Source organism: Arthrobacter sp. Y81, assembly GCF_002929335.1.
GTDB lineage: Bacteria > Actinomycetota > Actinomycetes > Actinomycetales > Micrococcaceae > Arthrobacter.
In genome coordinates, this window is record NZ_PJIL01000009.1 from 111,654 (window position 1) to 166,930 (window position 55,277).

Genomic DNA, 55,277 nt, shown 5'->3' on the forward strand with positions numbered 1-55,277 from the left:
GCTCTGTTCGGTTCATCGTATCCATGTTCAATAGAATGAACGCGTACACTGGTGACTGTCAAGCCGAACGATCGACCGATGGAGCGAACAGTGACCGAGCAGAGCAAAGCCCCGCTCAAGGCGATTGCGGCGGCAATCAAACGTCACCGCGAGGCCGCCGGCCTGTCGCTGACGGAAGCGGCCCGCCGCGCGCAGATTGCGAAGTCCACGCTGTCCCAGCTGGAGTCCGGCGTCGGCAATCCCAGTGTTGAAACCCTGTGGGCGCTCGCGCTTGCCTTGGACGTTTCCTTCACCGACCTGGTGGATCCTCCGCGCGCGGGCGTGGTGATCATGCGCGCCGGCGAGGGGCAGCCGGTCCGGTCCGAGCACTCCGATTACGCCATCACCCTGCTCGCGCACGCCCCAGCGGGTTCTCGCAGGGACCTCTACAAGCTGGCTGCGGAACCGGGGCCCGCCAGGGAATCGGAGCCGCACACGCCGGGGACCATCGAACACGTCATCCTGACCGCCGGTTCCGCGAAAGTGGGCCCGTCCGGGTCCCCGGCCACGCTTAACGCCGGGGACTACATCAGCTATCCCGGCGACGCACCGCACATTTTTGAAGCACTGGAAGCCGGGACAACCGCGGTCATGATCGACGAACACCGCTAGGGAGCACCGCCGGGCGGCTCACCGCTACGAGCGCGTCGTGACCACAGCCTTTGCCGCAAAAACCGCGGCCGCTACGAGCAGGATCACGGCAGACAGGATCGAATACCACTGGCCGCCTGCGGACAAGGCAACGGAAACGCCAACCAGTGCGAAGAGCGCTGCACCCAGCGCCCAGATGAGGGTGTTCGCCTGAGGCGTCCTCATGATCCCGCCTCCACGTTCCGGCTGCTTTCAGGAGCTTCCACGGACGCGTACGTCGGCCGGAAGAAGGCGCTGGCCGCGGGCAGCCACATCAGCACGGAGCAGCCCACAACTGAAGCACCACAAACGGGACCGCGAAAGCGGCCATGGCCCAACCGGCCGCGGACACACCCACACCGATCCCGGAAAGCTCCAGGATAACGGGCAGGATGCCGCCCACCACTGCACTGGCCAGCCAGAACGCCGTCGACGCCCTCAGGACCTGCGGAATCGTGGCCGATCCGCCAAAAATCAAACGCTGTTCCCCCAAAAGAAATCCCCCAATTCAACATGCATCCGCGTGCCACTCGGCGCGCCGAAGCTCCAGCCTAGCCACTGGGCCTGTGGCCGTCTTGTCACATGGGGGCGGGCGCGCGCGGAAGGGCCTGCAACCGGCCCATACGGCGGCTACTGATCGCCGTCGTGGTTTTCCAGCTGGCGCAGTCCATCGCGTCGCTGTACCTGCCCACACTGACCCGGACATCATCGATGAGGGCGTGGCCAAGGGGAACATCGGGTACGTCCTCAGCCTGAGCGGCATCCAGCACTTCCTGCCTAGTGGACGGCACCAAGCTCGATGAGCAGGACGCCGCCGATGATGAGGCCGAGTCCCAGCATCATGACGGGCGTGATCCTCTCCTTGAAGGAGACACGGCTTCCCAGTGCGGTCAGGGCGACGCCGGCAGCTGCCCAGGTGCCGTACGCAACCCCCAGGTTCATTCCCTGGTCCAGGGTCAGGGTGAGGAGGGCAAACGCCAGGAAATATCCGACGCCGACCGGGTATGTACCAACGGCGCTTGCCAGTGGACGCGACACGCAGGAACAAGGTGGCGGTAACCTCGGTAAGGATGGCCCCCGCCAGCAGAAGCCACGTCATGAGCTGGCCATTTCCTTTGCCGGCACTCCGGCCGGCGTTTGGTGCGATCCGAGTTCAACGCAGAGGACCCCGCCGATGACCATGGCCATCCCGACCAGCATGACAGGGGTCAGTGTTTCGCCGAAGATGAGGGCTGCCAGCAGCACCGTGAGGGTTACGCCCAGTGCAGCCCAGATGCCGTAGGCGACCCCCAGGCCAAGGCCTTTGCGGAGGACCCATGCGAGGAAACCGAAAGAAGCGGCGTAGCCGAGGACAACAACAATGAAGAAGGCAGGATGATCCAGGGCAGCCTTCAAGGAAAGGGACGCAGTCACCTCACTGAGGATCGCGCCGGCCAGAAGAATCCACTTCATTCAATAAGTCCTTGAGAGTTGTTGGGCTTGGTTATGCCTGCGGGACCAACTTGGAGCCGGCCACCGCTGAGCTGCCGAGGTCACTCCTTGTCAGAGCCCGCCGGCTGTCCAGCGCCTCGGTCCATGCAGCAGTTTCCGCCACCGCTGCCCAGTTCGAGTTCAGCAACGTCAGGAGCGTCGTGTGGACCGTCTTTGCGTCAGCGAAGCCTGCGTCGTTGGCGAGGTTGATGGCCCCCGTGGCATCTGAGAGAACCTCGGTGCTGAAGCCAAGGAACTCTGCCTCCACGGCTGAGGCGAGCACGCAGTTGTTGGTCATGTAGCCCACCAGGGTGACCGTATCGACGTCGTGCTGGCGCAGCCAGGTGGCGAGGTCCGTATCGGCGTACACGGACCCGTACTGTTTGACCACTGGCTTCCATGCGGCGGTCTTGCGACGTTCAATTTCCGGGTGCAGGTCGAACTCCGGCGTGCCGGGCGCAAAGACCGGTGCACCCTCACCTGCGGAGTGCTGAATCACGGCGATGGGAATGCCCGCGGCAGTGGCAGCGTCTACTGCCCGCGCAATCGTGGGCAGCGACTCCTGGTGGGGCGGGTACTGGATCTCGAGCGGGCCGCCGAAGTACTGCTGCTGCACGTCGATGAGGATGAGGGCGCGGCGGGGGCTGGTCATGTTCTTGGTTCTCCCTGATGGTTTGCGGGCCGCCTTCTGGCGATTTCTCCAGTCTTCCTGCTGCCGACGAATGCCAACAGTGGCACGAAGGCGGATATACGATGGAATCGGGCCAATAATATCCAGGAATAGGAGCAGGATGAGGATCGCGGTGTACGCCTTCAACGGGGCAACCATGTTTCACCTTGCCGTTCCGCAGATGGTTTTTGACGAGGTGGCCCGCCAGCGCCTTGCCGGGTGGGAGACGGTTCTCTTTTCTGACCAGGCAGGCGAGATAACAACCGCTGAAGGGTATCGGCTGGGCGAAGTGAAGGGACCCGAGGCCGCGGATAAGGCGGACATTGTGGTGGTGCCGTCATGGTTCGACGACGGGCGCATGCTGGGTGATTCGCTGCGGCGTGTGCTACAAGGGGCGCATGTCCGGGGCGTGCCGATTTTGGGGTTGTGCCTTGGCGCGATCCCGGTGGCGGACGCGGGGCTGCTCGCGGGGCGCCGGGCCGTCACGCATTGGCAGGCGTTTGATTCCCTTGCAGCGCGGCACCCCGATGTCCCGTTGGACCAGTCTGTGCTGTATATCGACCATGGTGATGTCCTGACATCGGCCGGCACCGCTTCTGCGCTGGACGCCTGCCTTCACATGGTGCGCTCCCGGCTGGGGGCGGAAGCGGCGAACCGGGTGGCGCGCAGCCTGGTCATTGCTCCGCATCGGGAGGGCGGTCAGGCGCAGTACATTGAGCGGCCGGTCCCGCCGAGCTCCACGGATGACCCGATCTCGCGACTGCTTGAATGGGCCCTGGGCCGCCTGGGTGAACCCCTCACCATCGACCGGCTGGCGGCCCAGGCGCATTTGAGCCGCCGCACCTTTGTCCGTGCTTTCCGGGCAGCAACGGGGACGACGCCGGCAGCCTGGATCCGCGCCCGCCGCCTCGACGCAGCCCGGCGGCTGCTCGAGACCACCGACCTGTCGGTGGACCAGATCTCTGCCGACTGCGGATTCGGCAATGCCGTCACCCTGCGCCAGAACTTCGCTGCCGCCTTTTCCACGACACCAACGGAATATCGGCGCCGTTTTGACGCCCGTAGTGGGGCATCGGCGCCGCTTTGATCACGTCGTGAAACGGGACCCGCGGGCTCAGGCAACGGGAGGAGATGCTCCGGGCCGGCCGCGTCTGCAGCCGGCCCGGATGCATCATTCAGTAACCCGAGTTCCGGTCAGGTCGAAGCGGTCCAGCTCCATGACCTTCACCCAGGCGGCCACGAAGTCGTTGACGAACTTCTCCCGGCCGTCATCGCTCGCATAAACCTCGGCCAGTGCCCGGAGCTGGGAGTTGGAGCCGAAGACGAGGTCCACGGGCGTGGCGGTCCACTTCAGCTCACCGGTGGTCACGTCGCTGATCTCGTAGACGTTCTCCTCTCCCTCCGACGCTTTCCACTTAGTCCCCGGCGCGAGCAGGTTGACGAAGAAGTCGTTGGTCAGCGTCTGGGGCCGTTCGGTGAGGACGCCGTGGGTGGAACCTCCGACGTTGGTCCCGAGGACGCGCATGCCGCCGACGAGCACTGTCATCTCCGGCGCGGAGAGGTCCAGCAGGTACGCCTTGTCCAGCAAGAGGGTCTCCGGCTGGAGCTTCTCGCCGGCGCGTACATAGTTGCGGAACCCGTCCGCCCGCGGCTTCAGGTACTCGAAGGACTCGACGTCGGTCTGGTCTTGGGCGGCGTCGGCCCGTCCCGGACGGAACGGCACGGTGACGGCGAAACCGGCATCCTGCGCGGCCTTCTCCACTGCCGCGCAGCCGCCGAGGACGATCAGGTCTGCCAGCGAGACCTTCTTGCCCCCGGCCTGGGCGGAGTTGAACTGCTGCTGCACCGCCTCAATCGCCTGCATCGCATTCGCCAACTGCTCGGGCTCGTTGACCTCCCAGCCGCGCTGCGGTTCCAGCCGGATGCGCGCACCGTTGGCACCGCCGCGCTTGTCGGTCTTGCGGTAGGTGGACGCAGCCGCCCAAGCCGTGCCGGCAAGCTGCGAGACTGACAGGCCCGGGTCCAGCAGCTGCGCCTTGAGCGAGGCGATGTCCTGCTCGTCGATCAGTTCGTGGTGTACCGCCGGGACCGGGTCCTGCCAGAGCTGGGCCTCCGGGACCCACGGTCCGAGCATATGCGGACCGACGGGGCCCATGTCGCGGTGCAGCAGTTTGTACCAAGCCTTCGCGAACGCGAGCGCGAAATCGTCCGGCTTCTCCAGGAAGCGCCGCCCGATTTCGCCGTAGATCGGGTCGAAGCGCAGCGACAGGTCTGTTGTCAGCATGGTGGGGCGGTGCTTTTTCTCCGGGTCATGCGCGTCCGGGATGATCTCCGGGGCATCCTTGGCAACCCATTGGTGCGCGCCCGCCGGGCTCTTGACAAGCTCCCACTCGTTCTCGAACAGGATCTCCAGGAAACGGTTGCTCCACTGGGTGGGCCGGTCCGTCCACGTGACCTCAAGGCCGGAGGTGATTGTGTCGCCGCCCTTGCCGCTGCCGTAAGTGCTGATCCAACCGAGGCCCTGCTCCTCCAGGTTTGCGGCCTCCGGCTCGGGGCCGACGTGCGCATCGGCGTCGGCGGCGCCATGGGTCTTGCCGAACGTGTGGCCGCCGGCGATCAGCGCGAATGTTTCTTCGTCGTTCATCGCCATGCGCTTGAAGGTCTCGCGGATGAATGCTGCCGCGAGTTTGGGATCCGGGTTGCCCATCGGCCCCTCGGGGTTGACGTAGATCAGGCCCATCTCGGTGGAGCCCACATCCTCCGCCATCTGTCCTTCGCCGATGTAGCGCCCATCGCCGAGCCAGGTGTCCTCCGGCCCCCAGAAAATCTCCTCGGGCTCCCACACGTCCTCGCGGCCGAAAGCGAAGCCAAAGGTCTTGAAGCCCATGGATTCGAGCGCGACGTTTCCGGCGAGGACCAGCAGGTCGGCCCAGGAAAGCTTTTGGCCGTACTTCTGCTTGACCGGCCACAGCAGCCGCCGGGCCTTGTCCAGGTTGGCGTTGTCCGGCCAGCTGTTCAGCGGGGCGAACCGCTGGCTGCCGTCCCCGGCGCCGCCGCGGCCGTCCTGGACGCGGTAGGTGCCGGCGGCGTGCCAGCTCAACCGGATCATCAGGCCGCCGTAATGGCCGAAGTCCGCAGGCCACCAGTCCTGGGAGGTGGTCAGGACCTGGGTGATGTCCTGCTTGAGGGCCTCGACGTCGAGGTTCTGGAACTCCTCGCGGTAGCTGAACGTGGGGCCGAGCGGGTTGCCCGCCGGGTTGTGGGCGTGGAGCACGGAGAGGTCCAGCTGGTTCGGCCACCAGTCTGCGACGGTCCGCGGCCGGTGCCCCTTGGGTTGCGGCGAGTCGATCGCCGGGTTCTCACTCTCGCTGCCGTGCGAGGTCACGCTGTGGTGGTCCACAGGGCATCCACCCTCAACCTTGCGGTCCAGGCCTTGGGCACTTCCGGGAGTGGGGACCTGGGGATGGTCCTGGTGATCGGTCATGTGCTTCCTTCCATATGGCCGAGGCCGTGGTCGGACTCGGGCGGCCGGTTCAACCCTCCCATTTGACCACGACCGGACGTCGCGGGGGAGGGCCCGTGGGGCACTCAAACATCCGGGCTGGCGGCCGCTGGCCCGCTGCGGAATACGCTTTAGGAGAACCGGCCGAAATTCTCCCTCCGCCGCACGCTGAACTCCCAGCCTGCGGACGTAAACTGACCTTCGCATCACGTTCCGTGAGCCCTGGACCGGGAGCCGCCATGCTCTGGAAACTGCTCGTTGAATACCTGCGGCCGCAGCGGCGGCTGCTGCTCGCCGTCGTGATTTTCCAGCTGGCGCAGTCCATCGCGTCCCTGTACCTGCCCACCCTCAATGCGGACATCATCGATGAGGGCGTGGCGAAGGGGGACACCGGCGTCATCCTCAGCCTGGGCGGCCTGATGCTGGGAATCACGCTGCTGCAGATCGCCTGCGCCGTGGTCGCCGTGTACTTCGGGGCCAAGGCCGCGATGAGTGTGGGCCGGGACCTGCGCGGCGCCATCTTCTCCCGCGTCGGGGAGTTCTCCGAACAGGAAGTGACCCGGTTCGGGGCGCCCAGCCTGATCACCCGGTCCACCAACGATGTGCAGCAGGTGCAGCAGCTGGTGCTGATGTCGGCCACCATGATGGTGGCCGCGCCCATGCTCGCGATCGGCGGGGTGATCATGGCCGTCCGGCAGGATGTGCAGCTGTCCTGGCTGATCGCGGTGGCCGTGCCCGTGCTGATGATCGGGGTGGGCCTGATCATCGTCAGGATGGTGCCGCTGTTCCGGAAGATGCAGAAGCGGATCGACACCGTGAACCGGGTGCTACGCGAGCAGCTCACCGGCATCCGGGTGGTGCGCGCCTTCGTCCGCGAGGACATCGAGACCGCCCGGTTCGCCCGCGCCAACGAGGACGTCACGGACACCGCACTGCGGGCCGGCCGGCTGATGGCGCTCGCGTTCCCGGTGGTGATGCTGGTGCTGAACGTGTCCAGCGTGGCGGTGATCTGGTTCGGCTCGTTCCGGATCGAGGACGGCTCCATGCAGGTGGGCACGCTCATTGCGTTCCTCAGCTACCTGATGCAGATCCTGATGTCCGTCATGATGGCCACCTTCATGGCCGTGATGATCCCGCGTGCCGCCGTCTCGGCGGACCGGATCGGCGAGGTGCTGCGCACCGAGTCCAGCGTCCGGCCGCCCGCCAGCCCGGTCAGCAGCGCCGTCCGCCGCGGGGAGCTGGAAATGGTCGACGCCGGATTCGCCTACCCGGGTGCCGACCAGCCGGTCCTCTCCGGGCTCAGCTTCACGGCCAGGGCCGGGCAGACGACGGCGATCATCGGCAGCACCGGGTCGGGCAAGACCACCCTGGTGAACCTCATGCCGCGGCTGTTTGACGCCACCTCCGGCTCGGTCCGGATCGACGGCGTGGACGTGCGCGAGCTGCACCCGGACCTGCTCTGGGGCCACATCGGCCTGGTCCCGCAGCGGCCCTACCTGTTCACCGGCACCGTCCGCAGCAACCTGCAGTATGGCAAGCCGGACGCCACCGAGGACGAGCTCTGGACCGCGCTGGAGATCGCCCAGGCCCGGGACTTCGTGGAGGACATGGAGGGCGGGCTGGATGCGCCCATCTCCCAGGGCGGCACCAACGTTTCCGGCGGGCAGCGGCAGCGGCTGGCCATCGCCCGGGCCCTGGTGAAGCGGCCGGAACTGTATATCTTTGACGATTCGTTCTCCTCGCTGGACACCGGCACCGACGCCCGGCTCCGGCAGGCCCTCAAGCGCAGCACCGCCGGCGCCACGCTGGTGATCATCGCCCAGCGGGTCTCCAGCATCGCGGACGCGGACCAGATATTAGTGCTCGACGACGGCAGGATCGTGGGGCGCGGAACGCACACCGAGCTGCTGGAGACATCGGAGACGTACCGGGAGATCGTCTCGTCCCAGCTGGCAGCGGAGGAGACGGTATGAGCACGCCGCACCGGCCGACGTCGGGCGCCACGAACCCAGCCGCCCCCGGCGGCACGGCACCCGCCTCCAAAACCGGGACTGCCGACGTCGTACGCATTCCCCGTCCGGCGGGCGGACCGGGACGCGGCGGACCGTTCGCGGGGATGAACGTCCCCGCGGAGAAGGCAATGAACTTCGGGCCGTCGGCCAAGCGGCTGCTGGGCACTCTCCGGCCGGAGCGGGCGTGGCTGCTGCTGGTGCTGGTGACGGGTATTGCGAGTGTGGCGCTCTCGGTGATCGGGCCGCGGCTGCTGGGGGAGGGCACCAACCTGATTTTCTCCGGCGTGGTGTCCCGCGAGCTGCCCGCCGGGGTCACCAAGGCCGAACTGATCGCGCAGCTGCGGGCCGCGGGGGAGAACCAGAAGGCGGACATGCTGACGCCGATGGCGCTGACGCCCGGCGCGGGGATCGACTTCGCGGCGCTGTCCAGCGTGCTGATGTGGGCGCTGGTGCTGTACGTGCTGGCGTCGGCGTTTATGTGGGTGCAGGCGTATGTGCTCAACGGGGTGGTGCAGCGGACGGTGTTCGGGCTGCGGGAGGACATCGAGGCGAAGATCAACCGGCTGCCGCTGCGGTATTTCGATTCCATCCAGCGCGGTGAGCTGCTGAGCCGGGTGACCAACGACGTGGACAACATCTCCCAGAGCCTGCAGCAGTCCATCAGCCAGGCGGTCACGTCGGTGCTGACCGTGGTGGGCGTGCTGGTGATGATGGTGATCCTCTCGCCCACGCTGGCGCTGATCGCGCTGGTGACGGTCCCGCTGACGCTGGGGATCACGGCGCTGATCGCCAAGCGCTCGCAGAAGCTGTTCGTGGCGCAGTGGAAGCACACGGGGGAGCTGAACGGGCAGATCGAGGAGACGTACACCGGGCATGCGCTGGTGAAGGTGTTCGGCCGGCAGCGCGAGGTGGAGGAGCGGTTCCGGCAGAAGAACGTGGAGCTGTATGACGCGAGCTTCGGCGCGCAGTTTATTTCCGGGCTGATCATGCCGGCCATGACGTTCATCGGGAACCTGGTGTACGTGGGGATCGCGGTGGTGGGCGGCCTGCAGGTGGCGTCCGGGGCGATGCAGCTGGGCGATGTGCAGGCGTTCATCCAGTACTCGCGGCAGTTCACCATGCCGCTGGCGCAGCTGGGGTCCATGGCGAACCTGCTGCAGTCCGGGGTGGCGTCCGCCGAGCGGGTGTTCGAGCTGCTGGACACGGATGAGCAGTCGCCGGATCCTTCCCCTGGTTCTTCGCCGGACGGCGGGCGCGGGCGGCTGGTGTTCGAGAACGTGTCGTTCTCCTACTCGCCGGACAAGCCGCTGATCTCTTCTCTCAGTCTCGTCGCCGAGCCGGGGCAGACGGTGGCGATCGTCGGGCCGACCGGGGCCGGCAAGACGACGCTGGTGAACCTGATGATGCGGTTCTATGAGATCGATGCGGGGCGGATAACGCTCGACGGCGTGGACGTCACCGCGATGACGCGGTACGAGCTGCGCTCGCGGCTGGGCATGGTGCTGCAGGATACGTGGCTGTTTGGGGGCTCGATCCGGGACAACATTGCGTACGGCCGGCCGTCGGCTTCGGAGGAGGAGATCCTGGAGGCGGCGCGGGCGACTTACGTGGACCGGTTCGTGCACTCCCTGCCGGAGGGTTACGACACGGTGCTCGAGGACGAGGGCTCCAATGTATCCGCCGGCGAGAAGCAGCTGCTGACGATTGCCCGGGCGTTCCTGGCCCGACCGTCGGTGCTGATCCTGGATGAGGCGACATCTTCCGTGGACACGCGGACTGAGGTGCTGGTGCAGAAGGCGATGAGTGCCTTGCGGTCCGACCGGACGAGCTTCGTGATCGCGCACCGACTGTCCACGATCCGCGACGCTGACCTCATCCTGGTGATGGAGGCAGGCCAGATCGTGGAGCAGGGGACGCACTCGGAGTTGTTGGCGGCGGGTGGTGCGTATGCCCGGCTGTACGAGGCGCAGTTCGCGGCTCCTGTGGCGGAGGTTTAAGTGTGCGCGTGCTCTTGAGACCGCGCCCGCTGGAAAGTACCGCCACTGGATGGCAGTTACGCCTCCTTATTTAGGCGTTTCGTTGTGAAGCTGGAGAGCCTACGGCAGCCTTCACTGCAGCAACGAGAGAGTGGACGTCGGTTTCGGTGGTGTCCCACGAGCACATCCACCGGACTTCCCCGCGTGCCTGGTCCCAGTCATAGAAGCGGAAGGATTCCCGGACTTTCGCCGCTGCCCCGGTTGGAAGGACGGCAAAGACGCCATTGGACTGAGTTGGTGGCGTCAGCGAGACGCCGTTAATGGCCGAGATTCCTTTGCTGAGACTTTGGGCCATTTCGTTGGCCTGACAGGCGGACCGCAGCCACAACCCATCCGTTGGCAGGGCTACGAGTTGCGCAGAGACGAAACGCATCTTTGAGGCCAGTTGCATGTTCATCTTGCGCAGGTAGCTCATGCCTGGGTCGGACTGTGAGCTGAGCCAGATAACGGCTTCGCCGAACAACAGCCCGTTTTTGGTGCCGCCAAAAGACAGGACGTCGACACCGACGTCGGTGGTGAACGCCCGCGAAGGAAGCCCGAGATGTGCTGCAGCGTTGGCCAGCCTTGCTCCGTCCAGGTGCAGTTTCATTCCCTTCGCATGGACGTGTTCAGCGATCCGTTGGATTTCTTCCGGCGTGTAGCAGGTGCCCAGTTCGGTGGTCTGGGTGATCGAAACGACCAGCGGTTGCGCCCGGTGCTCGTCTCCCCACCCCCAGGCTTCGGCGTCGATCAATTCCGGGGTGAGTTTGCCATCCGGTGTGGGGACAGGGAGGAGCTTTATTCCGCCAATCCGTTCCGGGGCGCCGTTTTCGTCGGTATTGATATGCGCTGTTGCTGCGCAGATGACAGCGCCCCAACGCGGGAGCAGGGCTTGCAGGGCAAGGACATTGGCCCCTGTTCCATTGAAGACCGGATATGCGGTAGCAGCTGCCCCGAAGTGGGACTTGATGAGAACTTGAAGCGCTGCTGTGTAGACATCTTCGCCGTATGCGGTGACGTGGCCTTCGTTGGCTGCCTGAACTGCTTCGATGATTTCGGCGTGAGCCCCGGCGTAGTTATCCGAGGCGAAGCCCCGGTATGCCGGGTCGTGCAGGCGTCCCGTCAGTCCCTGCGCGGGACGCCTGCTTTGGTATCAAGGCTGACGCTTTATGCCGGTGCGCCCACGAGGTGGCCGGCCGTGAGGGGCAGGCGCCGCCCGTTGATCTGTTCTGCCTCCATGTGGAAGATCCGCTGTACAGCGTCGGCAAGGACACTGACATCGGTGAAGCCCGGAAATCTCCGTTCCGGCTGGGCTGCGCGCATCCGGTCATCGACCAGGGCCTTCACGACGAAGACCAGGGCGGCTGAATGTTGGGCGGAGAGGGGGCTTTCGTTTACTCCCTGCACCTGCCGGAATCCGTCGGCCACGGCCAGGGTCCATGCCTCGGCGGCGGACTTGACGGCGGCATAGGCGGCGCCGTCCGCTGTCGGCGAGGAAGCGGACTGCGCGGAAACAACGGCCAGGCGACCCACAGGGGAGGCAGCCAAGTCATCGTACAACGCGCGGCTGGTGTTCCTCAGGGTGGTGAGGACGCTGGTGTGCAGGAAGTCCCAGTCTTCATCCGTCTGGCCCTTAAGGCCTGTGCCGCCTCGCCACCCTCCTACAAGATGGATAAGGCCGTCCACGGGACCCAGATCGGCCCGGACAGACGCCGCCAAGTCCTCAACGGCTTGCAGGTCCGCGAGGTTGCAGACATAGCCCGTAACGTTGTCGTACGCTACCGAGAGCTCCTGCACTCGGTCCTCAAGAATGTCCACGGCGGCTACGCGTGCCCCTGCTTGCGAGAGGGTGCGGACTACTGCGACGCCGGCTGCGCTTGTCGAACCGGCGACGACGACCGTACGCCCCGAGAGGTCCTGGCTCATGCGCCCGCCTCGCCCTCAGTCTTGACAGGGCTCTTACCGGTGATTCCTGCAGTTGAGTCAATAACAGGGCGCATCTTCTTCTCCAGTGCTTCGTAGAACATCGACAGGGGGAATTCGTCATCAAGGATCTGGTCCGTCAGATCCCGGGGCGGGCCGTCGAGCCGAAGGGCCTCCGGTCCCTTGGCCCACACGGAGGCGGGGTGGGGGGTGAGGGTTTCCGAGACGAGCTCGTAGGCAGCCAGCCAGTGTGCGGTCTTCGGCCGGTCGATTGAACGCCAGTAGAGTTCCTCGATGCGGAGACCCAGCTCGACGACCACGCCGGCGACGTCCTTCCAGTCGATGCTCAACTTTCCATCGGTCCAGTGCAGGACCCGGTGCTGGTGCATCCATGCGAACAGCAATTGGCCGCCCACGGCGTCGTAGTTACGGACCCGGTTCCCGGTAATCGCGAAGCGGAAGATGCGGTCGAAGATCACGGCGTACTGGACCAGCTTGGCGTGCTTGCGGGCGTCCTCGGAAGCCGTTTCGTCCCGCTCGATGAGGACTGATTCGCGGAAGGCGGTCAGGTCGCAGCGGAGCTCTTCCAGGGAGTACAGGAAATAGGGCATCCGCTGCTTGATCATGAAGGGGTCAAAGGGCAGGTCACCGCGCATATGGGTCCGGTCATGGATCAGATCCCACATCACGAAGGTCTTCTCCGTGAGGTGCTGGTCGTCGATGAATTCCGCGGCGTCAGCCGGCAGGTCCAGGGAAGTGATGTCGGCAGCAGCCTTTAGGACGCGACGGAACCGGGCAGCTTCGCGGTCCGCGAAAATGCCTCCCCAAGTGAAGGAGGGGGTGCTCCGGACCGCTACGCTCTCGGGGAAGAGAACTGCGGAGTTCGTGTCGTAGCCGGGCGTGAAATCGACGAAGCTGATGGGGACGAACAGCTTGTTGGAGTAGTTTGCGGCCTCCAGTTCAGCCACGAATGAAGGCCAAATGACCTCGATGAGGACGGCCTCGAAGTAGCGGTTGGTGCTGCCGTTCTGCGTGTACATGGGGAACACAACCAGGTGCGGTAGCCCGTCGATGCGCCACTGCTCGGGGTGGAAGGCTACCAATGAGTCGAGGAAATCCGGTACGACGAAGCCCTCGGATGCCCACCGCTGGATGTCCTGCACGAGCAGTTCAAGGTAGTCCCTGTCGTGGTGGAGGTGGGGGCGCAGATCGTTGATTGAGTCAGTAATGATGCCGACATTCTGGCGTGCCTGGTCATGGTCAGCGGGTTCCGGAACGGAACCGTCCTGCACTTGAACCTGCTGCAGCCCGATGACGGCTGCCTTCAGAGCCTGCCATGCGGGGAGCGCCTTGACGTCGTCTGCCCGGGTGGTTGTCACTTCCGGGTTTGCGATTACAGACATGCTCGTTCCTTCCGTTGAGGGGATTCCTGAAGAAGCTAGCAGTGCGTAAGCATCCGTGAAGGATTCTTCCCGCATGAATAAGAAATACTTTTGCTCGGCGCCCGCTCTTCTGCGCAATGCCTGCGTTTGACCTTAGGGTCGGGTGTCTTTAGGGCATCCCAGAACGGGCGCATCACGATTGAATAAGACGCGCTATCGGGACGATCCGAGGTTCAGTTCCTGCCACTCGTGCCATCAGTGGCTTGCCTTGGCCGTAAGGCCGCACCGGCGCTGCTGCGTCTGTCGCTGGTTCAAATTCCCGCTGATACCTAACGCCAACTGGCCGCCATAGCAGATCATCAGAGCTGCTTAGTCACCGGGCGGCATTAGATCAGAAACTCTTACGCTCAGATCGGATAACCCATGCCTATGCGTAAGGACTTGACCGTCGGACGTGCAACATTCGCCACGCCAAATGTCGCCTCCTTTGCGTGTGTTAGCTTGATCACCATCCTTCCCGGCCCGAGGGCTTCGGAAGGCCCCAAATTCACCGCAGCTACCTTTTCGGAGGCACCATGGGACTTGGCTCCCACACGCAAATTAGTGATCGGGCTATTGCTACCGACACCCCTGAAACCGGTCTTTGCTCCGGTTCAGGACTGTTTCTTAGCTCGGGGTCCACCACCACGCAGGCAGCACCGCGCGGGGACGCGATGACCTATCTGCTCGACACGGCAGTCGCAGAAGCCTGCACCGGTCGAGCCGCTATTGGCACCGGGAACCCGACCCGGCCCGCAACGATATCCCAGGGTGGTGCTGCATGACACCACCGAGCGGAACTCTCGCAGAAATCAAGCCCGATGGAACAGAAGGGTCTTCCCTTGCGATAGCGGCAGATCACGCTTCCGGCGAATCCACCAACGAACTCAAGCGCGGGCTAAACCACCGCCACCTGCAGATGATCGCCATCGGCGGTGCGATCGGTACCGGGCTGTTTGTGGCCTCGGGCAGCACCATTTCCCAGGCGGGTCCCGGCGGCGCGTTGGCCGGCTACGCGCTGGTCGGGCTGATGGTGTTCCTGTTGATGCAGTCACTGGGCGAGATGTCGGCCAAAATTCCGGTTGCCGGTTCGTTCCAGTCCTTTGCCACCCGTTTCGTCTCCCCGTCCTTTGGGTTCGCGATCGGCTGGAACTATTGGTTCAACTGGGCCATCACGGTGGCCGCAGAGCTGGTAGCGGCCGGAATCATCATGGACTTCTGGTTCCCGGGGGTCCCAGGATGGGTGTGGGCCGGGATCTTCCTGCTGGTGCTGACCGGGCTTAATGCCCTCTCGGCCAAGGCCTTTGGTGAGTCGGAGTTCTGGCTCTCACTGATCAAGGTTAGCGCAGTGGTGCTCTTCCTGATCGCCGGCGTGCTGATGATTTTCGGCATCCTCGGGGATAGCTCTCCGGGACTGAGCAACTGGGAAAACCGCGATGACGTGTTCCACGGGGGTTGGGTCTCGATCATCTCGGTCTTCATGGTTGCCGGGTTCTCCTTCCAGGGCACCGAGCTTGTAGGAGTCGCCGCCGGCGAAGCGAAGAACCCGCGCCGCGAGGTGCCGAAGGCTATCCGCACTGTCTTCTGGCGCATCATGCTTTTTTACATTGGCGCCATCTTTATCGTCGGCTGCCTCATCCCGTTCACCGATCCGAGCCTGCTGGCCTCCGGTGAGTCCGATATTGCATCATCGCCCTTTACCCTGGTCTTCTCTCGCGCCGGAATCGCCTTCGCGGCGGCCTTGATGAACGCCGTGATCCTGACCGCAATCCTGTCCGCGGGCAACTCCGGACTATATGCCTCCACTCGGATGCTTTACGCCATGGCCCATGACGGCATGGCCCCGAAGATCTTCGGCCGAACCAATGCGCGTGGTGTACCGATCGCGGCGTTGCTCGCGACGGCGGCCGTGGGACTCTTCGGGTTCCTCTCCGCGATCGTGGGGCAGGGTGCAGCCTACTCCTGGCTGCTGAACATGTCGGGCCTATGCGGCTTCATCGTCTGGGCGGGAATCGCGGTCTCCCACTACCGTTTCAGGCGCGGCTTCCTGGCCCAGGGAAACAAAGTCAGCGACCTGCCGTACAAGGCATCTCTGTTCCCCATTGGCCCACTGCTGGCCTTCGCCCTGCTCATACTGGTCATCGCGGGACAGAACTACGAGGCTGTGCTTGCCGGACGGTCCGTGGAGGTGCTTTCCTCCTACATCGGGTTGCCGGTCTTCATCGTTCTATGGCTGGGTCACCGCTACATCACCAAGTCCAAAGTAGTGCCGCTGCTCGAGATGGATCTCACGGCACCTAAGGACGTCGAGGACGAACTTAGGGGCGCCACCCGGTAACCATGCTCCTCGAGCTACCCCACGCATTGCGGAGACCGCGGTAGTTGAGGGGTCAGGAACGGCTAGAACGGGGGATCTAGCAGAGAGAGGGAAGCCGGGTGCGAATTGCACCCGGCTTCGCTCTTTCCCCAGGTCAATATCGACCGATTCTGACCCACGCCTGGCAACCCTCCGAAAAGCGCAGCCCAGCTCGCCGTCTCCATCACCTCCTGATCAGCGACGACGGCACCAACATCAACGGCGCCATCCTCGCCTCCGACGGCGGCTTGTCAGTGCTTTAGGGGGCCCGGATAGACACGCCAGGGGCCAACGCACTGCCGGTTCAAGGCCAGCCCTCCGGCCCTACCGGGATGACGCTGGGAGGCCTATCTTTGACCTGTCGTAGCCCGAGCGAAAGGAACGGCGATGTTCACTTTGCAGATCAGCTATCTAGTCCGGGAGTACGAGGCTTTCAAGAAGGTGTTCGACACAGATCCTGCAGGCCGCGCCGCCTCGGGCGCCAGGTCTGTCCGCCTGTTCCGGGATACAGAGGACCAGAACAGCGTGGCCGTGCTGCTTGACTTCGACACCAAGGACGCTGCGAACGCCTTTCTGGCGCGGCTCCGCAGCGAGGTGTGGGATAAACCGGAGGTGATAGGGCAGCTGATGACGGGGTCGCCGACGGCCAGGATCCTGGAGGAGACGGCCCGCGAGGGCCAGGGCGCGGGCTAACCGCTGAGAGTCCGTCCCCCTGCAGGATGAGAAGTGGGCGCCGGCGGGACCTCCCGCCGGCGCCCACCCGCCGTCGTAGCACACGGGAAACACGGCGCAATCTTCGGACCCCGCCCGTAGTCTGTTTAGATGCCTCGTTTTGCGCTTGATATTGAGTCCGTTCCCCGTCCCGTCCGTTCGCAGGAGCTGCTGGATGCCGTGAATCACCGGGTCGTCATCGCCGATGGGGCGATGGGCACCATGCTGCAGGGGCGGGAGTTGTCGCTCGAGGACGACTTTCTGGGACTGGAGGGCTGCAACGAGATCCTCAATGCCACGCGACCGGATGTCCTCGCGGACATTCATGACGCGTACTTCGCGGTGGGGATCGATGCGGTCGAAACCAACACCTTCGGCGCGAACTGGTCCAATCTCTCCGACTACGGCATCGACGACAGGATTGAAGAGCTCGCCCGGAAGGGCGCGGAGATCGCCCGTGACCGTGCCGAAGCGGCAGAAAAAACAGACGGCCGCATGCGCTGGGTCCTGGGCTCGATGGGGCCGGGCACCAAGCTCCCCAGCCTCGGCCACACCAGCTACGACTACCTCAAGCAGACCTTCGCCCTGCAGGCCGAGGGCCTCATCGACGGGGGAGCGGACGCCTTCCTCATCGAGACCAGCCAGGACCTCCTGCAGACCAAAGCCGCGGTCAACGGCTGCAAGCAGGCGATCGTAACCCGCGGCATCCGGCTCCCGATCTTCGTCGAGGTGACCGTCGAAACCACCGGAACCATGCTGATGGGCTCGGAGATCGGCGCCGCGCTCACCGCGCTCGAGCCGCTCGGCGTCGACGCCATCGGTCTGAACTGTGCCACCGGGCCGGATGAGATGAGCGAGCACCTGCGCCACCTCGCCAAGCAGTCCTCCGTGGCAATCGCGTGCATGCCCAACGCCGGCCTGCCCGTCCTTGGTGCCAACGGCGCGCACTATCCGCTCTCACCCGTAGAACTCGCCACCGCGCACGAGCAGTTCGTCCGCGAATTCGGCCTGGGTCTGGTGGGCGGATGTTGCGGTACGACGCCGGAGCACATGGCCGCCGTCGTCGAGCGTCTTGCGCCCTTCCGCACCGCCGCCGCCGTCACCAGCGGCGGGAGGGGCGCCGACGGCAGCCGCCTTCCCACCGAGCGTGAAGCAGGCATCGCTTCCCTCTACCATCATGTGAATTTCGACCAGGAGTCTGCGTACCTCGCTATTGGCGAACGCACCAACGCGAACGGTTCAAAGGCGTTCCGCCAGGCAATGCTCGACGAGCGCTGGGACGACTGCGTCGATATCGCCCGCGAGCAGGTCCGCGTCGGCGCGCACCTGCTCGATGTGTGCATTGACTACGTGGGGCGCGACGGCGTGGCCGACATGAAGGAGATCGTCTCACGTTTCGCGTCGGCCTCCACGCTCCCGCTCGTCATGGACTCCACGGAACCGGCCGTACTTCAGGCCGGGCTCGAACACATCGGCGGACGCCCGGTGGTCAACTCCGTCAACTATGAGGACGGCGACGGCCCGGACAGCCGCTTCGCGCGGATCATGCCGCTCGTGAAGGAACACGGCACCGCCGTAATCGCCCTGACCATCGACGAACACGGCCAGGCACGCACCACCGAGGGCAAAGTGGCCATCGCCTCCCGCCTCGTCGACGCCCTGGTGGGCGAATGGGGGATGCGCGTCGAGGACATCATCGTCGACGCCCTGACCTTCCCCATCGCCACCGGCCAGGAGGAAACCCGCCGGGACGCCATCGAAACGATCGAAGCCATCCGCCAGATCACCGCGAAGTACCCCGGCATCAACACCACCCTCGGCGTCTCCAACGTGTCCTTCGGCCTGAACCCGGCAGCGCGCATGGCCCTGAACTCGGTGTTCCTGCACGAGGCGGTGCAGGCCGGCCTGACCAGCGGCATCATCGACGCGGCCAAAATCGTGCCGCTCGCGTCACTGCCGGAGGAACAGCGCAAGGTGGCCCTGGACCTCGTCTGGGACCGCCGCGAATACGACGCCGACGGCAACCTCACGTACGACCCGCTGGCCAGCATGCTGGACCTGTTTGCCGGCGTCGACACCGCAGCGCTGAAGGACCAGCGCGCCGCGGAACTCGCGGCGCTGCCCACCGGCCAACGCCTGGAGCGGCGCATCATCGACGGCGAAGGCAAGGGCCTCGAAGAGGACCTGGACCTGGCCCGCGCCGAGGGCATGACCCCGCTCGGCATCATCAACGACTACCTGCTCGAGGGCATGAAGGTGGTGGGCGAGCGCTTCGGCGCCGGCGAGATGCAGCTGCCCTTCGTGCTGCAGTCCGCCGAGGTGATGAAGACCGCCGTGGCGCTGCTCGAGCCGCACATGGAGAAATCGGATTCCTCGGGCAAGGGCACGATGGTGATCGCCACCGTGCGCGGCGATGTGCACGACATCGGCAAGAACCTGGTGGACATCATCCTCACCAACAACGGCTACAAGGTGATCAACCTCGGCATCAAGCAGCCGATCGCCGACATCATCGCCGCGGCCGAGGAACACAACGCCGACGTGATCGGCATGTCCGGCCTCCTCGTGAAGTCCACCGTGGTGATGAAGGAGAACCTCGCGGAACTGCAGTCCCGCGGGCTCGCGAAGCGGTGGCCGATCATCCTCGGCGGCGCAGCCCTCACCCGCGCCTACGTCGAGCAGGACCTGGCGGGACAGTTCGAGGGAGAAGTCCGCTACGCGAAGGACGCCTTCGAGGGCCTGTCGCTCATGGAGCCGCTGGTGCAGGTGGCCCGCGGCGCCGACCCCGCAGAGGTGGGCCTCCCCGCGCTGAAGAAGCGGATCCATAAAGGAGGCCCGAAGTTCAAGGTGACGGAGCCGGAGGCAATGCCCGGGCGTTCCGACGTCGCCGCCGACAATCACGTGCCTTCGCCGCCGTTCTGGGGCACCCGCATCGTGCGCGGCGTCTCGCTCCACGATTACTCTGCCTTCCTCGACGAACGCGCCACCTTCATGGGGCAGTGGGGGCTCAAGCCCGGCCGCGGCGAGGACGGCGCCTCCTATGAGGAACTGGTGGAACGCGAGGGCCGGCCGCGCCTGCGGTACTGGCTGGACCGCATCCTCGGCGAGGGAATGCTCGATGCCTCCGTCGCGTACGGGTACTTCCCGGTGGTCTCCGAGGGGGAACAGGTGGTGGTGCTGCACCACGGGGAGGATCGCGACGGCGTCCTCGGCACCGCGGGCCTGCTCGCCCCCGACGGCGGATCAGGCGGTCCGATCGGCACCGAGCGGCTGCGCTTCGACTTCCCGCGCCAGCGCCGCGACCGGCACCTGTGCCTCGCCGACTTCGTGCGCTCGCGCGAATCGGGGCAGATCGACGTGCTGCCGGTGCAGCTGGTCACCGCCGGCTCGAAGATCGACGAGGTCACGTCCGAACTGTTCAAGGGCAACCACTACCGCGACTACTACGAGCTCAACGGCCTGGTCATGCAGCTCACCGAGGCGCTCGCGGAATTCTGGCATGCACGCATCCGCTCGGAGCTGGGTTTCGCAGCCGAGGAGCCCAAGGACAAGGCCGGCCTGTTCAAGCTCGACTACCGCGGCGCGCGGTTCTCGCTCGGCTACCCCGCGTGCCCGGACATGGAGGACCGCCGCAAGGTGACGGAGCTGCTGCACCCCGAGCGGATGGGCGTGATCCTGAGCGATGAGCTGATGCTGCACCCCGAACAGTCCACCGACGCGTTCGTGTTCCATCACCCGGAGGCGAAGTACTTCAAGGTGTGAGTTGGGTGCTGGTGCCTGTTTCAGCAGGGATAAGGCCTAAGCTTCCCCTATGGGAATTATCATCACACTGCTTATTATCTGGCTTGTCCTTTCGATCCTCGGCTTCGTGGTGAAGGGCCTGCTGTGGCTGGCATTCATCGGCCTGATCCTGTTCGTGGCCACGGCCGTGTGGGGCTGGTTCAAGCGGAAAACTAACGCCTGATCTCCTCCAGATCAGATACGACGGCGGGTAGGGCCTTGGTGGCCTGCCCGCCGCCGTTGTATACCGGCTTCACCCGCCGGAACGCGGCGAGAATGGCCCGCCCCACCACAGCGATTCCGACGACCGTGGTGATGGCACGCAAGGTGTCCCAGCCCGCCGTCGACGTCACCAGCGAGTAGAGCAGGAAGCTGCTGAGGTTGGTGCCCAGCGGCGCACCGGCCACGTAGGAGATGCCGGTGCCGGCGCCGACCGCGAAGGGCCAGAACCACAGATTGGTCAGCAGCCCGAACAGGTAGGACGCCACGGCACCGTAGCCGCCCAGCATCCACAGCTCGGCTTTGCCCCGCACCTGCCGGGGGAGCAGGCCGGCACCGGCGCCCACCCACGCACAGGCGAAGATCTGGAACGGTGTCCACGGCCCGATCCCACCCCACAAGGCGCTGGAGACGGCGATGGTGGCGGCGCCGAGGAGCATGCCGAAACGGGCACCGAAGGCCCGGCCGGCCAGGATCAGCAGGATAAAGACCGCCTCCACGCCCCCGACGCCGGTGCTCGCCACCCGCACCGCGGAACCGACGGCGGCCAGGACGCCGAGCAACGCCACCGTGTGCGCGGAGCGGACCGAACCGTCCATGGACACAACGACGGCGACGGCGGCGAGCGGCGCAATGGCCAGCGCCGCGTAGGGGAGGGCCGCGGCGGCATCCTCCGGGAGGGCTGCGGCGAGCAGCGGCCAGCAGAATGCGCCGAGGGCCAGAAGATTTGCAGCTGCCAGAATTGCGAGCTCGACGCCCCGCGGCATCCGGACGCGGCGCTGTCTTGCCGGGCCCTGGGTGTCTGTTTGTTCGTCGCTGACCCTTGGCCTCGGTCCGGCATTCCCCTGCCGGGAAAGCGGGAGGGGCGGTTCCGGCGCATTGGCCGGCACGGAAGAAGGTACGACGCCGTCACGCATCGGGAGGATCCGGGCGCCGAGGTTGTGGGCAAAGTCGAGGTCGTGCGTGGCGATCAGGACCGCGGCACCGGCGTCCGCAGCGGCCCGCAGCGCCGCCGAGACTGCTGTGCGGGCAGCAGGATCGAGTCCGCGGGTGGGCTCATCGATCAGGAGTACCTGGGGCTCGTCCATGGTCTGCAGCGCGATGGCTAGGATCCTGCGCTCTCCTGCAGAGAGATCCCGGGGATGTTCATGTCCAATGGGAATCCGGACGTCCCCCCGCAAACGGGCCAAGTGTGAAGCCGCGGGCCTTGCGGGGAGCCGGTCACTGCGCAGGTCCTGGTGCCGCCCGGCGGCAGCCTTACGCGCAGCGCGCGCCTGGCGCCGATCGGCCGCGCGGAGCTCTGCTGCGACGGTATCCCTCGTGAAGAGGTCGTCCGAGGCGTCCGGGACGAGGGCGACGCGGCCGCCGTCGACCGTGCTTTCACCGCCCCTGCCTTCGCCAACCGTTCCTTCACGCTCCGTTCCTTCACCCAGGGCGAGCGCCACCAGGAGGGACGACTTTCCTGCCCCGTTCGGCCCCACGAGGGCCACCACTTCACCGCGGTGCAGGGTCAGGGACGCGTCATGCACGAGCGGTTTGCCCTTGCGGTGCACCGCGAGGTTTGCCGCAGTCAGGACGGGCACGTGCTCCGCTGGCTCTGCCGGCGTTGGGCGGGCACTAACAGGGGCCGAAGGCGCGGATGGCGCAGCACCCGGCACCAGGGCGTCGCCGTCGATGGTCCACCACGAGTCGGCAACCGGTACGAGCGCTGCCGCCCGGTGCTCCGCCACGATGACGCAGACACCGTCATCGCGGGCGAGGGCGTTGAGCACGGCGATGACGTGTCCGCGTGCTGCGGTGTCCAGGTCGGCCAAAGGCTCATCAACCAGGAGCAGGGCCGGATGCTCCACCACCGCGGCGGCGATGGCCACAAGCGTCGCCTCGCCTGCCGAGAGGGTGCTGATATTCCGGTCCAGCAGCGCCGACACTCCGATATGCTCCGCGACCTCCAGCACCCGGGTCTTGGCGGTCCCGGACGCCATGCCGCGCAGCTCCAGTGCGAGGGCGATTTCATCCCGGACCCGGGTAGAGGCGAAGGCAGCGCGGGGATTCTGCAATACGACGCCGACGAGGCGGGCGGTATCGCGCGGCGGCGTGGTGGCACGGTCCGTTCCGGCGACGCGCACGGTGCCGGAAACTTCTCCACCGTCAACGTGTGAGAGGAGGCCCGCGACGCCCCGCAGGAAGGTGGACTTGCCGGAGCCCGTCGGCCCGGTGATGACCGTTATGGACCCGCTCGACGGCGTGAACCCTGCGACGCGCACCCGCGCATCACCGATGCGGAATTCTGCGTCCCGGACGAGGACCGGCGCTTCGGTACCCTGGCCGGTCTGGTGTGCTGCCCGGCTCCCGAAGCCGCGCAGCTCCAGGGCTGCGGCAACCCGGCCCGCGTGCTCAAGGGTCCGCTCGAGCACGGGCACCAGGGCGCGGGGTCCGAAGCGTTCGCCCCGCAGTCTAAAGGCCAGGCGTACGGAGCTCACGGCGTCGGCTAGCGCCGGGAGCGCCGCCCAGGCCACCACCAAAGTCCGGGCCAGGCCCTGCATGGGGCCGCGGCGGGCCAGGAGCACGAAGCCGCGGGCCACATCCACAAACGCATTGAGCAGGCCGAAAGCGAGGAACATCCCGGCAATCGGCAAAGCGGACAGGACCGCCTGCCACAGGCCAGCTGCGGTTACCGGACCGAGGAGGACCACATGGGCGTACGGGGCAGGCAGCGGCACCGCCGGCAGGTCAAGCAGAACCGGTTCGCCAATGCCCGCCCCGTTGAAAAGGAAGCGGTAAATGACCCGCGCCGCGATGAAGACGACGGCGAGAGCCGCCGCTGCACGTAGCGGCGCGGGTCGAAAGGTCATGCCGCCGGTGCGGCCGGTGCGCCGTCGACCGTGAAGAGCAGTTCCACGCTCTGTCCCGGGCTCAGCTGCAGGGTGCTGAGGCCTTCCTGCGCGTATGCCCAGTCACCGGAGGCCGGCTTGACCCAGAGCGACCAGTAGGCGAAAGCGGCGGGCATCTTGCTGCAGTCTTCCCGGTACGTTCCTCCCTTGTGGGCGATGTCGAAGTCTGCGGCGGGGACGCCGTTCACACGGCACGCCAGTTCCTTGGGATATTCGGGAGTGCCCTCAGTTTTCACCTTTGCCTCGTCGAGCACCTTGGATGCGAGCGTCGGCCCGTCCACGGGCACGCAAACGGACGTATCAGCGGCAGCCTGCTTCAGGGAGCCCGAATCGACGATGACCTTCACCCCGGCGCAGGGCCCGGAGTCGGTGCTGGCTGAAGCTGTTGCCGGGGAAACCGGTGCAGAGCTGGTTGGCTGGGTGGCGGCCGGCGTGGAACAGGCGGCGAGGGTAAACAGGAGACCTGCGGCGGCGAGGGAGCTCGCGGCGGCGGTGCGGATCTTAGTCAAAGTCACGAGTCAAGGGTAAATCGTTGCCTGTCCGGATCCGGATGCCGCCGCTTTGTGTGACGTTAAGTCTCCAATGAAGCCAAAGCCGCGCGCACCGCCGCGTCGCTTCAGCCTCCCGGAATGCTGAGCACCCCAACAGCCGCCACCAAATACGGCACCGGATCCGGATCCGTCCCCGCGGCCCACCGCATCCAGGCCTCGAACGTCGCGCCCATGAACGCTGCGCACAGATACCCGGCAACGTCCTCGCCAACCCCTGCCGAAACCAGATACGCCCGCGCCCGGTCCCGCTGCGGTGTCAGGGACTCGTAGCTCCGACTCGCCAGCTCGGGGTGCTCGGCGATCAACCGCAGCCGCCCCCGTGTCACTGCCAGGTCAGGAATAACAGCAACCCCGGCAACAGCCGCCTCCCGCAGCCCCGCCAGCACGTCGCCGTTGGAACCGCCGTCGGCCCCGCCCGAAACGCGGGCGGAATCCAAAACCCGCCCCGACGCTTCCACCGCCGGATCCATGCCGCCCCAGACAAGCTCGGCTTTGTTCGAGAAGTAGCGGTACAGGCTCTTGCGCCCGATTCCGGCCGCGCGCGCGATGTCCTCCATGGAGGTCTGCTCGTAGCCGCGCTCCGCGAACAACCGCAGCGCGATGGCGGCCACTGCGTCGGGATCAATCGTCACCGGGCGCCCGGTGGGGCGCGGAACGGCGGTGGTCAAAGCATCCGAAGGCATCCCACCAGTATTCACCCTTACATAATGACACAGAGTGTCATAAGGTGGATCGCATCACCCTCAGCAACGTCTGGAAGGACATCATGGGCAACGAAGCTTCATGGCAGGAAGCCACCACCAACGGCCGGTTTGCCGGCAAAACCGTCATCGTCACCGGCGCGGCCTCGGGCATCGGCCAGGCCACGGCCCTGCGCGTCGCCAAGGAAGGCGGCCGCGTCATCGCCGCCGACATCAGCAAGGAACGCCTGGACGACCTGGTGGCCGAAAACGCCGGTTTGGACCTGGTCCCCGTGGCCGGCGACATCTCCACCGAAGAGACCGTGGCCGCCGTCGTTGCTGCCGCCGGCGGACGCGTCGACGCCCTGGCGAACGTCGCCGGCGTCATGGACAACTTCGCCCCCATCCACGAAGTGGACGACGACCTCTGGGACCGTGTCTTCCGGATCAACGTCACCGCCCTCATGCGCCTCACCCGCGCCGTGGTGCCGCTGATGCTCGACGCCGGGACCGGTTCCGTGGTCAACGTCGCCTCCGAAGCCGGGCTGCGCGGTTCCGCCGCCGGAGCCGCCTACACCGCGTCCAAGCACGCCGTCGTCGGCCTGACTAAGAACTCGGCCGTGATGTACGGGCCCAAGGGCCTGCGCTTCAACGCCGTAGCCCCCGGCCCCACCATCACCAACATCGTGGCCAACTGGGGATCGCAGCTCGCGGCCGAACGCCTCGGCCCGCTGATGCAGGCCACTGTCCCCACACCCGCCACCGCGGCCCAGCTCGCCGCCTCCATCACCTTCCTGCTCAGCGACGACGGCACCAACGTCAACGGCGCCATCCTCGCCTCCGACGGCGGCTGGTCGGCGCTGTAGGCGAGCGGCACCAAACGCAAGCGGACGACGGCGGGAAGTCCCGCCGTCGTCGGCTCACCCCTGTGTCCACGGGCATGCCGGCTGACCGTCGCCGGTCGAACCGTCGCAGAACGATGCGTCGCGTACCCAGTCCGGGGACGTCCAGAATGTCACTCCGTCCTCGCACCTCCCGAGCGCCCTACGACTTCCCCTAAGGATCCCGCCTGGGAACCGGCCAAACCCGCGGTTTCCCGGCGCGCTCCCGCAAGGTCGGCCGTGCGTGCCCCATTGCTGGGATGGCTTTGCTCGTCTTACACGCGGGAGGACCTGCCGCGGATGAAGTGGACGACCAGGACGACCACGGCTATCACCAAAAGCAGGTGAATTAACCCGCCACCGATGTTGCCGAGCAGACCGAGAAGCCAGAGAACCGCGATAATGATGGCTATCCAAAGCAACATGAGAGTCTCCTTCGTCTATTCGCCGAGCTGTGGTTTTATCAGCCTATGCCCGGATCAGGTTGCCGAAAATAGGCCATACGTCACCTAATTGTCCAGAGCACTCTGGACAAACAGAGACCAGGACGAGTCCGTCAGGATGTCGATCGTGTGTCGAACGCCGCTGCCGATTCCCGCAGCAGGCGTGCGACGGTGTCCACCGGCGTGCTGGTTGACCGCCGTCGATCGAATCGTCGCAGGACGATGCGTCGAGTTCCGAGTCCGGGGACGTCCAGGACGTCGACTCCGTCGTGGATGACGCCGCTTAGTGCCAAGGTGGGCACGATCGCAATACCCTCGCCCGCGGCGACGAGCGCGAGAGCGGTCAGCGTTTCCTGGTACTGGTGCGCAGTATCCATCTGGGCACCCGTTGACTGACGGAGCCGACCGAGCACCGAAGCGTTGGCGGCTGTGGGCTCGACGCCGAGCCACGGAAGTGGCAGCCGGGCAAGGTCGATGTTCTCGGTGGTGAGCAGGGCACCCGAGGGAACCACCAGCTTCCAGGGCTCGTCAAGCAGTGGTTCCTCGGTCATTCCTGCGGAGAGCGAACGCTGCTCGGCCGTCGTCGAATCGAGCTCGACCACGACGGCGTCGAGCTGGCGCTGGCGGAGCAGTCGCATCAGAGCCGGAAAGTCGTCCTCGACGATCCGGATCTGCAATTGCGGGTACTGGGTGCGCCAGTCGGGCAGGCGCGGGATCACCACCGTCCGAACAAAGCTGGTGAATCCGCCCACGCGCACGACTCCTTCAACCTTGGCCCCACCTTCGATACGGGCGCGAGCAACGCTGAGTGCACGTTCAATCTCCTCCCCGGCTTCCGCTACCGCCAGGCCTGCGGGTGTCAAAACTGAGCCTTTGGGTGTGCGCACCACCAAGGCGTGGCCCGTCTCGTCTTCCAATTTGTTGAGCTGCTGTGAGACGGCCGATGGGCTAATTCCCAGCTCGTCGGCCGCGGCTAGCACCCCGCCCGTGCGGGCAATCGCAAGAAGCACGCGCAGCCTGCGCGGATCGATGTCCATGTTAAGTAGTTCTAAACCATGTCTTCAGTGGAATGCAATTGCTCTAAAGGTGCGCCGTACTCATAATTGCTGTTGAAACGACAGGCCTACGGGGACATCCGGGCCTTCCAAAACACACACGAGCCCACGATCTACACTCCGCCCAGCGGATGGCATCAGGGTGCCACTTCTGAAAGGACATCATGGAACTGCTGTGGGAAATTGCAGGTTGGTCGGGGGCAGTTCTGATCCTGTCGGCATACCTGTCTGTCTCCATGGGTTGGTTGAAGGCCGGCAAGCGCTTCCAGGTGGCCAACCTCATCGGTGCATGTGCCTTCATCATCAATGGTGCGGTCCACGAAGCGTGGCCCTCAGTGGTTACGAACATTGCCTGGTGCCTTATTTCCGCCATCGCGATTCTTCGCATGCGGGCCACGCAGGAGTCGCCGGTGGCCGTTGAGGCGCCGCAGGTGCAATTTCCCGGCGTCCCTGACACAACCGGCCAAATCGCTGTTGTCGAGGCAATTACTTATGCCGTCCATGGCGACGTCGCCGGACGCGCGGCTGAGTGCCAGGCAAGCCTGCGTGACGGGCGGACAGCGGATTCGGCACTCCTAAGTAGCGCCGCGGGGAAGTGCTAACGACAGAGAGTCACAAGACGCCGAAGCGCGCCTATACGAGCGGCCACGGGTAGCGCATGCCGGTGCGGTCAACCGGCAGCACCCCGGCGCGGAGCAAGCGCTGCACGCGGCGCTGCAAAGCGGTGACCTCTTCGACGTCGAGGAGCTCGGCCACCTCGACTGGCGCGCCCTCTGCGAGCGGAGCGATGTCCTCGAGCAGGGCGTCCGGGATGGGCTCACCGGCGAAGTCCCAGATCACGGTACGCAGTTTGAAGCTGGCCGAGAAGCACAGCCCGTGGTCGATGCCCCACACCCGGCCGTCATCGCCGCGCAGCACGTGGCCGCTTTTGCGGTCGGTGTTGTTGGTGACGTAGTCGAACAGGGCGATCCGCGCCAGCTCGCGATGGGTCTCGGGTGAGTCCGCGAACAGGGTGAAGTAATGCTCTTGGAAGTCGCACTCGATAAACCACTGCAGCGAACCGACCCCCAAGGGCGCCTCCTCGCGGATCACCGTCGGCGGCACCAGACCCCACCCCAGCGAATCGCTGAGCAGGTAGGCTGCGCGTTCGCGCCGGTAGAGGCCGGGCTCGAAATCGGACAGCGGCCGTTCCCCGGCCTCCGGCTTGTAGACCGCGTACGCGGCGTCGTCCGCACGGGAGACCTGGACGAGGAACGTCCCGTTGCTGCTGCGCGGGATGCGCCCGATCAGCTCGACGCTGCCCTGCGTGAGCAGCATCAGCTCCCGGCCCGACACCGTCGGCCCCGTTTCACCGGCTGTGCCGCCGTAAGTCCCCACTCACTGTCCCCTCAGCCCGCTCAGCGGTTCCGACGTCGAATTCACCATGAGCACGGTGGGCGCCTGACCCTCCACAACCGAGATGGCCGACACCGAACCCGGGCTGATGACGATGCGCTGGAAGAGGTCCAGGGGCGTGCCCAGGGCGTGGGCGACGGCGGCCTTGATGGGATCGGCGTGGGAGAAACACACCACCACGCCGCCAACGTGGGCGTTTCGCAGCGCCTCCAGCGTTCCGACAATCCGCGCCTGCATTTCCGTGAAGCTCTCGCCATTCGGGAAACGGAAGGTCGAGGGGCTGTGCTGGACGGTCTGCCACTCGGGCAGGGCGGCCACGTCCGCCAGAGCAGCCCCGGTCCAGTCGCCGAAATCGCATTCGAGCAGTCCGTCGTCGTGCTTCATGTCCCGTCCGGTGCGGGCCGCCGTCGGCTCCGCCGTCTCGCAGGCGCGCTCCAGCGGCGAGGAATAGATGGCGTCGACCGGGAGGTCCGCGAGGCGCTCCGCGACCCGTTCAGCCTGGGCGCGGCCGCGGTCGGACAGAAGCAGCCCCGGAGCCCGCCCCGGCAGCACTCTGCCCGTCGTCGGCGTCTCCCCATGGCGCACCAAAAGGAGGAGCGTTCCCGGCGGACCCGGCGGCGGCCCCGATGGTGGTGCCGGCGGCATGGCTGCAGTCATCAGCATCCAGCCTAAGCGGCGTAGTGCCCAGTGAGCAGGGAATCTGGAGAAATCCTCGATTCCCCGCCCGGTGGAGGTCTAACGTAGAGGAGTGAGTGATCGCCCCGATGTCTTCACTGTTGGTGAACTGCGTGCCTCCGGCCACGTGCACAAGGACCTGCGCCGCGAAATCCGCGACAACCTGCTCGCCGCGCTCGCCGCCGGCCGCGATCCCTGGCCCGGGATGTACGGCTTCAGCCGGACCGTCCTGCCCCAGCTCGAGCGGGCCCTGCTAGCCGGCCACGACATCGTCCTGCTCGGCGAACGGGGGCAGGGCAAGACCCGGCTGCTGCGCACCCTGGCCGGGCTGCTGGACGAGTGGTCGCCGGTGATCGAGGAATCGGAACTCAACGAACACCCGTACGAACCCATCACGGAGCAATCCCGTGCCCGCGTCCTCACCGAGGGGGACCGGCTGCGGGTGGCGTGGCGCCACCGCTCCGAACGGTACGTCGAAAAGCTCGCGACGCCGGACACCTCCGTCGCCGACCTGATCGGCGACATCGACCCGATGCGGGTGGCCGAGGGCCGCCGGCTCGGCGACCCGGAAACCATCCACTACGGCCTGGTCCCGCGCTCAAACCGCGGAATCATCGCCATCAACGAGCTGCCCGACCTCGCCGAGCGCATCCAGGTTTCGATGCTCAACGTGATGGAGGAACGCGACATCCAGATCCGCGGCTACGTGCTGCGGCTGCCGCTGGACGTTCTCGTCGTCGCGTCCGCCAACCCGGAGGATTACACGAACCGCGGCCGGATCATCACGCCGCTGCGGGACCGCTTCGGCGCCGAGATCCGCACCCACTACCCGATAGAGCTCGACGACGAGGTGGCCGTCATCCGGCAGGAGGGGCAGCTGGTGGCCGGCGTCCCGCCCGTCATCCTGGAGATCCTGGCCCGCTATACCCGGGCGCTGCGGCAGTCCCCGGCGATCAACCAGACCTCCGGGGTTTCCGCCCGGTTCGCCATTGCGGGTGCCGAAACCGTCGCCGCGGCCGCCCTTCGCCGGGCCAGTGTGCGCGGCGAGGACGAGGCCGTGGCCCGGATCATCGACCTGGAAGCGGCGGTGGAAGTCCTCGCGGGCAAGATTGAGTTCGAGTCCGGTGAGGAAGGGCGTGAACAGGACATCCTGGACCACCTCCTGCGCATGGCCACAGCGGAGGCCGTTCGGGCGCACTTCCACGGCATCGACATGGGGCAGCTTGTGGCCGCCCTCGACGGCCACACCACGGTGACCACCGGGGAACTGGTCACCGCGCGGGAGTTCCTGCAGAACCTCCCGTCCCTCAACGGCTCCCGACTCTACGACGAGATCAGTGAGCGCCTGGGTGCGACGAACGACGGGCAGCGGGCCGCCGCCGTCGAACTGGCATTGGAAGGCCTCTACCTCGCCCGGCGGATCGCCAAGGAGTCCGACGACGAGGCGACGATTTACGGCTAGAAGCTAAGCAGTTCGACGGGGCAGGACAGGAGGGCCCATGAGCGTTCACAACCGGTCCAGGTACAGCCGGTACAGGGGCGGACCGGATCCGCTCGCCCCGCCGGTGGACCTGGCGGAAGCGCTTGACGCCGTCGCCGAGGACGTCATGGCCGGCTACTCGCCCCGGCATGCCCTCCAGGAGTACCTGCGGCGCGGCGGCCGCAGCCGCGAAGGCCTCGACGACCTCGCCGCCCGCGTCCAGCAGCGCCGCAAAGACCTCTTGGGCCGGCACAAGCTGGACGGTACCCTCAACGAAGTCCAGAAACTGCTGGACACCGCGGTGCTGGAGGAGCGCAAACAGCTGGCCCGCGACGCCATGATGGACAACACCGACCGCGCCTTCCGTGAGATGCAGCTGCAGAACCTGCCCCGGTCCACTGCCGCAGCGGTCAACGAGCTGGCCTCCTATGACTGGCAGTCGAGCACCGCCCGGGAAGCCTACGAACGGATCAAGGACCTGCTGGGCCGTGAGGTCCTGGACCAGCGGTTCGCCGGCATGAAACAGGCACTCGAGAACGCCACCGATGAGGACCGAGCGGCCGTCAGCGAGATGCTGCAGGACCTCAACGGGCTGCTCGACAAACACCGGCGCGGCGAGGACACCGACGCCGACTTCCAGAACTTTATGGCCAAGCACGGCCAGTTCTTTCCAGAGAATCCACAGTCGGTCGAGGAGCTGATCGACGCCCTGGCCCAGCGCGCGGCAGCAGCCCAGCGGATGCTGCAATCCATGTCCCGGGAGCAGCGGGAGGAACTGATGAACCTCTCGGCCCAGGCGTTCGGCTCGCCGCAACTCATGGCCCAGCTCGGCCAACTCGACGACAATTTGCGCGCACTGCGCCCCGGCGAGGACTGGAGCGGCTCCGAACGCTTCGAGGGGCAGGAGGGGCTCGGACTCGGAGACGGCACCGGCGTGCTGCAGGACCTCGCCGAGCTGGACGAGCTGTCTGAGCAGCTCTCCCAGTCGTATAACGGGTCCAGCCTGGACGACCTGGACCTCGACGCCCTGGCCCGCCAGCTCGGGCAGGATGCCGCCGTGACGGCACGCACCCTCGCTGAAATCGAGAAGGCAATGCACGACGGCGGGTACCTCCAACGCGGGGCGGACGGGGATCTCCGGCTGTCACCACAGTCGATGCGGCGGCTTGGGAGGGCGCTGCTTCGGGACACTGCCAAGCAACTCTCCAGCCGGCAGGGGCGCCGGGACACGCGCGTTGCCGGGGCGGCCGGGGAACAGACCGGCTCCAGCCGCCCGTGGGAGTTCGGCGACGCCGAGCCGTGGGACGTCACGCGAACCATCACCAACGCGATCCGCCGCACCATTGCCGACGGCGGCGACCCGGGCCACGGACTGCGCCTCGCCGCGGACGACATCGAGGTGGCGGAAACTGAGGCACGCACCCAGGCCGCCGTCGTCCTGCTCGTGGACGTATCCTTCTCAATGGCCGCCCAAGGGCGCTGGGTGCCCATGAAGCGCACCGCGCTCGCCCTGCACCACCTCATTTCAACCCGCTTCCGCGGCGACCGGCTGCAGCTGATCACGTTCGGCCGCTACGCGCAGACCATGGACATTGGCGAGCTCACCGCCTTGCCGGCCTTCCGGAGCAAGGGAACGAATCTGCACCACGGTTTACTGCTGGCCGGCCGGTTCTTCCGCAAGCACCCCTCGATGCAGCCCGTCCTCTTGGTGGTGACGGACGGCGAACCAACCGCGCACCTGCTGGCCGACGGCGAGACCTGGTTCGACTACCCGCCGGACCCTGAGACCATCCGGATTACCGTGGCCGAACTGGACCGCCTGGGGCGTGCCGGCACCCAGGTCACGTTCTTCCGGCTCGGCGACGACCCCGGCCTGGAACGGTTCGTCCAGCGGATGGCCCGCCGGGTCGGTGGCCGGGTGGTGGCGCCCGACGCCGGGGACCTGGGGGCTGCCGTTGTGGGGGAGTATCTTCGCGCCCACTTCCGCGGCCGCCCGTACGGCGACGCCGACTGGGCCAAATAGAAGGCTGTTGGGCACTAACCCAAACGGTCGACGGCGGGAGGTCCCGCCGTCGTGCGCTTCGGCCCGCTGATGCGGCGTGGTCACGGGTAGTAGCCCCGCTAGACTCGCCTGCATGGGGGAAGACAACACATCTGGGGAACGTAAGCCAAAGAAGCTCGCCCGCGTATCTGCCGCCGTTCTGCTCGGGGTGGGCCTCGTCGCGGTGCTGGTGGGTTGCCTCGTCGCCTGGAGCAACGCGAATGCCAGCATAGGCTGGTTCGCCTACGCGCCGCTGAGCAACCAGCTCTTCTCAGGCAGCGGCATGGCCTTCGTAAGTCAAGGGACGCAGATCGGCCTGGCAATAGCAGTCACCGGCCTGCTGGTCCTGGCGTTCTGGGCCGGTCTCAGAATCGGCAGAAGAGCCGGCACGAAGAATCAGTAACCCGCTTGAAGCTGGCAGCGGATAAATCGTCGGGGCCATGCTCAGTCCCCGTTTCGGGTCAACGAAAGATTAATAATCCAATTCTGCTAAAACGCTTGATCAAGCTCTGGATGGGGGTTAGATTACTCATGATCAAACGCTTAAGCAGATTGGACGTCAGCGCCGATGAATCGCTCAGTTTTCTTCAAACCCGCCGACGGCTGGGTGGGAGACCTCATCCCTTTCGAGAAGGACGGGGAGTTTTGGCTCTTCTACCTGCACGAGGTCCGCGCAGACCCCAAGCCCGGAACCTCCTGGAACCTAGTTACCACCAAAGACCTCACGCAGTTTGAGGACCAGGGCGTTTCCCTCCAGCACGGAAGTGAAACGGACCTGGACTTCAACGCCTACACGGGCAGTGTCGTCGTCGACGAAACCGGCACCCATCATTTGTTCTACACGGGTCAAAACCCGCGCAACCTCGGACCGGATGGAGCGCCTCTTCAGCTCGTCATGCAGGCCACGAGCACCGACGGTATGCAGACCTGGGTGAAGCACCCGGAACTCACTTTCGGTGCCCCGGACGGCTACGAGTCCGGCGACTGGCGGGACCCTTTCGTCTTCCGGGACGAGGCCGCAGGCCAGTGGCGGATGCTGCTGGCGGCGCGGCACTCCGCGGGACCCGAACGCCGTCGGGGTGTCATAGCCCAGTGCGTCTCCAGCGACCTGGTGACCTGGCAGCACACTGAACCGTTCTGGGATCCCCGGCGCTACATCACCCATGAATGCCCGGACGTCTTCGCGTGGGGCGACTGGTGGTACATGGTCTACTCGGAGTTCTCCGAATCCTTCACGACCCGGTACCGCATGGCCAAGAGCCCCGACGGCCCCTGGACCGTACCGCACCTGGACTCGGTGGACGGCCGCGCCTTCTACGCATCCAAGACCGCTGAGCGCGATGGACGCCGCTTCTTCTTCGGCTGGATCGCCAGCAAGGAAGACAACACCGACGACGGGCTCTGGCAGTGGGCCGGCACGATGTCCGTCCTGGAAGCCCGGCAAAACCCCGACGGAACGCTGGGATTCGGCTTCGCGGACGAACTCATTGACAGCTTCTGGGACGAGGTGCCCGTGTCCCTGGCAAACGAACTGCCCGCACGGCTGGAAGCGCCGGACGGATATGCCGCCACCGTCTCCGACGAAGTACTGCCCGGCCAGTTCTACGCCACGGCGGTGCTGGACATCGAACCCGGCACCACCGAATGCGGGCTGTTGCTGCGCTCAAGCCAGGACGGGGACCAGTCCTACGTTCTCCGCCTGGAACCGAAACGCGGCCGCATGGTGTTCGACCGGTGGCCCCGGAAAGTCACCGGTGACGCGCAATGGAATGTCTCCGGCGACATTCCGTTCGAGATCGAACTGGAACGTGCCTGCGACCTGGCTCCCGGGAAGCACACCCTCGAACTCATCGTCGACGGCGACCTGTGCGTGGCCGTTTTGGACCGGCAGGTCGCCCTCAGCACCAGGATCTACGACCTGCCGGCGGGACGGATCGGCGTCTTCACCGGGGAGGGGTCCACCACCCTCACCGACCTTCAGATACGTAAGCGCACAGACAACTAAACACCCACACTGCTTTCACTCGAATCAAAGGAGATTTCCATGAAGAAGTTATTCACTGCGGCCGTGGCTGCGGCCGCGGCCATTGCCCTCGCAGGATGCGGCAGCGGCGGAACCACTGACCCTTCCAACGTCAGTCCCACCGGAGAGGTCAAGCCACGGGAAATCTCGTGGCTGCTGTCCCGGCCCGCCGACGGCGCCGTCATCAACATCATGAAGAAACTGGCCGACGACTACGCCAAGGACCACCCGGGCTTCGCGCTCAACCTGATCACCACCCCGGACAGGCCCTCGTACATCCAGAAACTCGAGACCCTCGCCGCCGCGAACAAGCTTCCCGAGCTCTTCGACACTGACGCCACGCCCTTCGCCCAGCAGCTGGCGAAACAAGGCAAAATGGTCGACGCCGAAAAGCTGCTCAAGTCCCTGGACGTCTATGACGACTACCGGCCCAGCGCCCTGGACTACCAGCGCTTCGACGACGGTTCCCTGCACATGATCCCGTTCCAGTTCGAGCTGGAATTCATCTGGTACAACAAGGCCCTGCTGCAGAAGGCCGGCGTCTCCGCCCCGAAGTCCCTCGATGACATCCCCGCCATGTGCACCGCCCTGCGCGATGCTGGCATCACCCCCATCGCCATCGACGGCCAGGACCAGTGGCCGCTGGAGCGGTATGTCGCCTACCAGCCGTTCCGTGAAGCCGGGCCGGAGTTCATCCAGAAGCTCAAGAAGGGCGAAGCCAAATTTACTGATCCGGCAGGCCAGAAGACCGTCGAATGGCTGGCCGCGCTTGGCAAGGCCAAGTGCTTCCAGGACGGCTTCTCCTCACAGGGCTACTCCGATGCACAGAACCAGTTCACTTCAGGCCAGGCAGCGATGTACAACATCGGCACCTGGGAACTGCCAAGCCTGGCAACTGACAAGCTGAATCCCGACGTGCGGGACGACATCGACTTCTTCACCCTGCCGACAACCGAAGGATCAGTCACCAAAGCCAACGAGTTCGTCTCCCCTTCAGGCATTGGCATGGCCGTCAACGCCAAGACGTACGACCCGCTCGTGAGCGACTTCCTGAAGTTTGCCCTGGCGAAGTACCCGGCCGAGTACGCGGCCACCGGTGCGCTTTCGCCGACCACCAACGTCGAGACCGCCGTACCGGCCAATGCGACGCCGCTGTACAAGAAGGCCTTGGAAATGGCCAACGACCTCGGGGACAAACAGGCCATGCCGTGGGACACCCAGCTCGACCCGACCACCAACGGCAGGCTGCAGCAGGAGCTCGTGCTCCTCGTCCAGGGCAACATCACGCCCGAACAGTTCACCACCACGATGGACAGCACCATCGCGCAGAACGCCCCGAAGTTCTTCAAGTAATCACAGCGGTGGGGGCTCCGGCCCCCACCCGAAAGGCCCAGCCATGCTTCCCAACAGGTCACGACTCTCAGTCCTGGTCTTCCTGCTCCCACCCCTGCTGCTGTACGGCATCGCCGTGCTGTTCCCCATCATGCAGTCGCTGTTCCTGAGCTTCTTCTCCTGGAACGGCATCAGCGACATGGAGTTCGTGGGGCTCGAAAACTACGTACGGATGCTCACCGCAGACGACATTTTCTGGCGCTCGTTCTTCAACGCCCTCGGTTATCTCGCCATCTGCCTGGTCCTGCAGCTCGGCGGCGCCCTGCTGGTCGCCAGCCTCCTCACCTCAATGCGGCGCGGCCGCGAGCTGATCAAAACGCTCTACCTCCTGCCGGCAGTGATTTCCACGGTGGCCATCGCATTCCTCTTCGTGCGGATCTACTCGATCGAACCGGTGGGCCTCCTCAACCAGCTGCTGCACTGGATCGGCCTCGGCGCCCTTGAACGGCCCTGGCTCTCGGACATCAACACCGTGCTCGCCGCGGTATCGGCCCCGGAGGGCTGGCGGTTCACCGGGCTCTACATGCTCATCATCTATGCGGCACTACTGTCCGTCCCGCAGGAACTTGAGGAAGCTGCCCGCCTCGACGGTGCGTCCCGGTGGCAGCTGTTCACCAAGATCCGCTTCCCGCACATCATGCCCGTCTGGATCACCACCACGATCATGGCAACGACCTACGGCCTGCGCGGATTCGACATCCCCTACCTCATGACCAACGGCGGCCCCGGACAGTCCTCCGAGCTGCTGACCACCTACATGTACAAGACGGCATTCACCAGCACCGACTTCGGATACGCGAGCACCATCGCCGTCTTCATCGTGATCGAGTGCCTGGTCGCCGTCGGACTCATCCTCTTCATGCTCAAACGAAAGGCGGACGCATGACCGCGCCAGCAGCCCCGGTTACCAGGGCCATCACAGCCCCAGCCCCATCAGACAGCCAGCCGCCACTCCGCAGGCGGCGCAAGCCCAACCTGTTCAGCACTCTATCAAGAGTGCTGATTGCCCTCATCGTCATCGTGCAGGTCTACCCTCTGGCCTGGCTGTTCATCACCAGCCTTCGCACCGAGCACGACTTCGCGACCGGCGACCCGTTCGCCCTTCCCAAGGCGATCACGTTCGAGAACTACGCCCGCGCCTTCGAGACCGGCAACCTCGGAATGAACATCCTGAACAGTTTCATCGTCACGATGGGCGCCAACCTCCTGATTGTTCTCCTGGGCATGATGGCCGCGTACGCCCTGCAGGTCCTCGGCTTCCGGTTCAGCAAGATCGTCCGCAGCCTGTTCCTGATCGGCATCATCGTGCCCGTGCAGATCGCGCTCGTACCGCTCTTCATCGACTACTCCACCATCAACCTGCTCGACACCTACCCGTCGATGATCATCCCCCTGGCCGGTTTCGCCCTTCCGATGTCGATCTACCTGTTCTCTTCGTTCTTCGAGTACATCCCCCGGGAAACGTACGAGGCCGCGTCGCTGGACGGCGCAGGGCCTTACCGCATCTTCGGGCTCATCACACTGCCGCTTTCGGTCAACACCGTTGTGACAGTGGTGCTGGTCAACAGCATCTTCATCTGGAACGACTTCATCTTCGCCAACACCTTCGTCCTCTCCGAGGAACTGAAGACCATCCCGCTGGGCCTTCAGAACTACATCGGCGCGATGGGAAAAACGGACTGGACGGCCACGTTCGCCGCCGTCTGTGTCACGATCACGCCCCTGCTCCTGGTCTTCCTCGTCCTCAACAAGGCAATGATCCAGGGCCTCGAAAGCGGGGCGAGCAAGGGATGACGGGCGGATATACTCCTGACGGAGGGCACATGATTTCGCAGGAGAATAATTCGGTCACGCCACTGGGGGCGGCTGCCCCGCTGGAACGTCCCCCACGCCCTCAACCCGTCACCCTCCGGCAAGTTGCCGAGGCCGCCGGGGTCTCCACTGCCACCGTTTCCCTGGTCGTGAACAAGAAGAAGGCCGCACGGATTTCCGACAAGACCCGCAAGCGCGTGCGGGACGCGATCCGGGACCTGGGTTACCGGCCAAATGCCATGGCGCAAACCCTGGTCAGCGGCAGTTCCCGATTCATCGGCCTGGTCGCCGACGCCATCGCCACCACTCCTTTCGCCGGCCAGATCATCCACGGCGCCCAGGATGAGGCCTGGAAGCACGGCTACGCCCTTCTCATCGCCAACACCGAAGGCAACCGCGAACTTGAGACGGACGCGATTGCGATGATGCTCGAGTACAAGGTCCGCGGCATTCTTTACTCGACCTGGTTCCACCGAGCCACGGACGTGCCGGCATCTCTCCGCGAATCGGACTTCGTCCTCGTCAACTGCTTTTCTGCGGAATCCGGCGCCCGGGCAGTTGTCCCGGATGAAATACAAGGCGGACGTTCAGCTACCGAAATCCTTCTGAAGCACGGCCACCGCCGAATCGCGTTCATCAATGCCACCATCCCCGCCCCAGCAAAGGACGGGCGACTCCAGGGCTACAAGGAAGCGCTGGAAGCCGAAGGCATTCCGTTCGATGCGGGCCTGGTCCTGGAAGCCTATCCAGATCAGGAGGGCGGGTACGGAGCGACCGAGGAACTCCTCAAACGCGATGTCACGGCCGTGTACTGCTACAACGACCGAATGGCGATGGGGCTATACGACGGACTACGCGAGCGCGGGCTCGCCATTCCAGACGATATTGCAGTGGTGGGATTCGACAACCAGGAAGTCATCGCCGCCCACCTCCGGCCACCACTTTCCACCGTATCTCTACCCCACTACGAACTGGGCGCAGCCGGAGTGAGAATGCTCCTGGGCCTTGAAGAAGCACAGGCCACTGCCCCCACAAAGATCTACTGTCCCACTGTGGAACGGAACTCGGTACGGGCACTGGCCCCCGCCTAGCCACCACCCCCAGGCCTCGCGTCCGAAGGCGGCTGGTCGGCGTTGTAGGTCTTTTTTACTGCGTCTCCAGTGGAAATTCAGCGACGCTTGTAAATCCTCATTGTGGTGACCGCCCAACTGGGCCACCATGATGCTATGAACGCTGAAACGCCAAAGGCGGCGGAGTTGAGCCTTCCCCAGGCTTTCCTCCTTCTGGCTACGAACGACAAAAACGGCAAACCTGAAGTGCCCTTGTTCGCACTCAGGACCACGGTGGCAGGGGCAATATTGGCCGAGCTGGACCTGCTCGGCGCGCTCGGGCTGCAGGGGAAGTATGTCAGGGCTACCGGCGCCGCCCCCCAGACGGACTTCCAGCACGAACTGGAGCTCATCCGCGGCAAATCCCGGCCCCGCACTCCCAAATGGTGGGTCTCCGTGCTCGACAGCCGCGCCGAAGTGCAGAGCGTCTACGAGGGAATGGCATCACTGGGCATCGTGGAACATGTCGGTGAAAAGCACCTGGGCCGGTTCCGGCCCGTGCGGTACCCGCATAAGGATCACGCTCCGGGGGCGGCGCTCCTGGAAAAGATCGAGGCCGCACTCAGCGGTGCGCCGGCCGATCTCGAAGCGCCTGATTCCGAGGCCACAGATGCTGAGGCGCCTGATTCCACGAAGCCGGGTGCCGGGGCGCCTGACGCCAAGCCTGATGCCAAGCCTGTTTCCAAGGGGCCCGATGTCAGGACCACAGTGCTGATCGCCCTGCTTCAAGCCGCCGGACTGCTCGGCAAGCTCTTCCCGGCAGCAGACCTCACCCGGGCAAGCGAGCTGGCGAGGGACTACTGGCCCACCCGCGCCGCGGAGGACGAACTTCGTCTGACCAGACTGGCGGAGGAAGAAGCCGCGACCTTGTGATGCTGGCTTGAGGTGCCGGGAACGCCAGCGGACGACGGCGGGACGTCCCGCCGTCGACCACTTACGCCGCTGTTTCGCGCGGCCCCCCATCACCTTGCGTGGGCCATTGAGCCAGATACGCGCCGCATTCACTGATCAGGCCGGGAGTCACCCTCATGACCGGGGAACGAATGGCTCTAATCGGGCCGGATCAGATGAGGCCAAGCTCGGCGAAGGCGGCAACGAGGCCTTCCTGCCGGGGAGGAGCGGCCGTGCGGTCGGCAAGCGCCACCAGCTCCGGGAGCGATCCTTCGATGGCGATGCCGACGCCTGCGTAGGCGATCATCTCCAGGTCGTTGGCACCGTCGCCCACCGCAATCGTGTCCGCCTGGGCGATGCCCAGATGGGCGGCGACGGCCGCGACGCCGTCGGCCTTGCTGATTCCGCGTTGGTACAGTTCCCCCGAATGCCGGCCCTCGTCTGCCACCGAATTGGCCACCACTGCAATGGCCCCGCCGATTTCCCTGACCAGGCTCTCCATTGCGACGGGGGAGTCAAACACGGAGACCTTGGCGAACGGCACGGCGGCACGGTTGGCGGTGGTGCGCACCGCCCTGAGGATGTCGGACGAACCCACCGGGCCTGCGGGTGCCTGCTCGAAGTGGGCGTCAAGGATGGCCCGCAAGCGTTCCAGCGCCGCGGGTGGCACGTGCAGCGCCTCCTGCGCTTCCAGGACATATACGGCGTCGTGCGCGTCCAGCGCCCGGACCGTCCTGGCCGCAAGGTCCGCCGGAAAGCGCCGGTCCACGAGGACCGTCCCGGCCACCTCGGCGTAGGCGCCGGCACTGGCCACGAGGCCGTCGAAACCCGCGGCGAGGATGCTCGGGGGCAACATTGACACCGGGCGTCCCGTGCACAGGAAGACCCGGTGTCCGGCCTTCCGCGCCGCCTGTACAGCGTGCACATGGCCTTCAGGTACGACGCCGTAGTCCGCGTAGGTGCCGTCCACGTCAAGGAAGACAGCCCGGACAGTTCCAGTGGTGCTCGGCGTTGCGCTCATGCTCCCGGATCATACCCACCCGCAACATCCCGACCTAACGGGTACCTGATCACGACGCGCCTGCGCCCAGGGCGACCGAGGGCTGGTGAGACTGACGACGGCGGGACGTCCCGCCGTCGTCCGCTTCCTGTCTGTGGTGGGTCAAGGCGCCCCATCTGGTCCCGGGGATCTGAACTATATTCGGACAAGGGAAGGACGGATTGCATCGCAGGAAGGCGGACCTCTGAATGGCGGGAATGCCACCAGCCACGGTGGAAGTCAGTGACGCCGTGGTCCAGTGCCTCGTACGGGACCAGCGGCCCGACCTCGGCGACCGTCCTCTAGCGCGGGTTGCGAATGGCTGGGACAACGCCACCTTCCGGCTCGGCGACGACCTCGCCGTCCGGCTGCCGCGCAGGGCGGAGGCTGTTTCGCTGATACTGCATGAGCGGCGCTACCTTCCCGACATAGCCCGCCGCTCCCCGGTCGCGGTGCCCGTCCCCGTCCATGCCGGCCAGCCGACGTCGGACTTTCCATGGCCGTGGAGCATCGTGCGGTGGGTCCCCGGAGCCGCCGCGGCCGACGTTGGCCCGGCAGACCGCGGGCCGGCCGCTGAAGGCCTATCCGATTTCCTCCTGTCCCTCCACGTGCCCGCCGAAGCCGGCGTCCCGGTGAATCCTTTCCGCGGCGTGCCGCTGGCGGACCGTGACTCTGCGGTGGTGGAACGGCTCGGGGACCGCGAACGCTACCCGCAGGCAGCAGCACTGAGAGAGGTGTGGGCGCAGGCCGGTGCCGCTAAAGCCTGGGGTGGTCCGGCGATGATGCTCCACGGGGACCTTCACCCGGGCAACATCCTGCTGGCCGACGACGGCTCGCTGGCCGGCGTCATCGATTTCGGCGACGTCGGGGCAGGGGACCCGGCAGTCGATCTTGCGGTGGGGTGGCTGATGTTCGACGCCGGCGCCCGCCACCGCTTCATGGAGGCCTTTGGCCCCGCAGTGGAAGGGGACACCTGGATGAGGGCCCGGGGCTGGGCTCTCATCCTGTCCACCGCCATGCTGAGCAACTCCGACGACAATCCGCGGATGTTCGCCGTTGGAGAGTTCGGGATCAGGCAGATCCTGGAAGGCTGACTCTGCTGCAACTCTGATGCCGGCGTTTTTGTCAGACCCTGCTGGCATGCTGTGGGTATGGAAGGCGAAGCAGTTGCGGAGACGTTGGGGGCCATGGCGGCCTCCCTTGTTGCGCTGGCTGCATGTGCAGGTCGCGGGGCCGGGAATCTGGCCTCGAGTGCCAACCCTCTTCAGGACGAAGCGGACGCATGCTTGGACGGTATGACTGAGGCGGGCAGCATGGAAGCCATGATGGCGGCGCTGAAAGTGCACTTCGCCGACGGATACGCTCACGCTGCCGCGGCCCTGGCGGCCCCGGCCGCTTCCCCGCAGGAGCGCACCGCCCAGGAAATGGCAGTGACAGCAGAGGTGGCCTGTGCCCTGACTGTCAGCGAAAGATCGGCAGCGGCGTTACTGGCTGAGTCAGCCACCCTGACCACCCGGTTGCCCCTGACGCTGTCTGCGCTGCGGTCAGGGAGCATTTCCTGGCAGCACGCGCGAGTGATGTGTGATGAAACATCGGGTCTGGACCCCGCCGCCGCGGCTGCCCTGGAGGCTCATTTCCTCGACCCCGAAGCTCGCTTTGCTGCGCGTGGCTGCCCGGCGGGGGAACTGGTGCCGGGCAGGTTCCGGGCCAAGGCGCGCAGCTGGCGTGAGCGGCACCATCCCGTAAGCATCGAAGCGCGCCACGGCAAGGGCGTGCAGGACCGTCGGCTGGAACTTGTCCCGGACCGGGACGGCATGGCCTGGCTCTCGGCCTACGTGACTGCGGATGTGGCAGCGGCTGTTTGGTCCCGTGCCACGGAAGCGGCGCGTGCCCTGCAGGGGCCGGCCGAAGCCCGGACTCTGACCCAGCTCCGCGCGGACGTCGCCGCTGACTGGCTGCTGGTGGGGGTGGCGGCAGGAACCCCGTCTCCCAAAGCACAGGTCCTGGTGACCGTTCCGGTGTTATCGCTCCTGGGCGACGTGACGGAACCGGCCACGCTGGATGGGTATGGTCCCATTCCGCCGAGCATGGCCCGCCGGCTTGTCGCGGATGGTGCCGGATCATTCCTGCGCGTGCTCACAGATCCGCGCAGCGGAGCGCCGCTGGAGATCGGACGCACCAGCTACCGGGTTTCAAAGGCGATGCGCCAATGGTTGCGGCTTCGGGACGGCCGGTGCCCTTTTCCCGGCTGCAACAACCACTCCTTGGATAATGAAGCCGACCATCTGCTGGCTTGGTCCGAGGGAGGCGGCACTGGCATCTCCAACCTGGGCCAGCCATGTCGGAGGCACCACAGACTCAAACACACCACAGCGTGGAGGCCGGTTGACGCCACCCGGGACCAGCCACCCGGCTGGATCTCACCCGCGGGACGCTCCTATCCCAGCGAACAACAGGACTGGGAACCTCCACACTGGCCGGACCACCCCGGGCGCGCGGGCGAAGACCCGGAGTGGGAACCGCCCGACTGGCCGGACTTACTTGCATGGCCGGACGTACTTGCCGGTGCCACCGGTCTCGGACAGACCGGGCCGCCATTGCCGGTGGATCCCTTGCCTGACTGGGCACTATCCATCGCGGCGTAGGACCGACGGCGTAGGACCGACGGCGTGGGATCGACACTGCACCGTCCTGCCCGTTGCGGGCCCTATACTCAAGAGTCCAATCCGGACGGCCTTATCGGGGGAGACATGGACGACGGGACTAATGTGCCTGCACACGAAACGCAGGGACTACCGCCGGTGTACCTGGAAGTGCCGCACCAATCCGGTTTGTCGGGTGCTCCGATATCCAAACTCCTGAACACCGGGCTCACTGCGGCTGAAGCCCACATCGTCTCCGAACCAGCCCCCGTCCAGTACGCCTCCGCATCACAGAAACGCACCCGGGACATCTTGGGTGTCACGTGGATCCTGGCGTGCATTACCGCAGGCGTGATGCTCGGCGTCTACGCAGACGCGGCAGAAGGACCCTACCAGGGGGAAGCGGACTGGGCGCTTGTGGTGCTGGGAATCATCGCCCCGTTCGCCGTCGTCTTCAGCTTCTACCCGCATTGGCAGGGATGGCGGCACAAAAAACGGCACAAGGCGTGGGTTGCCCGGTTCATCGCATCGTGGCCGCTGCGCGAAAAGCTGGCGAGCGTGGAGGGCATCCCCGACGTGTGGCAGCGCATCACCGTGGGCGCCATGGCTGACACGCTGGCGGCTGATCGCGAGGCCATACTGCTGCAGGGCGGCGGCACTGCCGGCGAAGTTCCCGCGCGGCTGCTAACAGACACCCTTACCGCAGTAGGCACTTATGCCCGGGCAGCAACCCTGGATCCGGAGTTGCAGGCGGCGGCCCAGCAGGCTGTTGACCGGTTTAGCGAGCTGGCCGGACGACGGCGGGAACACACCCCGCTGTCAGACCCACCGTCAGTGCCCGGTCAACAGCTGCGGCGGCGCCGTAACGGACCCTTCAACGACGTCGGCCGCCTGCCGGAATAGCTGCCGACCTCCGGATTCATGGACATTCCCCTGGTCAAACTCAAGCGGACGACGGCGGGAAGTCCCGCCGTCGTCCGTCGTTTCCCTCGGGCTTCAACTCACAACCTGTTCAAAAAGTCCTCCGCGAACCGCCTGACACCGTCCCACTCCGTGTACACGTAATCGTGCGAGGTGTCCGTGTCCAGAGTGCCCTTGTCACTGGCGATCTTCTTCATCACGTGGCGTTTGAGGAACCCGTACTGCGTGTAGAGAAGTGCCCCTCCGAAGAGTCCCACTTGGGCCGGCCGCCAGCCCGTTTCGGCCTCGAACTTTTCGACGTAGCTCTCCGCGTTTTCGGCGTCCCCGTGCGCGGCCAGGCTGACGGAGAAGAGCGCGGACGGGAGGCGTCCCAAGGCGGCGCTGTTCTTCCGCACGAAGTCCCGGACGTAGTCTTCGTGTTTGCCCATGTGGACCGACGCGCCGACGATAACGGCGTCGTACCCGTTTGGGATAGAGTCCCCGGCCTGCTTGATGTCCGCCGCGTCCGCGCTGTGACCGTGTGCTCGCACCACGTCCGAGATGTACTCGGCGATCTTGGCTGTCTGACCCTCGGTGGTCCCGTAGGGAAGGTAGATATTGGCCATTGTTGGCCTCCTTGTGCTGCCGGCCCGCGCGCGAAGAGGGCATCGCCTGAATGATCCACGGACTTCCTCACACCAGTCTGTCAACGCGCGGGGAGGCTGCCGTAGGGTCGAACGTCCCGGAACAGGAGCCGGCTCCTGCCCCTTCCACGGGCACACGGACCAACGCCAGCGGACGACGGCGGGAAGTCCCGCCGTCGTCCGCTATTGCTTGGACTGCTTAGAGCGCGCCTTGGTGCGCTGTACCGGCGGCGATCGGAACCAGGCGGGTGACCTCCACGGGTTCTGCCAGGAGTCCCTCGAGCGAGGCGTTGAGCCGTTTGACGGCGTCGCCGGCGCCGTGGGCGTCGAGCAGCTCGGCGCTCTCCCACTTTTCTATCATCATGATCTGCCCGTTGGGTGATTCATGGATGGCGTACAGCTGGCAGCCGGGTTCCTCGTGCACCTCCGCAATGGCGGGGGAGAGTGCGGCGACCACCTGGTCGTAGGTGCCGTCCTTGGGGGTGAATGCTGCGGTGACAATGATGGTCATCGGTGACTTTTCCTTGTGTGTGGATGAGATCAGGCTTGGTTTGAACTGCCAGCGTATGGCTGGCTTGCGAAGCGCCGCCGCTTAGCCGCGCATGGGCAGCATTCCGGCGTCTGAGATCTGGTCGGATGATGCCAGGTTCGCGCCGGTCTCGCTGTCGAAGTAGCTGGCCATGCGGGCCTCGAGGCTTACCGTGCAGGGATCTCCCGCCATCAGGCGGGTTTGTCCCGTCTGACGGATCCAGATCAGATCGTCCTGGTTGAGCTCCCACAGTTTCAGGCCCAGCGCCGGGTCAGGCTGGACGCCGATCAGCGTGTCCGCGCCGAGGTCCTCGATTCTCCGGACCGTTCCGGCCAGGCCGGGGCCGTCGACGTCGGCGGAGACCGCGAGGTGTTCCGGGCGCAGGCCCAGGGTTACAGTACCGGCCGCGAGCCGGAGCCCTTCAGGCTCCGGGAGCCGGACCCCTCCGAGCACGGGCTGCCCGTCGGTCACTGTCGTGGCCATGAGGTTCATGGGCGGGCTGCCGATGAACCGGGCCACGTACGTGTTGGCGGGGCGGGTGTAGATCTCCTGCGGTGTGGCGTGCTGCTGCACGATGCCGTTGTGGAGAATGACAATCTGCGTGGCCATGGTCATGGCCTCGACCTGGTCGTGGGTGACGTAGACGAAGGTCTTCCCGGTCAGCCTGTGCAGCCGGACGATTTCGCCCCGGAGTTCCGCGCGGAGCTTGGCGTCGAGGTTGGACAGCGGCTCGTCGAGCAGGAACATTGACGGGTTGCGGATCAGCGCGCGTGCCAGGGCCACACGCTGGCGCTGGCCGCCGGACAGCCCTCCGGGCTTGCGGTTCGCGTAGTCGTCCAGTTCCAGCATTGAGGAGACGTCGGCGACCTGCTTGACGATGTCCTTGGACGAACCGAAGATGCGGCGCGCGAAGGTGCTGATGCCGGGGATGTGGTGCCAGACCTTGAACTTGTCCAATGCCAGCGGGAAGGCAATGTTTTCGCGGACTGTCAGGTGCGGATAGAGCGCGTAGGACTGGAACACGAAGGCGATGTCTCGTTCGCGCGGGCACGGCTGGGCGGCGGGACGTCCCGCCGTCGTCCGATCCTGAGAATCGCCGTTGTGGTGGCTGCCCAACTGGGCCACCATGATCGTATGAACGCTGAAACACCGAAGGCCGAGGAGCTGAGCCTTCCCCAGGCTCTCCTCCTCCTGGCGACGAACGACAAGAACGGCGAAGCTGAACTGCCGGTAGTCGTGCTCAAGGCCGCCCTGGCAGGGGCAATACTGGCTGAGCTGCACCTCCGCGGTGCAGTCGGACTGCAGGGAAAGCACCTCAGGGCTACCGGCAACGCCCCGCAACCGGATTTCCAACACCAGCTGGACCTCATCCGGGACAAGTCGCGGCCCCACACTCCCAAGCGGTGGGTCTCGATGCTCGAGAGCCGCGCCGAACTGCACCGTGTTTACGAGGGGATGGTGTCGCTGGGCATCTTGGAGCACGTCGGCGAAAAACACCTCGGTTTGTTCGGGGCCACGCGGTATCCGGAGAAGGACCACGCCCCGGAAGCGGCCATCCTGCAGAAGATCCAAGCCGCCCTCGGCGGTTCGCTGTCCGATTCCAGGACCACGGCACTGATCGCCCTGCTTCAGGCCGCAGGCCTGCTCGACAGGCTTTTCCCGGCAGCAGATCAGAACCGGGTCAGGCAACTGGTGAAGGACCACTGGCCGTCCCGTGCGGTGACGGACGAACTGCGCATGATCAGGCTGGCGGAGGCTGAAGCCGCCACCTAAGCGCCCGTTGTGGCCGCTGCCCAACGGGTCCACCATGAAGGTATGAACGCTGCGATACCGAAGGCCGAGGACCTAAGCCTTCCCCAGGCTTTCCTCCTGCTGGCAACAAATGACAAGGACGGCGAACCCGAACTGCCGGCGTACGTCCTGAGGACCACGGTGGCAGGGGCAATCCTGGCTGAGCTGGACCTGCTCGGCGCCATCGCGGCGCGGGGTAAGCATGTCCGGGCCATCGGAGCCGCCCCGGAATCGGACTTCCAGCACGAGCTGGAACTCATCCGTGAAAAATCACGGCCACACACTCCCAAGCGGTGGGTCTCCATGCTGGAGGGCCGTGGCGAAGTGCACCGTGTGTACGAAGGGATGGCGGCGCTGGGCATTGTGGAGCATGTCGGCGAAAAACACCTTGGTCTGTTCAAGTCCACGCGCTACCCGGAGAAGGACCACGCTCCGGAAGCGGCGCTACTGCAAACGATCCAAACCGCACTCGGCCTTAGGCCGTCAGGTGCCACGCAGGAAGGTACCCAACCGTCAGATGCCGCGCCGGAAGGTGCCCAACCGTCAGATGCCATGCCTTCAGACGCCGCACCGGCAGCAGCCACGCAGCCCGATGCCAGGACCACAGCACTGATCGCGCTGCTCCAGGCGGCCGGGCTGCTCGGCAGGCTTTTCCCGGAAGCAGACCAGAACCGGGCACGCGAGCTAGTGAAGAACCACTGGCCCTCCCGTGCCGTGGGGGACGAACTGCGCCTGATCAGACTGGGACTGGCAGACGCCGCAACCACCTGACGGGCGAGGGAACAGGGCTGAGTCCCTTTTCGTCGGAAAGCGCCCGGGGTTAGGATGCCGTGTGACTTTCACCCACGGCTTCGCGGACAACAACGGCCTTCGCATGTACTACGAGGTCCACGGCCGGGAGGTGCCCGGCCAGCCGCCGCTGCTCCTCATCCCCGGGGGCGGCTCCACCATCGGCACCAACTTCGCCGAACTCATCCCGCGGCTGGCCGAACAGCGCCAGGTGATTGCCGTTGAAGAGGAGGGGCACGGCCGCACCCAGCCGACCAGCCGCCCCCTCACCGCCGAGAACTCCGCCGGCGACATCCTCGCTGTTCTGGACCAGCTCAACGTGGAAGCCGTGGATGTGCTGGGCTTCAGCGCCGGCGGCCATACCGCCGTCGCGCTGGCACTCGGGCGCCCCTCCATTGTCCGGCGCCTCATTGTGGCCTCCACCTTTGTGAGCCGCGATGCCGTGACGGACGAGTTCTGGGACGGCATGGCGAAGGCCACCCTGGCTGACATGCCGGACACCTACAAGGACGCCGACCGCCTCCTCAACCCTGAACCCGGCCACCTGGAGCGGCTCTTCGAGCTGGACAGGCAGCGCATCCTGGACTTCCCCGGATGGTCCGCCGAAGAGTTAGGCAGCATCACGGCATCCACGCTGGTGGTGAGCGCCGACCGGGACGTTGTCACCGCCGGGTATGCCGAGCGGATGGCAAGCCTCATCCCCGGCGCCCGGCTGCTGATCGTTCCCGGCGGCCACGGTGACTACCTCGGCGAGGAGGCCGCCAGCGGCGGGGATCTCCGGACGATGCACGCCACGGTCCCGTTCCTCCTGCGGTTCCTCGACGAGTAGGTCGGCTGGGGGAGCGGAATCAAACGCAAGCGGACGACGGCGGGACGTCCCGCCGTCGTCCGATCGGTGGTTGCTCGCTATCCGCCTGGCTTCGTTAAGAAGGAGCGGGCTGGAACAGCTCGACCACGTTGCCGGCCGGATCTTCCAGCAGGATCTGCTGACCGCCCGGACCAGTGACAATGTTGTTCCGGAACGTGACGCCGGCGGCACGCAGCCGGTCCACCTCGGCCGCGATGTCGCCCACGATGAGGTGGATGCGGTTCCATCCTCCCGGTGACGGCACCGTGCCGTCCGGCATTGGCCGGCCCGCCGAACTGGTTGGCCCGCTCAGCAGAAGCCGCAACTGGCCGCGGGCGACGTCGGCGAACGCCGGTGCAGCGCTCATCCTGAGGGTGAACCCGAGGTGCTTTGTGTAGAAGTCGATGGCCGCCTCGACGTCGTCCACCATGTACCGGACGCTGACCATGTCCGTAGGGTCGCTGGGCATTTCCAGATCCTCTTTCCGAGTTCGATTGGTCACCCGACGCCGGCTGGTTTGGCGAGTGTTATTTCCGTGTTGTTGATGACCGTGGTGCACTGGAATTGCGCGCTGCAGGTTTGCAGGTAGACCGAAGCCGCGGCGGCGCCTTCGTTGAACGCCATCATGTTTGGAACCACTCGTATGGTGACTGTTTGGGCCTGCTTGGTGCAGCTGAGCTGATCGTTTCCGCCGCCGCCGGCGATCCGTCCGTCGCTGACCCTTTGGGTGACTTGGACGACGGGAATTGCGATGATCAAGGCGGGGTCGGTGTCGCACACGAAGGTGACGGGAACATCCACCGCGGCGCCGTCGGCGACGAGGATTCCCGGCCCGGCGCTCACGAGCGTGGCGGGGGCTGCTTGCGCGGGGCTGGCTGTGGTCACGAGCATGGCGGCAAGAGCGGCGGCGAGGCAGCTTCTGGTGCCTAACATCAGGTTCTCCCTTGAATGGAAGCGTGGCGTCCTGTGTTCCGCATTGTCGGCCAGTGCGGTGACTGGGCGTCTTATATGTACGGGGCGTAGCCCCTGACGGCAGCGCCGTTCCGGGCGCCGCCTGATGCGGCCGAAAGTCCGGTTGGCCGAAGACTAATCCACTTCCTGCCAGTGTGACAATAGCCCTTTCCAAAGCGTGCCGGATGGCGAACGGATAGCGATTATCCGGACCGCAAGTGCAGTGAAAGCAAGCAGACAGCTACGCAAGCGGACGACGTCGGGAGGTCCCGCCGTCGTCCGCGGGACCGTATCGGCAGACGGACCGGTTTCCCGGAAATTGTGCGCGCATTGAAGAATGGGGGCATGGCCGACATCATCGCATTCCTGGAAGCTCGGATAGCCGAGGACGAGGCAGCCGCGGAGGAACTGGTGGAGGTCGGGCCGGGCCACCAGGCGATCGGGACCCGCCTCGAGGTTTTGCCGTTCACGGCGGCCCGGGTGCTGGCCGAGTGCGCCGCCAAGCGGAAGATTCTGGAGAACGTGCCGCTGGTTACCGACATACCGTCGCAGATGGGCGGGACCAGTGATTACGTGCTGATGTGCCTGGCCTCGGTGTACAGCTGGCATCCGGAGTATCAGGAAGGCTGGTCGGTCGCCGGCTAGGCCTCACCGTCTCCATGACCAGCTGCCAGTCAATGCGGCACCAGCCCGCCATGGTGGCTCCCGGGGCTGCGCGGGCCGCCCGGATTTCTGAAGAGCCCGACGATGCCCCGGATCAAGGCGACCGTCGTGACTTTCACGAGGAAAATCACAATCTGAATTGCCCCGGCCACAAGCAGGAGCAAAAGGAATGTGATCAGGATCGGCAGCAACAGAAGGACGATGACGGCAATTGCCGCCATGTACATGAGGGCATACCCGGCAGCGGTCGTCGGATCCAATGGGCTTCCCATGTCGTCCTCTTTGTCGTCCTTTTAACGTCGGCCTTGTCAATGTGCTGAACGGGATAACGCATTTTTAGCACCGCGCTGTCCGTCGAAGTAGGGCCAATCGACCTGTGCAGTGCTGAGGCCCGCCGCGGCCGGCAGGGAGCCGGACAGCAAGGAAGGGTGCAACCCGCGTAGGGTGGCACCCTTCCTTTTGCTGCCGGCTTATTCCTTGAAGGCGTCCTTGACCTTTTCGCCCGCCTGCTTCAGGTCCGCTTTGGTTTGGTCGGCCTGACCTTCGGCTTTCAGGCCCGGATCATTCTTGGCTTCTCCGACAGCTTCCTTGCCCTTACCGCCAAGCTTTTCGGCAGCATTTTGAATCTTGTCATCCAGACCCACGGTGATACTCCCTCCGGTTGGTGCCGCCGGCGATCCGCCCGCGGCTCACTAGTTCATCGTAAACCCGATTCAGGCCAAATGCTAAGCATGCTGATGGTATGAGTTTCAGAAGCCAGAGTGCCCTTCTGGCGGAGCCTCGTCCGGCGTTGCTAGCGCAGCTGGATCAGACCAGCACTGGTGGGTCGGAAACCGCACGCGTCGAAATAGAAACTCTTCAGGTGATCGTCGAAGTCGACATGGATCCATTCCCAGCCCGCCTCCCGGGCTTGTTCCGTGGCAACGGCGAGGAGTCTTTTGCCGACGCCCTGACGGCGCGCCCTGTGTGCCACCAAAGTGTCTTCGATGAAGGCGTGCGCGTCGCCGTCCCAGATCACGTTGACGAAGCCGACCAGCCCCTGATCGTCGCGGGCTGTGACCCACCCCAGGCTGAGGCGGGAGAGCCGGTCAACCCAGTCGTCTTCAACGTATGCGTGACCGAAGCCCTCAGCGTGCAGCTGATTGATTTCTTTGTTCGTCAACGCTCCGCGCCATTCCCAAGCAATCGTCATGCTGAACAGCATTGCATGACCCTAGTCGGCCGGGTTGGCGGTCCAGCCGGTGAGCGGCAGGAGGTCAGCAGCAATGGCCTGGACGGTGCGGTTGTCCGTCGGGCATCGATGGACCCACCGTGGTGTTCGGAGCTCCAGTTCCCTGGCGACGGCAATACTGCGGTCAACGTTTAGGCACGGCGGCGCGGCCCGCCAGCCAGATGGCGACGGTATTGGTGGCAACGATCAGGGCCATGCCCAGCCATTCGTGGAGCACCAGGATCTGTCCCAGCACCACGGTGCCGGAGAGCGCGGCGAGGATGGGGTTGACGCTCATGAACACACTGAAGAATCCCGCTGGCAGGTGCCGGAGCGCGATGAGGTCGGCGGCGTACGGGATCACCGAGCACAGCAGACCGGCAACAATGGCGTAGAGCAGTGCCGGACCGGTGAACAGCCCTTGAGCGGCGAGGTAGGCGGCCACTGGCAGGTAGAACACCAGCGATATCAGCGTCGCGGCGGCGGGGGCTTGCAAGCCGGGCAGCCTCTGGCCCGCGACCCGGTTGAGGAGGATGTACGCCGCCCAGCCCGCGGCACCTGCCATGCCGATGGCAATTCCGACGAAGTCGCTGCTAGGTCCCGGCAACACAAGGATGAAGACTCCCAAACCTGCGGCCAGCCCGCACAGAACATCCCGACGCGCCCTTGACCCCAGCAGGGCCACCGCCAACGGCCCGAGGAATTCCAAGGTGACGGCAAGACCCAGACCGATCCGTTCGATAGCCACATAGAGGCTGATGTTCATCAAAGCTGTAGCCGCGCCCAGCAGCAGGACCGGCCACCACTGGCGCCAGGTGAACCGGTGGAAGGGAGGCCGGGCAACCGGCAGCAGCACCGCGGCGGCCACAAGCTGCCTTACGGCCACAACACCCGCGGGTCCGATCACCGGAAACGCGTGGGCGCCGATCCCCGCACCGATCTGGTTGCTGACGCCGCTTCCGGTCATGGTCAGCACGCCGCGAACAACGGCCGACCCGCCCCGGCCTGACCCCGCCCGGCCGACGCCGGACCCGCCGCGGGCCTGACCCGCAGTCTGCACTGAATAAGCTTCCATATGTCCAAAGTCTCCGGGCAAAACCGTGCGCCGAAAAATGTGCTCAACGATCGTTCTATACGATGACCGTATGAATGTAGAGCTGCGGTACCTGCGGGCACTGGTGGCTGTGGTGGACTCCCAGACTTTTACCGACGCCGCCATTGCGCTCGGCACCTCCCAGGCTGCGGTGTCACGGTCCGTCGCTGCCCTGGAGCGGGCCCTTGGATTGCGCATTCTGCAAAGAACTACCCGGCAGGTCACCCCGACGGCCGCCGGGGAGCGGATCATCGAGCATGCACGGAGCGTCCTTGACCAGGTCGCGCTACTTGAACGCGCAGCCCAGGACCAGGGCGGCGAGCTCAGGGTGAGCTATGCATGGTCGGCGCTGGGCCGCCGCACCGTTGCCCTGCAGCGGAAATGGGAGGAGATACACCCGGGCGTGCGCCTGATCTGGGTGCAGTCCAACGCCCCAACCGGCGGCCTTGCGAACGGGTCCGTCGACGTCGCCATTGTCAGGCGCCACCTCAATGACCACCGCTTCGCGTCCACGCACATCGGAACTGAAGCCCGGTACGGCGCCCTCGCCAAGGCTGATCCGCTCGCCCGGCGGCGCTTCCTCCGCCTGGCGGACTTCGCTGGACGAACGATTGCCGTCGACCACCGCACGGGAACCACGACGGAAGACCTCTGGTCCGACGCCGCCCGGCCGGCCTCGGTCCGGCTGGTGCAGGGTGTCGACGAATGGCTGACACTCATCTCCACGGGACAGGCCATCGGCATGTCCTCCGAGGCGACGGCTGCGCAGAATCCACGACCGGGGATCGCATACCGGCCGGTCCGCGACGCCCCGCCGATTTCCGTCTTCCTTGCGTCCTGGAAGGACGACCCTTCGGTGCTCGTCGCCGATTTCACCCGGCTGGCGCAGGAGGCATTCATCCCTGGCCACCCGGCTCTGTAGGGGAGCGGCACCAAACGCAAGACGGACGACGGCCGGAGGTCCCGCCGTCGTCGTTCATGCCGCAGCTCAACAATTCAACAAAGGGATTGTTGATTGCCCGGGGTAGATTCAGGGTATGGCCACCCTGAACCCGAACGCCGAAACTCCCTCCTTCCGCGAACTCCCGGGTGGCGCGCAGAACGGGCCTGGGAAGCCGGGCGGAGCGTCCAGGCTGCGGGTCGCAGTGCCGTCGGTGGCGGCCAGGGTGGCTGCGGAACTGCGGCTTCAGATCGCAGAGGGCGCGCTGCCGCCGGGAACGAAACTCAAGGAAGAGGCCCTTTCCGACGAGCTCGGCGTCTCCCGCAACACTATCCGCGAGGCATTCGCCGAACTCGTGAGCGAGCGCCTGGTTGTCCGCGAGCCCAACCGCGGCGTCTTCGTTGCCAGCCTGGGCGAGAAGGACATCCATGACGTCTACACCGTCAGGCGCGCCATCGAGGTGAGCGCTGTCCGCGGCGGGGGCAGTCCCGAGAGCATCGCCCTGGTGAGGGCCGCCGTCGAGGAAGGCAAGAGTGCAGCCGCCGCGGGGGACAGCGAACGCCTCGGCAGCGCCAACCAGCACTTCCACGGCGCCCTGGTGGCCATGGCGGACAGCGAACGGCTGAACACCATCATGTCGCAGGTGCTTGCCGAAATGCGGCTCTTCTTCCACAAGGCCGCTGTTGACGGCGGGTTCTATCGGGACTGGCTGGCGGACAACGAACAGATCTGCAAAGCCCTCGAGGCCGGGGACACGGAGCTCGCGGCCGATCGCCTGACCGACTACCTCGCCCGCTCCGAAGAGCACCAGACGGCGGTCCACGCGTCCGGGCCCGGGGCCTCGAAGTAGCGCTTCCCGCCCCAAATCCGGCAACTGCCGCGACGGCTGAATCACCCTTGACCCCTTGACGGTGTGATCTGCGTCGCGTAAATTGTTCAACAAGTTCGGATTGTTCAACAATCCAACAATTGCTCGCAGTCCCGACTTCCGCAGCCCATCACGGTAGCCGCACAAGCGTCCGAATGTCCCGACCTGCAACGCCGCAGGCCCGGACAGAAAAGGCGCACAAACACCATCCGCCCCCACCCGGATGACATCCACACTCTTCATGGAGGTACAAATGGCCACTCCATCAGTAATGGCCCCCGCTGACCCGAAACCCTTTGTAGGG

The 55,277-nt window shown here is 65.5% G+C and carries 55 protein-coding genes and 3 pseudogenes (2 of these 58 cut by a window edge); 31 read left to right on the forward strand and 27 right to left on the reverse strand.

Annotated features, from left to right (window positions below; all coding sequences use genetic code 11):
* Positions 1-16, reverse strand: the 5' end (the start) of a protein-coding gene (locus CXQ91_RS13585; protein ID WP_219816527.1) for an AzlC family ABC transporter permease. Its footprint begins 677 nt before the window's first position; the window shows 16 of its 693 coding nt (coding positions 1-16); it begins with the start codon at positions 14-16; the stop codon falls past the left edge of the window.
* A gap of 74 nt (positions 17-90) precedes the next feature.
* Here CXQ91_RS13585 and CXQ91_RS13590 point away from each other — a divergent pair, with 74 nt between their 5' ends.
* A complete protein-coding gene (locus CXQ91_RS13590; protein ID WP_258073972.1) occupies positions 91-651 on the forward strand; it encodes a helix-turn-helix domain-containing protein in 561 nt (186 codons plus the stop codon).
* Positions 652-675: 24 nt separating this feature from the next.
* Here CXQ91_RS13590 and CXQ91_RS13595 read toward each other — a convergent pair whose 3' ends face one another.
* Positions 676-855 (reverse strand): hypothetical protein, encoded by a 180-nt coding sequence (locus tag CXQ91_RS13595; protein ID WP_104174443.1) that lies wholly within the window; start codon positions 853-855, stop codon positions 676-678.
* Positions 856-943: 88 nt separating this feature from the next.
* Positions 944-1,147, reverse strand: a complete 204-nt coding sequence (locus CXQ91_RS13600) for a hypothetical protein (protein WP_104174444.1) — start codon at positions 1,145-1,147, stop codon at positions 944-946.
* A 104-nt stretch (positions 1,148-1,251) separates the two neighbouring features.
* On the opposite strand from CXQ91_RS13600, the pseudogene CXQ91_RS25740 reads away from it, so the two are divergent.
* Positions 1,252-1,433, forward strand: a pseudogene (locus tag CXQ91_RS25740) (hypothetical protein); the annotation flags it as partial.
* 13 nt (positions 1,434-1,446) lie between these two features.
* On the opposite strand, the pseudogene CXQ91_RS13610 reads toward CXQ91_RS25740, so the two are convergent.
* The 3 genes and pseudogenes from CXQ91_RS13610 to CXQ91_RS13620 all read right to left on the reverse strand — a co-directional run bounded on the left by CXQ91_RS13610 (position 1,447) and on the right by CXQ91_RS13620 (position 2,791).
* Positions 1,447-1,768, reverse strand: a pseudogene (locus CXQ91_RS13610) (DMT family transporter).
* Positions 1,765-2,121, reverse strand: a complete 357-nt coding sequence (locus CXQ91_RS13615; protein WP_104174446.1) for a multidrug efflux SMR transporter — start codon at positions 2,119-2,121, stop codon at positions 1,765-1,767. Before CXQ91_RS13615 ends, CXQ91_RS13610 begins: the two are co-directional and overlap by 4 nt.
* A gap of 31 nt (positions 2,122-2,152) precedes the next feature.
* Complete coding sequence (locus CXQ91_RS13620; RefSeq protein ID WP_104174447.1) at positions 2,153-2,791, reverse strand: isochorismatase family protein; 639 nt, start codon at positions 2,789-2,791, stop codon at positions 2,153-2,155.
* Between the two features lie 151 nt (positions 2,792-2,942).
* Here CXQ91_RS13620 and CXQ91_RS13625 point away from each other — a divergent pair, with 151 nt between their 5' ends.
* On the forward strand, positions 2,943-3,896 hold the full coding sequence (locus tag CXQ91_RS13625; RefSeq protein WP_258073973.1) for a GlxA family transcriptional regulator: 954 nt from the start codon (positions 2,943-2,945) through the stop codon (positions 3,894-3,896).
* A gap of 84 nt (positions 3,897-3,980) precedes the next feature.
* Here CXQ91_RS13625 and katG read toward each other — a convergent pair whose 3' ends face one another.
* Positions 3,981-6,293, reverse strand: coding sequence for a catalase/peroxidase HPI (katG, locus tag CXQ91_RS13630; RefSeq protein ID WP_104174449.1), 2,313 nt, complete (start codon positions 6,291-6,293; stop codon positions 3,981-3,983).
* A 257-nt stretch (positions 6,294-6,550) separates the two neighbouring features.
* Here katG and CXQ91_RS13635 point away from each other — a divergent pair, with 257 nt between their 5' ends.
* Positions 6,551-8,284, forward strand: a complete 1,734-nt coding sequence (locus CXQ91_RS13635; RefSeq protein ID WP_104174450.1) for an ABC transporter ATP-binding protein — start codon at positions 6,551-6,553, stop codon at positions 8,282-8,284.
* Positions 8,281-10,320, forward strand: a complete 2,040-nt coding sequence (locus tag CXQ91_RS13640) for an ABC transporter ATP-binding protein (protein WP_104174451.1) — start codon at positions 8,281-8,283, stop codon at positions 10,318-10,320. Before CXQ91_RS13635 ends, CXQ91_RS13640 begins: the two co-directional genes overlap by 4 nt.
* Positions 10,321-10,390: 70 nt before the next feature.
* Here CXQ91_RS13640 and CXQ91_RS13645 read toward each other — a convergent pair whose 3' ends face one another.
* Genes CXQ91_RS13645 through CXQ91_RS13655 form a run of 3 tightly spaced genes read right to left on the reverse strand, consistent with a single transcriptional unit; the run spans position 10,391 to position 13,664 of the window.
* Complete coding sequence (locus CXQ91_RS13645) at positions 10,391-11,464, reverse strand: low specificity L-threonine aldolase (RefSeq protein WP_104174452.1); 1,074 nt, start codon at positions 11,462-11,464, stop codon at positions 10,391-10,393.
* Positions 11,465-11,505: 41 nt separating this feature from the next.
* Positions 11,506-12,264, reverse strand: a complete 759-nt coding sequence (locus CXQ91_RS13650; RefSeq protein ID WP_104174453.1) for an SDR family NAD(P)-dependent oxidoreductase — start codon at positions 12,262-12,264, stop codon at positions 11,506-11,508.
* Positions 12,261-13,664, reverse strand: coding sequence for a DUF6421 family protein (locus CXQ91_RS13655; protein WP_104174454.1), 1,404 nt, complete (start codon positions 13,662-13,664; stop codon positions 12,261-12,263). Before CXQ91_RS13655 ends, CXQ91_RS13650 begins: the two co-directional genes overlap by 4 nt.
* Positions 13,665-14,463: 799 nt before the next feature.
* On the opposite strand from CXQ91_RS13655, the gene CXQ91_RS13660 reads away from it, so the two are divergent.
* The 5 genes and pseudogenes from CXQ91_RS13660 to CXQ91_RS24500 all read left to right on the forward strand — a co-directional run bounded on the left by CXQ91_RS13660 (position 14,464) and on the right by CXQ91_RS24500 (position 20,713).
* Complete coding sequence (locus CXQ91_RS13660) at positions 14,464-16,020, forward strand: amino acid permease (RefSeq protein WP_104174455.1); 1,557 nt, start codon at positions 14,464-14,466, stop codon at positions 16,018-16,020.
* Between the two features lie 177 nt (positions 16,021-16,197).
* A pseudogene (locus CXQ91_RS25745) lies at positions 16,198-16,301 on the forward strand (short-chain dehydrogenase); the annotation flags it as partial.
* Between the two features lie 124 nt (positions 16,302-16,425).
* Positions 16,426-16,731 carry a hypothetical protein gene (locus tag CXQ91_RS13665; protein ID WP_104174456.1) on the forward strand — a complete coding sequence of 102 codons (306 nt, stop codon included), beginning with the start codon at positions 16,426-16,428 and terminating at the stop codon, positions 16,729-16,731.
* A 129-nt stretch (positions 16,732-16,860) separates the two neighbouring features.
* Complete coding sequence (gene metH, locus CXQ91_RS13670; RefSeq protein WP_104174457.1) at positions 16,861-20,511, forward strand: methionine synthase; 3,651 nt, start codon at positions 16,861-16,863, stop codon at positions 20,509-20,511.
* A gap of 49 nt (positions 20,512-20,560) precedes the next feature.
* The gene (locus CXQ91_RS24500; RefSeq protein WP_028269736.1) at positions 20,561-20,713 is read left to right on the forward strand and encodes an LPXTG cell wall anchor domain-containing protein; all 153 of its coding nucleotides are present in this window, start codon (positions 20,561-20,563) and stop codon (positions 20,711-20,713) included.
* Here the strand turns inward: CXQ91_RS24500 and CXQ91_RS13675 are convergent.
* The 3 genes from CXQ91_RS13675 to CXQ91_RS13685 form a co-directional block, all read right to left on the reverse strand.
* The gene (locus CXQ91_RS13675; RefSeq protein ID WP_104174458.1) at positions 20,703-23,600 is read right to left on the reverse strand and encodes an ATP-binding cassette domain-containing protein; all 2,898 of its coding nucleotides are present in this window, start codon (positions 23,598-23,600) and stop codon (positions 20,703-20,705) included. The two genes, CXQ91_RS24500 and CXQ91_RS13675, sit on opposite strands and share 11 nt — an antisense overlap.
* Complete coding sequence (locus CXQ91_RS13680; protein ID WP_104174459.1) at positions 23,597-24,154, reverse strand: hypothetical protein; 558 nt, start codon at positions 24,152-24,154, stop codon at positions 23,597-23,599. The genes CXQ91_RS13675 and CXQ91_RS13680 overlap by 4 nt, the downstream gene beginning before the upstream one ends.
* A 101-nt stretch (positions 24,155-24,255) precedes the next feature.
* Positions 24,256-24,873, reverse strand: a complete 618-nt coding sequence (locus tag CXQ91_RS13685; protein ID WP_104174460.1) for a TetR family transcriptional regulator — start codon at positions 24,871-24,873, stop codon at positions 24,256-24,258.
* An 83-nt stretch (positions 24,874-24,956) separates the two neighbouring features.
* Here CXQ91_RS13685 and CXQ91_RS13690 point away from each other — a divergent pair, with 83 nt between their 5' ends.
* The gene (locus CXQ91_RS13690) at positions 24,957-25,736 is read left to right on the forward strand and encodes an SDR family NAD(P)-dependent oxidoreductase (RefSeq protein ID WP_104174539.1); all 780 of its coding nucleotides are present in this window, start codon (positions 24,957-24,959) and stop codon (positions 25,734-25,736) included.
* Between the two features lie 290 nt (positions 25,737-26,026).
* Here CXQ91_RS13690 and CXQ91_RS13700 read toward each other — a convergent pair whose 3' ends face one another.
* Both CXQ91_RS13700 and CXQ91_RS13705 read right to left on the reverse strand, forming a co-directional pair.
* Positions 26,027-26,176, reverse strand: coding sequence for a lmo0937 family membrane protein (locus CXQ91_RS13700; RefSeq protein WP_104174461.1), 150 nt, complete (start codon positions 26,174-26,176; stop codon positions 26,027-26,029).
* A gap of 131 nt (positions 26,177-26,307) precedes the next feature.
* Positions 26,308-27,231, reverse strand: a complete 924-nt coding sequence (locus CXQ91_RS13705) for a LysR family transcriptional regulator (RefSeq protein ID WP_104174462.1) — start codon at positions 27,229-27,231, stop codon at positions 26,308-26,310.
* 182 nt (positions 27,232-27,413) lie between these two features.
* Here CXQ91_RS13705 and CXQ91_RS13710 point away from each other — a divergent pair, with 182 nt between their 5' ends.
* Positions 27,414-27,851, forward strand: coding sequence for a hypothetical protein (locus tag CXQ91_RS13710; RefSeq protein ID WP_104174463.1), 438 nt, complete (start codon positions 27,414-27,416; stop codon positions 27,849-27,851).
* A 31-nt stretch (positions 27,852-27,882) separates the two neighbouring features.
* On the opposite strand, the gene CXQ91_RS13715 is transcribed toward CXQ91_RS13710, so the two are convergent.
* Positions 27,883-28,584: an SCO1664 family protein gene (locus tag CXQ91_RS13715; RefSeq protein WP_104174540.1), complete on the reverse strand. Its 702-nt coding sequence runs from the start codon at positions 28,582-28,584 to the stop codon at positions 27,883-27,885.
* A gap of 42 nt (positions 28,585-28,626) precedes the next feature.
* Complete coding sequence (locus tag CXQ91_RS13720) at positions 28,627-29,301, reverse strand: histidine phosphatase family protein (protein ID WP_258073974.1); 675 nt, start codon at positions 29,299-29,301, stop codon at positions 28,627-28,629.
* A gap of 91 nt (positions 29,302-29,392) precedes the next feature.
* Between CXQ91_RS13720 and CXQ91_RS13725 the strand changes: the two genes are divergently transcribed.
* The 9 genes from CXQ91_RS13725 (at position 29,393) to CXQ91_RS13765 (ending at position 40,049) form a co-directional block, all read left to right on the forward strand.
* Positions 29,393-30,781 (forward strand): sigma 54-interacting transcriptional regulator, encoded by a 1,389-nt coding sequence (locus CXQ91_RS13725; RefSeq protein WP_104174465.1) that lies wholly within the window; start codon positions 29,393-29,395, stop codon positions 30,779-30,781.
* Positions 30,782-30,818: 37 nt separating this feature from the next.
* On the forward strand, positions 30,819-32,822 hold the full coding sequence (locus tag CXQ91_RS13730) for a VWA domain-containing protein (RefSeq protein ID WP_104174466.1): 2,004 nt from the start codon (positions 30,819-30,821) through the stop codon (positions 32,820-32,822).
* A 112-nt stretch (positions 32,823-32,934) separates the two neighbouring features.
* Positions 32,935-33,243, forward strand: a complete 309-nt coding sequence (locus tag CXQ91_RS13735; protein WP_104174467.1) for a hypothetical protein — start codon at positions 32,935-32,937, stop codon at positions 33,241-33,243.
* 165 nt (positions 33,244-33,408) lie between these two features.
* Positions 33,409-34,845 (forward strand): GH32 C-terminal domain-containing protein, encoded by a 1,437-nt coding sequence (locus CXQ91_RS13740; protein WP_104174468.1) that lies wholly within the window; start codon positions 33,409-33,411, stop codon positions 34,843-34,845.
* Between the two features lie 39 nt (positions 34,846-34,884).
* Positions 34,885-36,216, forward strand: a complete 1,332-nt coding sequence (locus CXQ91_RS13745) for an ABC transporter substrate-binding protein (RefSeq protein ID WP_104174469.1) — start codon at positions 34,885-34,887, stop codon at positions 36,214-36,216.
* Positions 36,217-36,259: 43 nt separating this feature from the next.
* Positions 36,260-37,141: a carbohydrate ABC transporter permease gene (locus tag CXQ91_RS13750; RefSeq protein ID WP_104174470.1), complete on the forward strand. Its 882-nt coding sequence runs from the start codon at positions 36,260-36,262 to the stop codon at positions 37,139-37,141.
* The gene (locus tag CXQ91_RS13755; protein ID WP_258073975.1) at positions 37,138-38,049 is read left to right on the forward strand and encodes a carbohydrate ABC transporter permease; all 912 of its coding nucleotides are present in this window, start codon (positions 37,138-37,140) and stop codon (positions 38,047-38,049) included. The genes CXQ91_RS13750 and CXQ91_RS13755 overlap by 4 nt, the downstream gene beginning before the upstream one ends.
* Before the next feature lie 29 nt (positions 38,050-38,078).
* Positions 38,079-39,158, forward strand: a complete 1,080-nt coding sequence (locus CXQ91_RS13760; RefSeq protein ID WP_104174471.1) for a LacI family DNA-binding transcriptional regulator — start codon at positions 38,079-38,081, stop codon at positions 39,156-39,158.
* Positions 39,159-39,293: 135 nt separating this feature from the next.
* Positions 39,294-40,049: a GPP34 family phosphoprotein gene (locus CXQ91_RS13765; RefSeq protein ID WP_104174472.1), complete on the forward strand. Its 756-nt coding sequence runs from the start codon at positions 39,294-39,296 to the stop codon at positions 40,047-40,049.
* Between the two features lie 190 nt (positions 40,050-40,239).
* Here the strand turns inward: CXQ91_RS13765 and CXQ91_RS13770 are convergent, their stop codons facing one another.
* A complete protein-coding gene (locus CXQ91_RS13770; RefSeq protein ID WP_104174473.1) occupies positions 40,240-41,088 on the reverse strand; it encodes an HAD-IIB family hydrolase in 849 nt (282 codons plus the stop codon).
* A gap of 236 nt (positions 41,089-41,324) precedes the next feature.
* On the opposite strand from CXQ91_RS13770, the gene CXQ91_RS13775 reads away from it, so the two are divergent.
* From CXQ91_RS13775 to CXQ91_RS13785, 3 genes are all read left to right on the forward strand, one after another.
* Complete coding sequence (locus CXQ91_RS13775) at positions 41,325-42,200, forward strand: aminoglycoside phosphotransferase family protein (protein WP_258073976.1); 876 nt, start codon at positions 41,325-41,327, stop codon at positions 42,198-42,200.
* A 93-nt stretch (positions 42,201-42,293) separates the two neighbouring features.
* A complete protein-coding gene (locus tag CXQ91_RS13780; RefSeq protein WP_104174542.1) occupies positions 42,294-43,751 on the forward strand; it encodes an HNH endonuclease signature motif containing protein in 1,458 nt (485 codons plus the stop codon).
* Between the two features lie 105 nt (positions 43,752-43,856).
* Positions 43,857-44,651: a hypothetical protein gene (locus tag CXQ91_RS13785; RefSeq protein ID WP_146072339.1), complete on the forward strand. Its 795-nt coding sequence runs from the start codon at positions 43,857-43,859 to the stop codon at positions 44,649-44,651.
* Positions 44,652-44,749: 98 nt separating this feature from the next.
* On the opposite strand, the gene CXQ91_RS13790 is transcribed toward CXQ91_RS13785, so the two are convergent.
* The 3 genes from CXQ91_RS13790 to CXQ91_RS13800 form a co-directional block, all read right to left on the reverse strand.
* Positions 44,750-45,274, reverse strand: a complete 525-nt coding sequence (locus tag CXQ91_RS13790; protein WP_104174476.1) for a flavodoxin domain-containing protein — start codon at positions 45,272-45,274, stop codon at positions 44,750-44,752.
* A 217-nt stretch (positions 45,275-45,491) separates the two neighbouring features.
* Positions 45,492-45,803: a putative quinol monooxygenase gene (locus CXQ91_RS13795; protein WP_104174477.1), complete on the reverse strand. Its 312-nt coding sequence runs from the start codon at positions 45,801-45,803 to the stop codon at positions 45,492-45,494.
* An 81-nt stretch (positions 45,804-45,884) separates the two neighbouring features.
* Positions 45,885-46,949 (reverse strand): ABC transporter ATP-binding protein, encoded by a 1,065-nt coding sequence (locus CXQ91_RS13800; RefSeq protein ID WP_104174478.1) that lies wholly within the window; start codon positions 46,947-46,949, stop codon positions 45,885-45,887.
* A gap of 6 nt (positions 46,950-46,955) precedes the next feature.
* Here CXQ91_RS13800 and CXQ91_RS13805 point away from each other — a divergent pair, with 6 nt between their 5' ends.
* The 3 genes from CXQ91_RS13805 (at position 46,956) to CXQ91_RS13815 (ending at position 49,230) form a co-directional block, all read left to right on the forward strand.
* Complete coding sequence (locus CXQ91_RS13805) at positions 46,956-47,594, forward strand: GPP34 family phosphoprotein (RefSeq protein WP_104174479.1); 639 nt, start codon at positions 46,956-46,958, stop codon at positions 47,592-47,594.
* Between the two features lie 42 nt (positions 47,595-47,636).
* On the forward strand, positions 47,637-48,383 hold the full coding sequence (locus CXQ91_RS13810; protein WP_104174480.1) for a GPP34 family phosphoprotein: 747 nt from the start codon (positions 47,637-47,639) through the stop codon (positions 48,381-48,383).
* Positions 48,384-48,444: 61 nt separating this feature from the next.
* Positions 48,445-49,230 carry an alpha/beta fold hydrolase gene (locus CXQ91_RS13815; protein ID WP_258073977.1) on the forward strand — a complete coding sequence of 262 codons (786 nt, stop codon included), beginning with the start codon at positions 48,445-48,447 and terminating at the stop codon, positions 49,228-49,230.
* A 94-nt stretch (positions 49,231-49,324) separates the two neighbouring features.
* On the opposite strand, the gene CXQ91_RS13820 is transcribed toward CXQ91_RS13815, so the two are convergent.
* Both CXQ91_RS13820 and CXQ91_RS13825 read right to left on the reverse strand, forming a co-directional pair.
* Positions 49,325-49,717 carry a VOC family protein gene (locus CXQ91_RS13820; protein ID WP_104174481.1) on the reverse strand — a complete coding sequence of 131 codons (393 nt, stop codon included), beginning with the start codon at positions 49,715-49,717 and terminating at the stop codon, positions 49,325-49,327.
* 29 nt (positions 49,718-49,746) lie between these two features.
* Positions 49,747-50,181, reverse strand: a complete 435-nt coding sequence (locus tag CXQ91_RS13825; protein ID WP_146072340.1) for a hypothetical protein — start codon at positions 50,179-50,181, stop codon at positions 49,747-49,749.
* A 363-nt stretch (positions 50,182-50,544) separates the two neighbouring features.
* Here CXQ91_RS13825 and CXQ91_RS13830 point away from each other — a divergent pair, with 363 nt between their 5' ends.
* Positions 50,545-50,844, forward strand: coding sequence for a DUF6221 family protein (locus CXQ91_RS13830; RefSeq protein ID WP_104174483.1), 300 nt, complete (start codon positions 50,545-50,547; stop codon positions 50,842-50,844).
* Positions 50,845-50,873: 29 nt separating this feature from the next.
* On the opposite strand, the gene CXQ91_RS13835 is transcribed toward CXQ91_RS13830, so the two are convergent.
* The 4 genes from CXQ91_RS13835 to CXQ91_RS13850 all read right to left on the reverse strand — a co-directional run bounded on the left by CXQ91_RS13835 (position 50,874) and on the right by CXQ91_RS13850 (position 53,147).
* On the reverse strand, positions 50,874-51,134 hold the full coding sequence (locus CXQ91_RS13835) for a hypothetical protein (RefSeq protein ID WP_104174484.1): 261 nt from the start codon (positions 51,132-51,134) through the stop codon (positions 50,874-50,876).
* Between the two features lie 198 nt (positions 51,135-51,332).
* A complete protein-coding gene (locus CXQ91_RS13840; RefSeq protein ID WP_104174485.1) occupies positions 51,333-51,506 on the reverse strand; it encodes a CsbD family protein in 174 nt (57 codons plus the stop codon).
* A gap of 149 nt (positions 51,507-51,655) precedes the next feature.
* Positions 51,656-52,066 carry a GNAT family N-acetyltransferase gene (locus tag CXQ91_RS13845; protein WP_258073978.1) on the reverse strand — a complete coding sequence of 137 codons (411 nt, stop codon included), beginning with the start codon at positions 52,064-52,066 and terminating at the stop codon, positions 51,656-51,658.
* Positions 52,067-52,217: 151 nt separating this feature from the next.
* Positions 52,218-53,147, reverse strand: a complete 930-nt coding sequence (locus tag CXQ91_RS13850; RefSeq protein ID WP_104174486.1) for a DMT family transporter — start codon at positions 53,145-53,147, stop codon at positions 52,218-52,220.
* A gap of 70 nt (positions 53,148-53,217) precedes the next feature.
* Here CXQ91_RS13850 and CXQ91_RS13855 point away from each other — a divergent pair, with 70 nt between their 5' ends.
* From CXQ91_RS13855 to CXQ91_RS13865, 3 genes are all read left to right on the forward strand, one after another.
* Positions 53,218-54,087: a LysR family transcriptional regulator gene (locus tag CXQ91_RS13855; RefSeq protein ID WP_104174487.1), complete on the forward strand. Its 870-nt coding sequence runs from the start codon at positions 53,218-53,220 to the stop codon at positions 54,085-54,087.
* A 115-nt stretch (positions 54,088-54,202) separates the two neighbouring features.
* Positions 54,203-54,955 carry a GntR family transcriptional regulator gene (locus CXQ91_RS13860; RefSeq protein ID WP_104174488.1) on the forward strand — a complete coding sequence of 251 codons (753 nt, stop codon included), beginning with the start codon at positions 54,203-54,205 and terminating at the stop codon, positions 54,953-54,955.
* A 271-nt stretch (positions 54,956-55,226) separates the two neighbouring features.
* Positions 55,227-55,277 carry the 5' portion of an MFS transporter gene (locus CXQ91_RS13865; RefSeq protein WP_104174489.1) on the forward strand. Its footprint extends 1,323 nt past the window's final position, so 51 of the gene's 1,374 nt are visible here — the first part of the coding sequence; the start codon lies at positions 55,227-55,229; the stop codon falls past the right edge of the window.

Coding starts and splice junctions, on each gene's coding strand:
- CXQ91_RS13595 (WP_104174443.1), bottom strand. CDS start 855: ATGAGGACGCCTCAGGCGAACACCCTCATCTGGGCGCTGGGTGCAGCG.
- CXQ91_RS13615 (WP_104174446.1), bottom strand. CDS start 2,121: ATGAAGTGGATTCTTCTGGCCGGCGCGATCCTCAGTGAGGTGACTGCG.
- CXQ91_RS13620 (WP_104174447.1), bottom strand. CDS start 2,791: ATGACCAGCCCCCGCCGCGCCCTCATCCTCATCGACGTGCAGCAGCAG.
- katG (WP_104174449.1), bottom strand. CDS start 6,293: ATGACCGATCACCAGGACCATCCCCAGGTCCCCACTCCCGGAAGTGCC.
- CXQ91_RS13635 (WP_104174450.1), top strand. CDS start 6,551: ATGCTCTGGAAACTGCTCGTTGAATACCTGCGGCCGCAGCGGCGGCTG.
- CXQ91_RS13640 (WP_104174451.1), top strand. CDS start 8,281: ATGAGCACGCCGCACCGGCCGACGTCGGGCGCCACGAACCCAGCCGCC.
- CXQ91_RS13650 (WP_104174453.1), bottom strand. CDS start 12,264: ATGAGCCAGGACCTCTCGGGGCGTACGGTCGTCGTCGCCGGTTCGACA.
- CXQ91_RS13655 (WP_104174454.1), bottom strand. CDS start 13,664: ATGTCTGTAATCGCAAACCCGGAAGTGACAACCACCCGGGCAGACGAC.
- CXQ91_RS13660 (WP_104174455.1), top strand. CDS start 14,464: ATGACACCACCGAGCGGAACTCTCGCAGAAATCAAGCCCGATGGAACA.
- CXQ91_RS13665 (WP_104174456.1), top strand. CDS start 16,426: ATGTTCACTTTGCAGATCAGCTATCTAGTCCGGGAGTACGAGGCTTTC.
- metH (WP_104174457.1), top strand. CDS start 16,861: ATGCCTCGTTTTGCGCTTGATATTGAGTCCGTTCCCCGTCCCGTCCGT.
- CXQ91_RS24500 (WP_028269736.1), top strand. CDS start 20,561: ATGGGAATTATCATCACACTGCTTATTATCTGGCTTGTCCTTTCGATC.
- CXQ91_RS13675 (WP_104174458.1), bottom strand. CDS start 23,600: ATGACCTTTCGACCCGCGCCGCTACGTGCAGCGGCGGCTCTCGCCGTC.
- CXQ91_RS13685 (WP_104174460.1), bottom strand. CDS start 24,873: ATGCCTTCGGATGCTTTGACCACCGCCGTTCCGCGCCCCACCGGGCGC.
- CXQ91_RS13690 (WP_104174539.1), top strand. CDS start 24,957: ATGGGCAACGAAGCTTCATGGCAGGAAGCCACCACCAACGGCCGGTTT.
- CXQ91_RS13700 (WP_104174461.1), bottom strand. CDS start 26,176: ATGTTGCTTTGGATAGCCATCATTATCGCGGTTCTCTGGCTTCTCGGT.
- CXQ91_RS13705 (WP_104174462.1), bottom strand. CDS start 27,231: ATGGACATCGATCCGCGCAGGCTGCGCGTGCTTCTTGCGATTGCCCGC.
- CXQ91_RS13710 (WP_104174463.1), top strand. CDS start 27,414: ATGGAACTGCTGTGGGAAATTGCAGGTTGGTCGGGGGCAGTTCTGATC.
- CXQ91_RS13720 (WP_258073974.1), bottom strand. CDS start 29,301: ATGACTGCAGCCATGCCGCCGGCACCACCATCGGGGCCGCCGCCGGGT.
- CXQ91_RS13730 (WP_104174466.1), top strand. CDS start 30,819: ATGAGCGTTCACAACCGGTCCAGGTACAGCCGGTACAGGGGCGGACCG.
- CXQ91_RS13735 (WP_104174467.1), top strand. CDS start 32,935: ATGGGGGAAGACAACACATCTGGGGAACGTAAGCCAAAGAAGCTCGCC.
- CXQ91_RS13740 (WP_104174468.1), top strand. CDS start 33,409: ATGAATCGCTCAGTTTTCTTCAAACCCGCCGACGGCTGGGTGGGAGAC.
- CXQ91_RS13745 (WP_104174469.1), top strand. CDS start 34,885: ATGAAGAAGTTATTCACTGCGGCCGTGGCTGCGGCCGCGGCCATTGCC.
- CXQ91_RS13750 (WP_104174470.1), top strand. CDS start 36,260: ATGCTTCCCAACAGGTCACGACTCTCAGTCCTGGTCTTCCTGCTCCCA.
- CXQ91_RS13755 (WP_258073975.1), top strand. CDS start 37,138: ATGACCGCGCCAGCAGCCCCGGTTACCAGGGCCATCACAGCCCCAGCC.
- CXQ91_RS13760 (WP_104174471.1), top strand. CDS start 38,079: ATGATTTCGCAGGAGAATAATTCGGTCACGCCACTGGGGGCGGCTGCC.
- CXQ91_RS13765 (WP_104174472.1), top strand. CDS start 39,294: ATGAACGCTGAAACGCCAAAGGCGGCGGAGTTGAGCCTTCCCCAGGCT.
- CXQ91_RS13770 (WP_104174473.1), bottom strand. CDS start 41,088: ATGAGCGCAACGCCGAGCACCACTGGAACTGTCCGGGCTGTCTTCCTT.
- CXQ91_RS13775 (WP_258073976.1), top strand. CDS start 41,325: ATGCCACCAGCCACGGTGGAAGTCAGTGACGCCGTGGTCCAGTGCCTC.
- CXQ91_RS13780 (WP_104174542.1), top strand. CDS start 42,294: ATGGCGGCCTCCCTTGTTGCGCTGGCTGCATGTGCAGGTCGCGGGGCC.
- CXQ91_RS13785 (WP_146072339.1), top strand. CDS start 43,857: ATGGACGACGGGACTAATGTGCCTGCACACGAAACGCAGGGACTACCG.
- CXQ91_RS13790 (WP_104174476.1), bottom strand. CDS start 45,274: ATGGCCAATATCTACCTTCCCTACGGGACCACCGAGGGTCAGACAGCC.
- CXQ91_RS13795 (WP_104174477.1), bottom strand. CDS start 45,803: ATGACCATCATTGTCACCGCAGCATTCACCCCCAAGGACGGCACCTAC.
- CXQ91_RS13800 (WP_104174478.1), bottom strand. CDS start 46,949: ATGGTGGCCCAGTTGGGCAGCCACCACAACGGCGATTCTCAGGATCGG.
- CXQ91_RS13805 (WP_104174479.1), top strand. CDS start 46,956: ATGAACGCTGAAACACCGAAGGCCGAGGAGCTGAGCCTTCCCCAGGCT.
- CXQ91_RS13810 (WP_104174480.1), top strand. CDS start 47,637: ATGAACGCTGCGATACCGAAGGCCGAGGACCTAAGCCTTCCCCAGGCT.
- CXQ91_RS13820 (WP_104174481.1), bottom strand. CDS start 49,717: ATGCCCAGCGACCCTACGGACATGGTCAGCGTCCGGTACATGGTGGAC.
- CXQ91_RS13825 (WP_146072340.1), bottom strand. CDS start 50,181: ATGTTAGGCACCAGAAGCTGCCTCGCCGCCGCTCTTGCCGCCATGCTC.
- CXQ91_RS13830 (WP_104174483.1), top strand. CDS start 50,545: ATGGCCGACATCATCGCATTCCTGGAAGCTCGGATAGCCGAGGACGAG.
- CXQ91_RS13835 (WP_104174484.1), bottom strand. CDS start 51,134: ATGGGAAGCCCATTGGATCCGACGACCGCTGCCGGGTATGCCCTCATG.
- CXQ91_RS13845 (WP_258073978.1), bottom strand. CDS start 52,066: ATGCTGTTCAGCATGACGATTGCTTGGGAATGGCGCGGAGCGTTGACG.
- CXQ91_RS13850 (WP_104174486.1), bottom strand. CDS start 53,147: ATGGAAGCTTATTCAGTGCAGACTGCGGGTCAGGCCCGCGGCGGGTCC.
- CXQ91_RS13855 (WP_104174487.1), top strand. CDS start 53,218: ATGAATGTAGAGCTGCGGTACCTGCGGGCACTGGTGGCTGTGGTGGAC.
- CXQ91_RS13860 (WP_104174488.1), top strand. CDS start 54,203: ATGGCCACCCTGAACCCGAACGCCGAAACTCCCTCCTTCCGCGAACTC.